At 64.3% G+C, this 53665-nt stretch carries 67 protein-coding genes and 2 pseudogenes (1 of these 69 cut by a window edge); 36 read left to right on the top strand and 33 right to left on the bottom strand.

What is annotated here, in order from left to right:
* From LQ144_RS11795 to LQ144_RS11780, 4 genes are all read right to left on the bottom strand, one after another.
* Positions 1-1115: the 5' portion of an extracellular solute-binding protein gene (locus LQ144_RS11795; RefSeq protein ID WP_230118891.1), read on the bottom strand. It extends 166 nt beyond the left edge of the window; only the first 1115 of its 1281 coding nucleotides appear in the window; the start codon lies at positions 1113-1115; the stop codon falls past the left edge of the window.
* A gap of 567 nt (positions 1116-1682) precedes the next feature.
* The gene (locus LQ144_RS11790) at positions 1683-2342 is read right to left on the bottom strand and encodes a cyclodeaminase/cyclohydrolase family protein (RefSeq protein ID WP_230118890.1); all 660 of its coding nucleotides are present in this window, start codon (positions 2340-2342) and stop codon (positions 1683-1685) included.
* Positions 2343-2363: 21 nt separating this feature from the next.
* On the bottom strand, positions 2364-2783 hold the full coding sequence (locus LQ144_RS11785) for a response regulator (protein ID WP_230118889.1): 420 nt from the start codon (positions 2781-2783) through the stop codon (positions 2364-2366).
* Between the two features lie 170 nt (positions 2784-2953).
* Positions 2954-3874 (bottom strand): NmrA family NAD(P)-binding protein, encoded by a 921-nt coding sequence (locus tag LQ144_RS11780; protein ID WP_230118888.1) that lies wholly within the window; start codon positions 3872-3874, stop codon positions 2954-2956.
* Between the two features lie 130 nt (positions 3875-4004).
* Here LQ144_RS11780 and LQ144_RS11775 point away from each other — a divergent pair, with 130 nt between their 5' ends.
* Complete coding sequence (locus tag LQ144_RS11775; RefSeq protein WP_230118887.1) at positions 4005-4817, top strand: alpha/beta hydrolase; 813 nt, start codon at positions 4005-4007, stop codon at positions 4815-4817.
* Between the two features lie 6 nt (positions 4818-4823).
* Here LQ144_RS11775 and LQ144_RS11770 read toward each other — a convergent pair.
* A pseudogene (locus tag LQ144_RS11770) lies at positions 4824-5156 on the bottom strand (methyltransferase domain-containing protein); the annotation flags it as partial.
* A 93-nt stretch (positions 5157-5249) separates the two neighbouring features.
* Here LQ144_RS11770 and LQ144_RS11765 point away from each other — a divergent pair.
* The 3 genes from LQ144_RS11765 (at position 5250) to LQ144_RS11755 (ending at position 7191) form a co-directional block, all read left to right on the top strand.
* Positions 5250-5576 carry a YciI family protein gene (locus LQ144_RS11765; protein ID WP_354962143.1) on the top strand — a complete coding sequence of 109 codons (327 nt, stop codon included), beginning with the start codon at positions 5250-5252 and terminating at the stop codon, positions 5574-5576.
* Positions 5577-5641: 65 nt separating this feature from the next.
* Complete coding sequence (locus LQ144_RS11760; RefSeq protein ID WP_230118885.1) at positions 5642-6925, top strand: RNA polymerase sigma factor; 1284 nt, start codon at positions 5642-5644, stop codon at positions 6923-6925.
* Between the two features lie 5 nt (positions 6926-6930).
* Positions 6931-7191: a YciI family protein gene (locus tag LQ144_RS11755; protein ID WP_230118884.1), complete on the top strand. Its 261-nt coding sequence runs from the start codon at positions 6931-6933 to the stop codon at positions 7189-7191.
* Between the two features lie 123 nt (positions 7192-7314).
* Here LQ144_RS11755 and LQ144_RS11750 read toward each other — a convergent pair whose 3' ends face one another.
* The gene (locus LQ144_RS11750) at positions 7315-7662 is read right to left on the bottom strand and encodes a metalloregulator ArsR/SmtB family transcription factor (RefSeq protein WP_230118883.1); all 348 of its coding nucleotides are present in this window, start codon (positions 7660-7662) and stop codon (positions 7315-7317) included.
* A 78-nt stretch (positions 7663-7740) separates the two neighbouring features.
* On the bottom strand, positions 7741-8481 hold the full coding sequence (locus LQ144_RS11745; protein WP_230118882.1) for an MIP/aquaporin family protein: 741 nt from the start codon (positions 8479-8481) through the stop codon (positions 7741-7743).
* Between the two features lie 46 nt (positions 8482-8527).
* Between LQ144_RS11745 and LQ144_RS11740 the strand changes: the two genes are divergently transcribed.
* From LQ144_RS11740 to LQ144_RS11725, 4 genes are all read left to right on the top strand, one after another.
* Positions 8528-9202: a helix-turn-helix domain-containing protein gene (locus LQ144_RS11740; protein ID WP_230118881.1), complete on the top strand. Its 675-nt coding sequence runs from the start codon at positions 8528-8530 to the stop codon at positions 9200-9202.
* Between the two features lie 211 nt (positions 9203-9413).
* Positions 9414-9836, top strand: a complete 423-nt coding sequence (locus tag LQ144_RS11735; RefSeq protein ID WP_230118880.1) for an arsenate reductase ArsC — start codon at positions 9414-9416, stop codon at positions 9834-9836.
* Between the two features lie 247 nt (positions 9837-10083).
* Positions 10084-11469 (top strand): FAD-dependent oxidoreductase, encoded by a 1386-nt coding sequence (locus LQ144_RS11730; protein WP_230118879.1) that lies wholly within the window; start codon positions 10084-10086, stop codon positions 11467-11469.
* A gap of 55 nt (positions 11470-11524) precedes the next feature.
* Entirely contained in the window at positions 11525-11959 is a 435-nt protein-coding gene (locus LQ144_RS11725) for a low molecular weight phosphatase family protein (protein ID WP_230118878.1), read from the top strand.
* A 67-nt stretch (positions 11960-12026) separates the two neighbouring features.
* Here the strand turns inward: LQ144_RS11725 and LQ144_RS11720 are convergent, their stop codons facing one another.
* Positions 12027-12653 (bottom strand): GntR family transcriptional regulator, encoded by a 627-nt coding sequence (locus LQ144_RS11720; RefSeq protein ID WP_230118877.1) that lies wholly within the window; start codon positions 12651-12653, stop codon positions 12027-12029.
* A gap of 112 nt (positions 12654-12765) precedes the next feature.
* On the opposite strand from LQ144_RS11720, the gene LQ144_RS11715 reads away from it, so the two are divergent.
* The 11 genes from LQ144_RS11715 (at position 12766) to LQ144_RS11665 (ending at position 23161) form a co-directional block, all read left to right on the top strand.
* Complete coding sequence (locus tag LQ144_RS11715) at positions 12766-13812, top strand: succinylglutamate desuccinylase/aspartoacylase family protein (protein WP_230118876.1); 1047 nt, start codon at positions 12766-12768, stop codon at positions 13810-13812.
* Entirely contained in the window at positions 13799-14743 is a 945-nt protein-coding gene (locus LQ144_RS11710) for an ABC transporter substrate-binding protein (protein ID WP_230118875.1), read from the top strand. The genes LQ144_RS11715 and LQ144_RS11710 overlap by 14 nt, the downstream gene beginning before the upstream one ends.
* A gap of 8 nt (positions 14744-14751) precedes the next feature.
* A complete protein-coding gene (locus LQ144_RS11705) occupies positions 14752-15678 on the top strand; it encodes an amino acid ABC transporter permease (RefSeq protein WP_230118874.1) in 927 nt (308 codons plus the stop codon).
* Complete coding sequence (locus tag LQ144_RS11700; RefSeq protein ID WP_290369763.1) at positions 15675-16478, top strand: amino acid ABC transporter ATP-binding protein; 804 nt, start codon at positions 15675-15677, stop codon at positions 16476-16478. The genes LQ144_RS11705 and LQ144_RS11700 overlap by 4 nt, the downstream gene beginning before the upstream one ends.
* 215 nt (positions 16479-16693) lie before the next feature.
* On the top strand, positions 16694-18058 hold the full coding sequence (locus LQ144_RS11695; protein WP_230118873.1) for a DJ-1/PfpI family protein: 1365 nt from the start codon (positions 16694-16696) through the stop codon (positions 18056-18058).
* 211 nt (positions 18059-18269) lie between these two features.
* The gene (locus LQ144_RS11690) at positions 18270-18656 is read left to right on the top strand and encodes a hypothetical protein (RefSeq protein WP_230118872.1); all 387 of its coding nucleotides are present in this window, start codon (positions 18270-18272) and stop codon (positions 18654-18656) included.
* 276 nt (positions 18657-18932) lie between these two features.
* A complete protein-coding gene (locus tag LQ144_RS11685; protein ID WP_230118871.1) occupies positions 18933-20033 on the top strand; it encodes a histidine kinase in 1101 nt (366 codons plus the stop codon).
* Entirely contained in the window at positions 20021-20719 is a 699-nt protein-coding gene (locus tag LQ144_RS11680; RefSeq protein ID WP_230118870.1) for a response regulator transcription factor, read from the top strand. The genes LQ144_RS11685 and LQ144_RS11680 overlap by 13 nt, the downstream gene beginning before the upstream one ends.
* A gap of 107 nt (positions 20720-20826) precedes the next feature.
* Entirely contained in the window at positions 20827-21291 is a 465-nt protein-coding gene (locus LQ144_RS11675) for a DUF1579 family protein (protein ID WP_230118869.1), read from the top strand.
* A gap of 516 nt (positions 21292-21807) precedes the next feature.
* Positions 21808-22950 carry an EAL domain-containing protein gene (locus LQ144_RS11670; RefSeq protein WP_230118868.1) on the top strand — a complete coding sequence of 381 codons (1143 nt, stop codon included), beginning with the start codon at positions 21808-21810 and terminating at the stop codon, positions 22948-22950.
* Between the two features lie 64 nt (positions 22951-23014).
* Positions 23015-23161: a hypothetical protein gene (locus LQ144_RS11665; RefSeq protein WP_230118867.1), complete on the top strand. Its 147-nt coding sequence runs from the start codon at positions 23015-23017 to the stop codon at positions 23159-23161.
* Positions 23162-23218: 57 nt separating this feature from the next.
* On the opposite strand, the gene LQ144_RS11660 is transcribed toward LQ144_RS11665, so the two are convergent.
* Positions 23219-23776, bottom strand: a complete 558-nt coding sequence (locus LQ144_RS11660; protein ID WP_230118866.1) for a putative immunity protein — start codon at positions 23774-23776, stop codon at positions 23219-23221.
* Between the two features lie 120 nt (positions 23777-23896).
* On the opposite strand from LQ144_RS11660, the gene LQ144_RS11655 reads away from it, so the two are divergent.
* A complete protein-coding gene (locus LQ144_RS11655; protein ID WP_230118865.1) occupies positions 23897-24334 on the top strand; it encodes a DUF1801 domain-containing protein in 438 nt (145 codons plus the stop codon).
* 154 nt (positions 24335-24488) lie between these two features.
* On the opposite strand, the gene LQ144_RS11650 is transcribed toward LQ144_RS11655, so the two are convergent.
* The gene (locus tag LQ144_RS11650) at positions 24489-24926 is read right to left on the bottom strand and encodes a VOC family protein (RefSeq protein ID WP_230118864.1); all 438 of its coding nucleotides are present in this window, start codon (positions 24924-24926) and stop codon (positions 24489-24491) included.
* A 310-nt stretch (positions 24927-25236) separates the two neighbouring features.
* Positions 25237-25656: a VOC family protein gene (locus tag LQ144_RS11645; RefSeq protein WP_230118863.1), complete on the bottom strand. Its 420-nt coding sequence runs from the start codon at positions 25654-25656 to the stop codon at positions 25237-25239.
* Between the two features lie 249 nt (positions 25657-25905).
* Here LQ144_RS11645 and LQ144_RS11640 point away from each other — a divergent pair, with 249 nt between their 5' ends.
* Positions 25906-26259: a VOC family protein gene (locus LQ144_RS11640; protein ID WP_230118862.1), complete on the top strand. Its 354-nt coding sequence runs from the start codon at positions 25906-25908 to the stop codon at positions 26257-26259.
* Positions 26260-26517: 258 nt separating this feature from the next.
* Positions 26518-27123, top strand: a complete 606-nt coding sequence (locus tag LQ144_RS11635) for a dihydrofolate reductase family protein (RefSeq protein ID WP_230118861.1) — start codon at positions 26518-26520, stop codon at positions 27121-27123.
* An 85-nt stretch (positions 27124-27208) separates the two neighbouring features.
* Here LQ144_RS11635 and LQ144_RS11630 read toward each other — a convergent pair whose 3' ends face one another.
* Positions 27209-27652: a YdeI/OmpD-associated family protein gene (locus tag LQ144_RS11630; RefSeq protein WP_230118860.1), complete on the bottom strand. Its 444-nt coding sequence runs from the start codon at positions 27650-27652 to the stop codon at positions 27209-27211.
* 209 nt (positions 27653-27861) lie between these two features.
* Between LQ144_RS11630 and LQ144_RS11625 the strand changes: the two genes are divergently transcribed.
* A complete protein-coding gene (locus LQ144_RS11625) occupies positions 27862-28938 on the top strand; it encodes a hypothetical protein (RefSeq protein ID WP_354962142.1) in 1077 nt (358 codons plus the stop codon).
* 112 nt (positions 28939-29050) lie between these two features.
* On the opposite strand, the gene LQ144_RS11620 is transcribed toward LQ144_RS11625, so the two are convergent.
* The gene (locus tag LQ144_RS11620) at positions 29051-29734 is read right to left on the bottom strand and encodes a TetR/AcrR family transcriptional regulator (RefSeq protein WP_230118859.1); all 684 of its coding nucleotides are present in this window, start codon (positions 29732-29734) and stop codon (positions 29051-29053) included.
* A 96-nt stretch (positions 29735-29830) separates the two neighbouring features.
* Between LQ144_RS11620 and LQ144_RS11615 the strand changes: the two genes are divergently transcribed.
* On the top strand, positions 29831-30877 hold the full coding sequence (locus tag LQ144_RS11615) for an NAD(P)-dependent alcohol dehydrogenase (RefSeq protein WP_230118858.1): 1047 nt from the start codon (positions 29831-29833) through the stop codon (positions 30875-30877).
* A complete protein-coding gene (locus LQ144_RS22985) occupies positions 30786-31046 on the top strand; it encodes an IclR family transcriptional regulator C-terminal domain-containing protein (RefSeq protein ID WP_354962141.1) in 261 nt (86 codons plus the stop codon). The genes LQ144_RS11615 and LQ144_RS22985 overlap by 92 nt, the downstream gene beginning before the upstream one ends.
* Positions 31047-31136: 90 nt before the next feature.
* Here the strand turns inward: LQ144_RS22985 and LQ144_RS11605 are convergent.
* Positions 31137-31250, bottom strand: a pseudogene (locus LQ144_RS11605) (patatin-like phospholipase family protein); the annotation flags it as partial.
* Between the two features lie 109 nt (positions 31251-31359).
* On the opposite strand from LQ144_RS11605, the gene LQ144_RS23110 reads away from it, so the two are divergent.
* The 4 genes from LQ144_RS23110 (at position 31360) to LQ144_RS11590 (ending at position 34434) form a co-directional block, all read left to right on the top strand.
* Positions 31360-31854, top strand: a complete 495-nt coding sequence (locus LQ144_RS23110) for a tyrosine-type recombinase/integrase (protein WP_354962145.1) — start codon at positions 31360-31362, stop codon at positions 31852-31854.
* Positions 31855-32539: 685 nt separating this feature from the next.
* On the top strand, positions 32540-33178 hold the full coding sequence (locus LQ144_RS11600; protein ID WP_230118856.1) for a hypothetical protein: 639 nt from the start codon (positions 32540-32542) through the stop codon (positions 33176-33178).
* Entirely contained in the window at positions 33141-33623 is a 483-nt protein-coding gene (locus tag LQ144_RS11595; RefSeq protein WP_230118855.1) for a hypothetical protein, read from the top strand. The genes LQ144_RS11600 and LQ144_RS11595 overlap by 38 nt, the downstream gene beginning before the upstream one ends.
* Before the next feature lie 247 nt (positions 33624-33870).
* Positions 33871-34434 carry a hypothetical protein gene (locus LQ144_RS11590; protein ID WP_230118854.1) on the top strand — a complete coding sequence of 188 codons (564 nt, stop codon included), beginning with the start codon at positions 33871-33873 and terminating at the stop codon, positions 34432-34434.
* Here LQ144_RS11590 and LQ144_RS11585 read toward each other — a convergent pair.
* The 7 genes from LQ144_RS11585 to LQ144_RS11555 form a co-directional block, all read right to left on the bottom strand.
* Positions 34329-35528, bottom strand: a complete 1200-nt coding sequence (locus tag LQ144_RS11585) for an MFS transporter (RefSeq protein ID WP_230118908.1) — start codon at positions 35526-35528, stop codon at positions 34329-34331. The genes LQ144_RS11590 and LQ144_RS11585 overlap by 106 nt on opposite strands.
* A gap of 193 nt (positions 35529-35721) precedes the next feature.
* Positions 35722-37131 carry an MBL fold metallo-hydrolase gene (locus LQ144_RS11580; RefSeq protein ID WP_230118853.1) on the bottom strand — a complete coding sequence of 470 codons (1410 nt, stop codon included), beginning with the start codon at positions 37129-37131 and terminating at the stop codon, positions 35722-35724.
* Between the two features lie 110 nt (positions 37132-37241).
* Positions 37242-37604 carry a thioredoxin gene (gene trxA, locus LQ144_RS11575; protein WP_230118852.1) on the bottom strand — a complete coding sequence of 121 codons (363 nt, stop codon included), beginning with the start codon at positions 37602-37604 and terminating at the stop codon, positions 37242-37244.
* 64 nt (positions 37605-37668) lie between these two features.
* On the bottom strand, positions 37669-37965 hold the full coding sequence (locus LQ144_RS11570; protein WP_230118851.1) for a rhodanese-like domain-containing protein: 297 nt from the start codon (positions 37963-37965) through the stop codon (positions 37669-37671).
* A gap of 61 nt (positions 37966-38026) precedes the next feature.
* Entirely contained in the window at positions 38027-38341 is a 315-nt protein-coding gene (locus tag LQ144_RS11565; protein ID WP_230118850.1) for a rhodanese-like domain-containing protein, read from the bottom strand.
* A gap of 33 nt (positions 38342-38374) precedes the next feature.
* Positions 38375-39133, bottom strand: a complete 759-nt coding sequence (locus tag LQ144_RS11560) for a sulfite exporter TauE/SafE family protein (protein ID WP_230118849.1) — start codon at positions 39131-39133, stop codon at positions 38375-38377.
* The gene (locus LQ144_RS11555; RefSeq protein ID WP_230118848.1) at positions 39130-39747 is read right to left on the bottom strand and encodes a rhodanese-like domain-containing protein; all 618 of its coding nucleotides are present in this window, start codon (positions 39745-39747) and stop codon (positions 39130-39132) included. The genes LQ144_RS11560 and LQ144_RS11555 overlap by 4 nt, the downstream gene beginning before the upstream one ends.
* Before the next feature lie 125 nt (positions 39748-39872).
* Here LQ144_RS11555 and LQ144_RS11550 point away from each other — a divergent pair, with 125 nt between their 5' ends.
* Both LQ144_RS11550 and LQ144_RS11545 read left to right on the top strand, forming a co-directional pair.
* A complete protein-coding gene (locus LQ144_RS11550) occupies positions 39873-40130 on the top strand; it encodes a metal-sensitive transcriptional regulator (RefSeq protein ID WP_230118847.1) in 258 nt (85 codons plus the stop codon).
* Positions 40131-40241: 111 nt separating this feature from the next.
* Positions 40242-40667, top strand: coding sequence for a DUF302 domain-containing protein (locus LQ144_RS11545; RefSeq protein WP_230118846.1), 426 nt, complete (start codon positions 40242-40244; stop codon positions 40665-40667).
* A gap of 125 nt (positions 40668-40792) precedes the next feature.
* Here LQ144_RS11545 and LQ144_RS11540 read toward each other — a convergent pair whose 3' ends face one another.
* The 4 genes from LQ144_RS11540 to LQ144_RS11525 are packed head-to-tail and all read right to left on the bottom strand — an operon-like array spanning position 40793 to position 44644.
* Positions 40793-41968 (bottom strand): alpha-hydroxy acid oxidase, encoded by a 1176-nt coding sequence (locus LQ144_RS11540; protein ID WP_290369761.1) that lies wholly within the window; start codon positions 41966-41968, stop codon positions 40793-40795.
* A gap of 24 nt (positions 41969-41992) precedes the next feature.
* Positions 41993-42757: an amino acid ABC transporter ATP-binding protein gene (locus tag LQ144_RS11535; RefSeq protein ID WP_290369760.1), complete on the bottom strand. Its 765-nt coding sequence runs from the start codon at positions 42755-42757 to the stop codon at positions 41993-41995.
* Positions 42754-43722, bottom strand: coding sequence for an amino acid ABC transporter permease (locus LQ144_RS11530; protein ID WP_230118844.1), 969 nt, complete (start codon positions 43720-43722; stop codon positions 42754-42756). Before LQ144_RS11530 ends, LQ144_RS11535 begins: the two co-directional genes overlap by 4 nt.
* Positions 43723-43729: 7 nt before the next feature.
* On the bottom strand, positions 43730-44644 hold the full coding sequence (locus LQ144_RS11525) for an ABC transporter substrate-binding protein (protein ID WP_230118843.1): 915 nt from the start codon (positions 44642-44644) through the stop codon (positions 43730-43732).
* A gap of 245 nt (positions 44645-44889) precedes the next feature.
* Here LQ144_RS11525 and LQ144_RS11520 point away from each other — a divergent pair, with 245 nt between their 5' ends.
* Complete coding sequence (locus LQ144_RS11520; RefSeq protein ID WP_230118842.1) at positions 44890-45594, top strand: GntR family transcriptional regulator; 705 nt, start codon at positions 44890-44892, stop codon at positions 45592-45594.
* Between the two features lie 91 nt (positions 45595-45685).
* On the opposite strand, the gene LQ144_RS11515 is transcribed toward LQ144_RS11520, so the two are convergent.
* On the bottom strand, positions 45686-46318 hold the full coding sequence (locus tag LQ144_RS11515; protein ID WP_230118841.1) for a PadR family transcriptional regulator: 633 nt from the start codon (positions 46316-46318) through the stop codon (positions 45686-45688).
* Positions 46319-46560: 242 nt separating this feature from the next.
* Here LQ144_RS11515 and LQ144_RS11510 point away from each other — a divergent pair, with 242 nt between their 5' ends.
* Positions 46561-46941, top strand: a complete 381-nt coding sequence (locus LQ144_RS11510) for a hypothetical protein (RefSeq protein ID WP_230118840.1) — start codon at positions 46561-46563, stop codon at positions 46939-46941.
* Positions 46942-47391: 450 nt separating this feature from the next.
* Positions 47392-47673, top strand: a complete 282-nt coding sequence (locus LQ144_RS11505; protein ID WP_230118839.1) for a hypothetical protein — start codon at positions 47392-47394, stop codon at positions 47671-47673.
* A gap of 209 nt (positions 47674-47882) precedes the next feature.
* On the opposite strand, the gene LQ144_RS11500 is transcribed toward LQ144_RS11505, so the two are convergent.
* From LQ144_RS11500 to LQ144_RS11490, 3 genes are all read right to left on the bottom strand, one after another.
* Positions 47883-48635, bottom strand: a complete 753-nt coding sequence (locus tag LQ144_RS11500) for a hypothetical protein (protein ID WP_230118838.1) — start codon at positions 48633-48635, stop codon at positions 47883-47885.
* Between the two features lie 128 nt (positions 48636-48763).
* On the bottom strand, positions 48764-49111 hold the full coding sequence (locus tag LQ144_RS11495; protein WP_230118837.1) for a VOC family protein: 348 nt from the start codon (positions 49109-49111) through the stop codon (positions 48764-48766).
* 77 nt (positions 49112-49188) lie between these two features.
* The gene (locus tag LQ144_RS11490) at positions 49189-49485 is read right to left on the bottom strand and encodes a hypothetical protein (protein WP_230118836.1); all 297 of its coding nucleotides are present in this window, start codon (positions 49483-49485) and stop codon (positions 49189-49191) included.
* Positions 49486-49694: 209 nt separating this feature from the next.
* On the opposite strand from LQ144_RS11490, the gene LQ144_RS11485 reads away from it, so the two are divergent.
* Both LQ144_RS11485 and LQ144_RS11480 read left to right on the top strand, forming a co-directional pair.
* Positions 49695-50270 (top strand): hypothetical protein, encoded by a 576-nt coding sequence (locus tag LQ144_RS11485; protein WP_230118835.1) that lies wholly within the window; start codon positions 49695-49697, stop codon positions 50268-50270.
* Between the two features lie 176 nt (positions 50271-50446).
* The gene (locus LQ144_RS11480; protein ID WP_230118834.1) at positions 50447-50923 is read left to right on the top strand and encodes a hypothetical protein; all 477 of its coding nucleotides are present in this window, start codon (positions 50447-50449) and stop codon (positions 50921-50923) included.
* Positions 50924-50980: 57 nt separating this feature from the next.
* Here LQ144_RS11480 and LQ144_RS11475 read toward each other — a convergent pair whose 3' ends face one another.
* The 4 genes from LQ144_RS11475 to LQ144_RS11460 all read right to left on the bottom strand — a co-directional run.
* Positions 50981-51397 (bottom strand): hypothetical protein, encoded by a 417-nt coding sequence (locus LQ144_RS11475; RefSeq protein WP_230118833.1) that lies wholly within the window; start codon positions 51395-51397, stop codon positions 50981-50983.
* A gap of 114 nt (positions 51398-51511) precedes the next feature.
* The gene (locus tag LQ144_RS11470) at positions 51512-51979 is read right to left on the bottom strand and encodes a hypothetical protein (protein ID WP_354962144.1); all 468 of its coding nucleotides are present in this window, start codon (positions 51977-51979) and stop codon (positions 51512-51514) included.
* A gap of 107 nt (positions 51980-52086) precedes the next feature.
* Entirely contained in the window at positions 52087-52749 is a 663-nt protein-coding gene (locus LQ144_RS11465; protein ID WP_230118831.1) for an SDR family NAD(P)-dependent oxidoreductase, read from the bottom strand.
* Positions 52746-53665: MFS transporter (locus LQ144_RS11460; RefSeq protein ID WP_230118830.1), on the bottom strand; the 920-nt coding region annotated here is incomplete at its 5' end. The genes LQ144_RS11460 and LQ144_RS11465, both read right to left, overlap by 4 nt.

Here is a 53665-nt window from a genome sequence, read left to right as displayed (position 1 = left end):
ATGAGTGGCTTGAAGCTCTCGTAGCCGGCCTTGTCCTGGTACTTCTCGAAGGCCGAGATGCGGGAGGCCAGGCCGAGGCTGGATTCGATGCCCAGGTCGTTGTGGTCATAGGCGCACTTGATGAATTTCTTGGCAGCGTCGCTGTTCTTGGTTGCCTTGGGCACGGAGAGGTACCAAGGGCCTGGAACACCGGCAACGCCGGCGGAGCCGCCGATCATGGGAGCGGCGCCGACCTTGCCCGCGACCGGGGAATCCTTGGGGATCTGGCGGTAGGCGTGGGCCCAGAACCGGGTCATCGCGGTCTTGCCCTGGTTGAACAGGTTCTGCGCTGCTGCCCAGTCGACCTGAGCGGCGCCGGGAGGGGCGGACTTGACCAGGCTGGTATAGAAGTCGAGCGCGTCCTTGTGCGCGGCGTTGTCGATCACGACGTTGTTGTTCTCATCGAGGACCATCGGGGAACCGGCCTGGAGGACGTGGGCCAGCCATTCGGTTTCGACACCGCCCTTCACGTCAGTGCCGTACATGCCGTCCTTCGTGAAGAATTCGGAGATGTCCTGGTATTGCTTCCACGTGGTCGGAGCGGCGAGGTCGTAACCGTACTTGGCCTTGAAGTCGGCCTTGTTCTTGGCATCGTCGAACAGGTCCTTGCGGTACAGGATGATTTCCGCGTTGGTCCAGGCCGGCATGCCGATAAAGTGCCCGTCCACGTTCGCTTCCTTCACGAGCGCGGGGAAGATGTCCTTTTTCGCCTCGTCGGTGAAGAGCTCGTCAATGGGCTGGACCGCGTCCTTGAAGCTGGGAAGCCAGACGGAGTCGAGCGCGGCGACGTCGAAGGAGACGTTGCCGGAGGAGAACTCGCTTGAGAGCCTGTTGAACATGCCGTCATAAGGCAGTTCGACGAAGTTGGCGCTAACGCCTGTATCTTTCTTGCACTGTTCGGCGACGCCTGTCAGTTCGGCGTGGCCGCCGGCCTCGACGAGGACGTTGACGGTGCTCGTGGCGCTACCCGACGTCGCTGCCGGGCCCCCCGCGCCGCAGGCGGTTGCTGCCAGAAGCACCGCGGTGGACAGGCCGCCAATGGCGGTGATCCGGGAAATCGTGGTTCGAGAGGACATCGCTGTCGACTCCCTTTCTTTTGAACGGAATCTACGGTTGGGGTGGTGGCTTGGAAACTTCAAGTCTCAGTGAAAAACCGTTTTGCCAAATCGACTTGGCATCAGATTAGGGCCCGCGGCGGATGCGTGTCAAGCATCACATTTGAAATCTTGTGGACCCTTGACGAGGCTATGGAAGCCGCCATACAGTAAGCCACAACTGACGACAAATCGTTTTGGCACATTTTGGCAAAACGCCGCATGTTGTGCGCCCCGCAGACCATCCTTCGCGTTCGTGCCTCTCCCAAGCTTTCGCACGCTCAGTCGGGGAACCTCGGGTCCTCTCGTCACCAATTCCAAGAGACACATGAAACCCACCCCGGAGATAAGCCGCCGGAGTGTCCTACGCGCCTTCACGGTGTCCGCAGCAGTGGCAGGCACCGCCTTGTCACGGAGAACCTGATGGGTTCCAACCACTTCCTGCGGCGTGTCGCCGGGGCCAACAACTGCGTGATCGGAAACCACTTCAGCTACGACGTCGTCCGGCTCTGTCACGCCGTCGGGCCAGACGCCCGGGCGTGCGCCGCGTCAGACGGCGTCGGTGGGAGCGGCCCTGTGGTCTATCTCGGCGGTCAGCCCGTCTATCCGATCGAGCGCGGCGTTGAGGTGCTCGACGGTCTCCCACAGGGCCGGGTGCTGTTCCCGAACCTCCTCGAGGGTGGAGCCCGCGGAGGTGAGCGCCGCGAGATCGAAACTCACGTTTGTGCGCGCCCCTGTCACCGCTGCCCTCAGGGCACCGAACGCGACGACGATATCGGCGATAAGCGCCGGGTTACCGTTGGAAGCAAGCCACCCCAGATCTCCGATGGCATCGATGGCTCGCTTGCCGAGCACGGCAGATGCCTTGGCGGCGACGACGGATGCCCGGTGTATGGCGTCCTCGCGTTCCGGCCCCAGTTCCAGCCGAAACGCGGCGCCGAAAGCTTTAGAGGCTGACGCGTCGTCATCGGCCAGTCGAAGGGCGACTTCCCGGAGTGAGCGCGCCCGCGCGTGAACATTGGCGAGTTCCCCGCGCTGGTGCTCCTCAGCTTCCGTATATCCGGCCACCATCGATGTCAGTGACGCGGCGATGGCAAGCATCAATCCCGCCCCGGCCCCGCCGCCCGGCGAACCGGCGGATTCCGCCAATGCGCGCGTCCAATCCTCAACCGTCGAACGCTGAGTTGTCACTGCTTCAGAATCAGCCATGACACCAAGTGTGCCCCTAACCTAGGCCGGTGATCCCGTGGCGGTGTCTTCGGCTCGCGACGGCGGGGCATCGTGGTGCTCTGGTGGGCAGAGCCGCTGTACCAGTTCTCTGAGCATGTGAGGGCGGAAGGGTTTGGCGAGGTACGCGTCTGCGCCGGCAGCCATGCCGTCGATCTCATCACCAGGTTCTGCCCACGCGGTGATCATGAGGATCGGTGCCTTCGAGAGTGTCCGCAGGCCACGCGCCGCGTCCAGGCCGCTGAGGTCCGGAAGGCCCAGATCCAGCGTGATGAGGGCTAGGTCCAGTGTTCCGGCTGCCCGGAGTCCTGCCGTGCCGGTGGTTTCGGCGTGAACGACGAACCCCATTCCGGTAAGGATCATGCAGAGCAGGTCACGGATGTCCTGGTCGTCTTCGATAACAAGGCAATGGCGTGAAGTCATGTGGTCCCCCCGACCAATTCTGAACCTACTCTATCGGCCTACGCCAGGGAGTCCCGGTGGACTTACGCGCGCCGGGGACCAGCGGGTGAAGGTGCAGTCCGGTTCAGGATCGGCGTGACTGCTTGAACCAGGACTACCAGGACCCTTGGCCCAGCGCGCCTCGGGTCCGGTCAACTCTGCTGACGGTGCTGCTCCAGGACGTCCCGGGCGGTCGTCCATCTCCGGCTGCCGTACCGGTCGTTGTTGATGTGACGCAGATTCGCGTCACCGCTGAACATGCTGGCGAAGTACTGCATGCCCTGCCACGGCGGGAACGGCTCGGTAGAGGCCGGCATGAGGGCTCTGACTGCCCGGCTCATAGTAGTCAGGGAACCAAAACTGCCCGCGTAGAGGAGCCGGAATTGTGTGCCGGTCAGGTCGGTCATCGTCGATGCCAAGGTCCTTGCCGTGACCTGGTCCCCGGCGATCTGGAGGACACGGGGCGCCCGCTCGTCGAGGGCGGCGGCGGCAGTGTAGGTGGCCGTGTCGTCCTTGGTAGTGAAATCGAGCACCTGGTCGGGGTCGGACCAAAAGAGCACACGGTGCAGGGAGAGCAGGATCATTGGTGCCTGCCCGGAGAGCATGTCGGTGAAGGCGCCGCTAAGGATGGATGTGGCCCGGATTTCGGTCGCGTCCAGTTCCCGTGCGAAGTCTCTGCGGAGCTGTAAGTTCCGGTTGCTTCGAGGCCGGATACCACGGTAATCGATGGAGAAGTCGGAAGGGATGAAGCGACGCGAACCCACCGCGGCCGCCGCCTCCAGCAAGCGCGACTGGGAACCAAGGATTGCGCTGTCGAGACCGTTGATCGCAGAGACCACGCAGTCAACATCCGTGCAGGCCCTTCGGAGCCCGTCCGGATCGTCGTAATCCGCCTGAATCACCTCGGCGCCCACGGCGCGTAGCTCGGCAATCCGCGCCGTGCTGGTCTCTTGTCGTGTCAGGACGCGAACGGTGGCGCCAAGGTCGACCAGATTCCGCAGGATCCGCCCGCCGAGATCGCCGGTGGCACCGGCAAGAAGGACGGTGCCCGGAGGGCGTGTCGTCGCGGTCATGGTTCGCACCTCAAGTGATGTCTGGTGAAAGGCGATAGTCGGCTAAAGACTACCAACGGCGGGGCGGAAGCGGTTTCCCGGTCTGACCCAACGACGCCCTTTAGCGAAGGGCCCGGATTAAGCTGACTTTGTGGAGTACAAAGCACGTGAAATACCAGTCCATTATGTCGAGCACGGTGACGGGGTTCCGGTCCTGATGCTGCATGGTGCGGGCGTGGATCACCGGGAGATGGTCGGTGCCATGGAGCCGATATTTGGCGGGCTATCCAATTTTCGGCGCATTTACCCGGACCTGCCGGGCATGGGGCAGACGCCGGCGTCGGTCACGCTCAATAGCGCCGAGGACGTTCTGGACCTCTTGCTCGCGTTCGTCGACGGTGTGGTCGGTGCCGGGCAGTTCCGGCTCATGGGCCATTCCGCAGGCGCGTACTATGCCCGAGCCATCGCCGGCAGGCGCCCGGAGCAGGTGGCAGGGCTCGCGCTGATCTGTCCGCTGGGCGAGAACGTGAGGGATTTGCCTGCGCACCAGGTCTTGAACGCCTCGGTGGATCCGGGCCGGACGCTCGGCCCGGCCGAGGAGAGTGTGTTCCGCGACTACTTCGTCGTGCAGACGCAGGCCACGCTGGAGCGATACAAGGAGTACGTGGTCCCCGCCCTTGGTTTGGTCGACGAAGCCGGCCTCGAGCGGATCGGCCAACATTGGCGGCTCAGCACCAGTCCTGAGGAGGGCCCACCGTACCCCTGCCCCGTCCTTATAGTCGCCGGGCGCCAGGACTCCACGGTGGGATACGCCAGCCAATGGGATCTGCTCGAGCACTATCCGCGGGCCACATTCGCCGTGCTCGACCGCGCCGGCCATGCGTTGCCGCACGAACAGCCCGGCCTCATCAAGGCGCTGACCACGGAGTGGCTCGACCGCGTACGCGAACACCACTCCCGGTAGGGACCCTCAGCGTGCGGAGAGCCGGTATACAGACACGTGACTGGGAGACTCCGCGGTGAAGTCGCTGCGGTCCCAGCCCGCCCACCTGGATTCCAGTTCAAACCCGGCTAGCCGCGCCATGAGATCGAGCTCGCTGGGCCAGATGTACCGGTGTGGTGTCCGTCCGATCCGTGCATCCCGCCCATCCGCCGCTGCCTCGGTCATGTCGCCCTGAACAACGGGAATCTGGTCCTCTCCGACCTTCTCACGTAGACGGGCGATCATCGCGTGAGACAGTTCTACGCCGCTGACCTGGACCCCCGCCTCTGAGAGGGGGATGGCGACACGACCCGTGCCGACCTCAAAAGAATTTCTCACCCACTGTCCTTTTGGCGACATCCCGGTCGTCGTACTGGTGTATCAACCTCTAAAGAAGGAGTCATCGTGGAGTACATGCTGTTTATCTGTAGCGATCCCACAGCGCCGAAATATGTGGCAGCGGAGGACAACATCGTCGAATGGGGGGCCGAAATGGAGGCCAGGGGCGTCAGCCGCCACGGTGACAGGCTGCGCCCTGTCGAGGACGCAACCACCGTCACGGTGCGCGCGGGCGAAGTGGTCGTCTCGGACGGGCCGTTCGCCGAGACGAAGGAATGGATCGCGGGCTATGACATCATCGCCTGTACCGATCTCGATGAGGCTATCGAGGTGGCGTCCAAACACCCCATGGCAAGATTTGGCAAGATCGAGATCAGGCCGGTGTGGCCGCTCGGGGAGTAGCCATCCGCCTGGTGGCCTGTACTGATGATCGAGGGAGGGATGAAGTGGTGCCAGAGCCCTCCGACGTGCAGACCGCCATCGAAACCGCCTCCGCGCTGGAGACCGCGCGAATCACCGCAACCCTCATTCGCGTGACGGGCGACTGGAGCCTGGCCGAGGATTGTGTCCAGGATGCGTTCGCGCGTGCCCTGGTTGACTGGCCGATGCGCGGCATTCCGAGGAACCCCGCGGCGTGGCTGACAACCGTTGCCAGGAACAGGGCGATCGACCGGATGCGGAGTGCGGCCAGCGAAAAGAGGGCGGTGCGTGAGCTCGCTATTCTCACTGCGCTCGAAGGGCTGGAAGGCGAGGCCGAGAGCGATCCGGCGGCCGACGACGACCGGTTGCGGCTGATTTACACCTGTTGCCACCCTGCCCTCCCGCTCGATGCCCGGGTGGCGTTGACCTTGCGCACCGTCGCGGGACTGACGACCGGTGAGATCGCGCGCGCGTTCCTTGTCTCCGAAGCCACGATGTCGAAAAGGCTCGTCAGGGCCCGTGCCAAGATACGGGATGCAGGCATCCCGTATCGCGTGCCGCCGCCGGAGCTGATATCCGAACGCACGGCCGGGATCCTGGCCGTGCTGTATCTGATGTTCAACGAAGGCTATTCGGCCACCGGCAGCAACTCCTTAATCCGCGAGCCGCTTGTCCGGGAAGCGATTCGCCTGACCCGGTTGCTGGCTGCGTTGCTCGACGGGTCCCCACAAGAACCAGAAGCTCTGGGTCTCCTGGCGCTCATGCTGTTCCACCATGCCAGGCGAAGGACGCGAACAGACGCCGCAGGGGACTTGGTGACGCTGGAGGAGCAGGACCGCCAATCATGGGATAGGGCCGCGGTTGCAGAGGCTGTGGCGCTGCTGGCGGCCGCCGATCAAATGGCCATTTCACGCCGTTCCCAGCCCGGAAGTTACCGCATCCAGGCGGCCATTGCTGCCTGCCACATGACAGCCAGCAGTTCCGGCACAACAGACTTCGGCCAGGTGGCCTTGCTCTATGACCACCTGGCGCAGATTGCACCGTCACCGGTCATCGAGCTCAACCGTGCCGTCGCCGTCGCGATGTCCCAAGGACCGGAGGCAGGGCTTGCCCTTATCGACCAGCTTGACCTGACACGGTCGCTGGCGGGCTACTACCTTCTGCCCGCCGCGAAAGCCGATCTCCTGCGGCGCCTTGGCCGAAAGACAGAGGCCGGCCGCGAATATCAGCGGGCCCGGGAACTCGCACCGTCCGAGGTCGAGCGGCGCTACCTTACCAAACGCCTGGCGGAGACTACTGCCGGGTCCCCGTCGTCATCTGAATACAGCTAGAACAAGTGCCCGCTTTGCAAAAGGAACTCAGAGCCTCCGGAGAGTTCGTGGAAGCCCATGAACTCGATGAAGAGGCGAAGTTCGTAAGAATGGACGGCGGCAGGCGCTCTGTGACCGACGGTCCGTTCATCGAATCGAAGGAAATCGTGGCCGGCTACTACATCGTCGACTGCGTGGACATGGACCGCGCCGTGGAAATTGCCGGCAAATTCGGAGAGGCCAAACTGTGGCCGATCGAGGTACGCCGCATCGACCCGGTGACCTGACACCAGGCAAGAAATCAGCGGTAGGTGGCAGGGAACCGGCCCCGTGCCTCGTTCAGAGGGCCGGGGAGCGGCGTACGTCCGGCGAGTCGGCTGGTTCCATGGCCCGGATCGCCACGGGCAAGGTCATAGCTTTGCGAGGATGCCGGCGACGTCGTCCAGGGCGCCGGGGGCAAGGGAGAAGTAGGCCCAGGTGCCGCGCTTTTCGCGGTGCAGCAGTCCGGCTTCGACCAGGACCTTCAGGTGGTGGGACACGGTGGGCTGGCTCAGGTCCAGCGGATCGGTCAGGTCACACACGCAGGTCGCCCCGGAGGATGAGGCCTTGATGATGGAGAGCAGCCGGAGCCGGTTCGGGTCGGCCAGCGCCTTGAAGACCACGGCCTGTTGCTTGGCCTCTTCAGGGCCCAGGGCCGGCGCCGATGCCGGCGCGCAGCATTCATCCGTGGCCGGCTCGAGAATGGGCAGCAAGTTCATGTACCCCATTATGCGCCAATATAGACGTTCATCAATGTAGAGATCCTGGAGCAGGCCGCATGCCTGCCGCGGCCAGGGCTAGGGGCTGGTCTTTTCTGCTTCGTGCGGAAGTACGACGTCGTCGGCGGTGCGGGCTGCCGAGGGGAACAGGAGGAGCAGGAGGCCCAGGCCTGCTGCCGCGCCAATGAGCTGCGCGACGACGAAGCCTGGCACGGAGGCCGGTGCGATGCCGGCGAAGGTGTCGCTGAAGATGCGGCCGACTGTCACCGCGGGGTTCGCGAACGACGTCGAGGATGTGAACCAATATGCGGCTCCGATGTAGGCGCCCACCGCCGGCGCGGCAAGAACGCCCCGCTTCGTGGCGGCAAGTGTGAAGATCAGCAAAATGAGCCCGGCGGTCGCCACAACTTCCCCGAGCAGATGCCCGCCGGTGGCGCGGTCCTTGAAGGAGATGGAGGTCCCCACCTCAAACATGGCATTCGCGAGGACGCTGCCGCTGATCGCACCCAGCGTCTGTGCAACCACATAGGTGCCGAACTCCGGCAGGGTCAGTCCCGAGCCGCTGCGCCGGCCCAGGATCCAGTCCACGAGTGAGACCACTGGATTGAAGTGCGCCCCACTCACGGGCCCGAACATCAGGATCAGCACGGTCAAACCGAGCACGGTGGCGGTGCTGTTCTGCAGCAGCTGCAGGCCCACGTCATTGGGGGAGAGCTGCTGCGCCGCGATCCCCGAGCCCACGACGATCATCACGAGCAAGCTCGTGCCAAGCAGTTCGGCGACGGCGCGGCGCCACAACGGCGGCTGGTTTGAAGTCATGGCACCAAGCTTGACCGATGAAATTAACTCAGTCAAAATTGAGTCAATGAAGACTGAGTCAGTGGATGCTTTTCAGGCGCGGGTGGCCAAGCATGCGGCCCTCGCGGATCCTGCGCGGCTGCGCATCGTCGACCTGTTGACCCTGGGGGACGTCTCTCCGACGGAACTGCAGGCGGAGCTGGGGATGCCCTCGAACCTGCTTTCCCACCATTTGCGCACCCTGGAAGGAGCGGGCCTGGCAACCCGCCACCGCTCGGAGGCCGACAGGCGCCGCAGCTATATCCGGCTTGCCGCCGGTGCACTGGAAGGCCTCGCGCCCGGTGTTGAACACGGCGCAAGGCGTGTGCTGTTCGTCTGCACCCGGAACAGCGCCCGGTCCCAGTTGGCCGCCGCCCTCTGGCCGCAGGTCAGTGGAATCCCATCGGCCTCGGCGGGAACGCACCCCGCGGACAGCATCGCTCAGGGAGCCATCGACGTCGCAGGCCGGCATGGGCTCACCATCGCAAAGCGTTCCCCGCGGAGGCTGGACCAGGTGGCCGGTGACGGGGACTTCGTCGTGACCGTGTGCGACAACGCCCACGAGGAACTTACCGGCCTCGGCGGCGTCCACTGGTCGGTGCCGGATCCGCTGCGGCTCAACACTGAGGAAGCCTTCGAGAACGCCTTCGCCGACCTCTCCCACCGCATTAGCGACCTGGCACCCCGGATGCACGCCGCCTAGCCCCGGGCGGTCTCCGGCACAGAACGGCGAACTCTGGCGGGCAGGACCGGCAATAAACCCGCTTCGCCGTGAATATTGACAATCATCAATCTATTGTCCGATACTCCATATATCGATCAACATCAATATCTTATGAGCGACGCAAAGGCTTCGGGCGTGACGACCTCAAGCAGACCCTCTCGCCCATCCCTAACTGATTCCAGGAGAAACAGTGAGCACCGAATCCGCCAAGAAGCCCTCCGTCCTCTTCGTGTGCGTGCACAATGCCGGCCGTTCCCAGATGGCCGCCGCCTTCCTGACCAGCCTCTCCAAGGGGGCCATCGAGGTCCGTTCCGCCGGATCCCAGCCTGCAGACAAGATCAACCCCGCCGCCGTCGAGGCTATGGCCGAGGCGGGCATCGACATGTCCGCCGAGGTCCCGAAGGTCCTCACCACCGAGGCCGTGAAGGAATCGGACGTCGTGATCACCATGGGCTGCGGGGATGAATGCCCGTACTTCCCGGGCAAACGCTACGAGGACTGGGTGCTGGAAGACCCGGCCGGCCAGGGCGTCGACGCCGTCCGTCCGATCCGTGACGAGATCAAGACCCGCATCGAGGGCCTGATCGAGTCCCTCATCCCAGCTGCCAAGTAACCGGCCCGGGACGACGCGGACAGTATCGCCGCGGCCTTGGTGGAGGAACCCACCCACGCCTGAAACCCGGACAAGGGGAGGAGGTGAGCTGAATGACCACCGGATGCTGCGGCGGCGACTCGGGTTGCTGCGACGACGATCAGGACTGCTGCTGACGCCCCGCTGCCTGCCGGTCCCTTCAAGCGATGGGACCGGCGGGCCCCGCCCGTACTTGAACCGCCACACCCGCCGAACGAAAGAGGACAGCATGGATTCGACAAACAGCCTTCCCGTTGCAGTGATCGGCGCCGGCCCGGTGGGCCTGGCCGCTGCGGCCCACCTGCTGGAGCGCGGCCTGGAGCCGCTGGTCTTCGAGGCGGGACCGACGGCGGGCGCGGCCATCGAGCAGTGGCGCCACATCAGGCTGTTTTCACCATGGCGGTACAACCTCGACGCCGCCGCCCTCCGCCTGCTGGAAGCGTCCGGCTGGGAATCACCCCGGCCCACCGCCCTGCCGTACGGCGGCGAACTCATCGACAACTACCTCGAGCCCGTCGCCGCGCTGCCGGAGATCGCCTCCCGGCTGCAAACCGGCGCGCGCGTCGTCGCTGTGACACGGCAGGGCCTGGACAAGACCCACGCCCGCAACCGTGACACCACACCCTTCACCGTCCGGGTCGACCACGCCGACGGCGAAACGCGCGACCACGCCGTGGCTGCAGTCATCGATGCCTCCGGAACCTGGTCCCGCCGCAATCCGCTGGGCACGTCCGGCCTGTCCGCGATCGGCGAGGACGCCGCAGCGGGCCGGATCTCCGCGCCGCTTCCCGACGTCACCGGGCGCGACCGCGCCGCCTTCACGGGGCGCCGAGTCCTGGTGGTTGGCGCCGGGCACTCCGCCGCGAACACCCTCATCAGCCTGGCCGACCTCGCGAAGGAGGAGCCGGACACCACGATCCTGTGGGCGCTCCGGGGCCACTCCGCGTCGAAGGTCTACGGCGGCGGTGACGCCGACGGGCTTCCCGCACGCGGCCAGCTCGGCGGTCGGGTCCGGCGGCTCGTGGAGGCCGGAACAATCGAACTGCACACCGGCTTCGGCATCGCTTCCCTCAAAACACTGGATTCCGGCGTGACCGTCGAAGCCGTTGACGGCCGCACTCTCGACGCCGACATCGTGGTGCCCTGCACCGGCTTCCGCCCGGACCTGGACATCCTGCGCGAACTCCGGCTCAACCTGGACCCTGCCGTCGAGGCTCCGGTGGAGTTGGGCCCCCTGATCGACCCCGAATTCCACTCCTGCGGCACAGTCCCTCCGCACGGCGCCAAGGTCCTGGCCCACCCGGAGAAGGACTTCTACATGGTGGGCATGAAGTCCTACGGACGGGCACCGACCTTCCTGCTGGCCACCGGCTATGAACAGGTCCGCTCCGTCGTGGCCGCCCTCGCCGGGGACCGCGAAGCCGCGGACACCGTCCACCTCGAACTCCCCGAGACCGGCGTCTGCTCCACCGATGCCGGCGCCAGCTGTGACGTCCCGGCCACTGGGACAATGTTAGGAGCGGCCTCCGTGGAGAGCGGCTGCTGCGGCACACCCGAACCGGTGCTGGTCGGTTTCCCCACCGGACTGACCCACGGCCGCTCCGGCATCAACTGACGCAAACCCGTTCCATCCACTTGGTCGACTCACACACAAAGGAAACAAAGCACTCATGACCCCTGAAACACCCGGTACACACAAGACCCCTGCCGTGCTCTTCGTCTGCAGCAAGAACGGCGGCAAATCCCAGCTCGCCGCCGGCCTGATGAACCAGCTCGCCAACGGGGCCGTCAGCGTCTACTCGGCAGGCACCAAGCCCGGCAAGTCCCTTAACCCGCAGGCCGTGGAGTCCCTAACCGAACTCGGCGTCGACATCACCGGCGAACACCCCAAGCCGGTCGCGGACGAGATGCTGGACGCCGTCGACGTGGTGGTGGTGCTGGGAACCGAGGCGAAGCTCGAACCCCGCGACGGTACCCGCTTTGAGGTCTGGGAAACAGACGAACCCTCCGAACGCGGCATTGAAGGAATGGAACGGATGCGCCTTGTCCGGGACGACATCAAGGCCCGGGTCCAGAAGCTCTACGCGGAGATCGCCGGGAACTAGCCAGGCCCACCTCTGCAGGGTCACCCCATCGAAGCAGCTATAACTGAGGCTGGAATGTACTTCCCGGTCAGTCTTTCTCGTGACACAGATCCAACAAGGGGATCAGTGTTTCGAGGTCGTTTGCGCGGGCCGCAGCCAGGATCTCCCGGTGGGCGCCTGCCACGCGCTCAAGCTTGGCCTCATCCAGAGGATACGAGCGGCTGATGAGCCGCTGAACCGGGTTATCCCACACGGATTCGAGTGTTTTCAGCAGAAACCCGTTGGGCGCCGGTGCCGCCAGGCCCAAATGGAACGCCCGCGTGGCGGTAAACAGTTCCTCTGGATCGGCGCTTGCCGCGCCCTCCGCGATGAGCAACTCAAGCCGCGCAAGCTGAAGGTCCGTGTACCTGGCACCGCATTGCCTGATGGCCATAACCTCAAGAGCCTTGCGGACTTCGTAAACTTCCTCGACGGCTGAGCGGGTCAGTGTGGTCGCGAAAAAGCCGGCCCCCGGGACCAGGGTGGCGAGTCCTTCATGGACCAAACGGTTCAGCGCATCGCGGACCGGGGTGCGGGAAACACCATATTCTTCAGCCAGTTGTTCCTGGACCAGAGGAGCGCCAGGTTCGACCACGCCATTGACGATCTCATTGCTGATCCTGTCGTAGACGTACTCGCTCAGCGGCCGCATCCCCTTGGCAGCTTGCGCAGCCATTCGCCTCATCCCCTCACCGGTATCAAAACTCATTTAATCCTACGTGCTTTACATCACAGGATTCACTGTATACAGTGAATCCAATCCTACCAACCCCGACGAAAGTTGCCCAATGAGCCTGCACATTCCCCGCATACGCGGCATCGATTTTGCCGCCGCCGGCAAACAGTTGGGCTACCTGGAGATTGAGCATTCGGACAACGAAAATGACGCTGCAGTCATCCCCTCGCCCATCGCCGTCCTGAGCGGCGGAGACGGCCCCACGGTCCTCCTGATCGCCGGCACGCACGGTGACGAATATGAAGGCCAGATCCTGCTCCAGGAGCTCATCCGTTCCCTGCACCCGGACGACGTCACCGGGAGATTGATCATTCTGCCCGCCCTCAACATTGCAGCCGTCCGCGAAGGACGCCGCGTTTCCAGCGTGGACAAGGTCAATCTCAACCGCGCCCTCCCGGGCCGCGCCGACGGCGGACCCGCGGAGCAGATCGCCTCGCTTATCGCCGGGGAACTCATCCCCATGGTGGACTTCGTCATGGACATCCACTCAGGGGGCATCGCCTCCGAATATGTTCCGTCCGCGTTCGTCTACCAGGGACCGACGCCGGAGCTATGGGCCGAGAAGACAGCGGCCGTCGCCGCGTTCAACCCCCCATATTCGGTGGTGGTGAAGCCCATGCTGAAGGCAGGCTCCATCAGCGGCGCCGCCGACCAGGCGGGCGTACCGATGATCTCGACCGAACTCGGTGGCAGGGGAACCGTATCCTTGCCGATCCTCAACAGGGCCAGGACGGGACTTCGCTCGCTGCTTGGCCACTGGGGAGTACTCAAGGACGCATCCTCCGCCGGCGGTTCGTCCGACGCCGAAGCCCCGATCCGGTGGGTTGAACTCACCGCACAATCCCCGGTCCATTCCACGATGGCCGGCCTCTTCGAACCGGTAGTCGACCTTGGCCAGAAGGTCAGGGCTGGCGACCTCGTGGCCCGGGTTCACTCGGTTGAAGAACTCGACCGGCCCTCACAAGACTTCTTTGCACCCATTGACGGGGTAGTTGCAATCGTTCGGCATCCCGCTCTCGTCAATGTCGGCACCACAGTGGTCAACATCGCCGTTGACCACGGAACAACCTATCCGGAAGGCAATCATGAACCGTCCTAGATACATCTCCATAGGCACCCTCCTACTGGCGGCCGCCGTCGGGCTCACCGGCTGCACCACTGCTTCACTCGACGCCGGCAAAGAAGCCGCGGTCAATTCCATTCCCGGCAAAGACGCAGCCATTCCAGCGGCGCCGTTCAACCAGGCCGCAGCGAATCTCTTGCCCGCGGACGTCAAGACCAAAGGCACACTGGTGGTTGGCACGGACCCCACCTTCTCCCCATATGAGTTCTACGCGGCTGACAGCAAGACGGTTGTCGGCTGGGACGCAGACTTTGCGAAAGCCGTTGGCGAGACGCTGGGACTCGAAGCGAAAATGGTTCCGGCGACCTTTGACACCATCCTCCCGGGCGTGAGCTCGAACAAGTACGACGTCGGCATCTCGGGCTTCAACGTCACGGCCGAGCGCAAGCTGAACGCCGATTTCGCCTCCTACCAAAGCAGTGGCTCCGGCCTCGCGGTCAAGACGGGCAATCCCAAGAAATTGGCCCTCGACGCCATGAAGCTGTGCGGCACCAAGGTGGGCGGCGAAAAGGGAACCACACAGGGGATCGAGACCCTTCCGGCGTTTTCCAAGCAGTGCGTCGACGCTGGCAAGGCGCCGATCGACATTCAGCTCTTTCCCTCCCAGAACGAAGCCAACCTGGCCCTCATCTCCGGGCGCGTAGACAGCGTCCTGTCAGGTCTTGTCGGCATGAGCTACGCAAGCAAGCTTTCCGGCGGTGCCTTCGAGCTCGCCAGCAATCAGGACTTCGAACCGACCCCGGTCGGTATCGCCATGCCGAAGGGTTCGGCTCTGACCAAAGCAATAGTTGCGGCCGTCAGGGCGCTGATCGCAGGCGAAACCTATAAGGCGATCAACACGAAGTACGGCATCCCGGACTCCGTGACCATCAGCGCTGACGCCGTGGACGCGAGCGGAGTGAAATGAGCAGCCTGATGAGTCTCCCCAAGGTGGGGACCACCCGCGGACAGTTCACCGTGGTGTCAGCCAGGCACCCGTGGCGATGGGTGGCTGGTACCGCGGTCGCCGCCGTCGTCGTCTTGCTGCTTGTTTCAGCGGTAAGCAATCCCCGTTTCGGCTGGGACAAAGTGGCCCTGTATTTCCGCGACGTCGCCATCATCAACGGGATCGGTATCACGCTGTTTCTGACGGTGGTTTGCATGGCAGCCGGCGTTGGGTTGGGCGTAGTGCTTGCGGTCATGCAGCTCTCGGCAAACCCGGTGGTCAAGGCCTCGGCAAGCGCCTACGTGACGATCTTCCGCGGCACGCCTGTCCTGGTGCAGCTGTTGTTCTGGTTCAACTTGTCGGCGCTGTATCCGGAGATCACCTTCGGCATCCCGGGCGTGAGCCTGGACGCCAACCAGATCATCACACCCCTCGCCGCGGCGGTCCTTGGCCTGGGCCTCAACGAGGCCGCCTACATGTCGGAGATCGTGCGGGCAGGAATCCAGTCCATCGACCAAGGCCAAGGCGAGGCGGCGGGTGCCCTCGGCATGTCCCGCATCCAGACCCTCACCCGGGTGATCCTGCCGCAGGCCATGCGCGTCATCATCCCGCCCACGGGCAACGAGTTCATTGGCATGCTCAAGATGACTTCGCTGGTCAGTGTGCTGGCAGTCCCCGAGCTCCTGTACTCAGCCCAGATCATCTATTCGAAGAATCTGCAGGTGGTCCCTCTGCTCCTGGTAGCCAGCATCTGGTACATCATCGTCACCACGGTGTTTTCGGTGGGCCAAGGTTACTTGGAGCGGCATTTCGCGCGGGGCACATCCCGGTCCGCCCCGCCGACCGCAGCTGCGCGGCTGCGCAAATTCTTCACCGTTCACTCCGCTCAAGGCTCAGGAAAGGCCGGGCAATCATGACCATCAACACAACCATGCCCCTGCCATCGTCACCGGAGCGGCTCCCGCTGGTACGCGCGGAAGGCGTACGAAAAAGCTTCGGGGACAACGAGGTCCTCAAGGGCATCGACCTGCACGTCCAAAGCGGCGAAGTGGTCTGCCTCATCGGCGCCTCCGGCTCCGGGAAAAGCACCTTCCTCCGCTGCGTGAACCACCTGGAGAAGATCGACGGCGGCCTGCTGTGGGTCGCGGACAGGGCGGTGGGCTACCGGATCAAGGGCGACAAGCTCCACGAACAGTCCCACAACGAAATCTGCGCCGACCGCACCGATATCGGGATGGTTTTCCAGCACTTCAACCTTTTCCCGCACATGACCGTGCTGGAAAACCTCATGGAAGCCCCGCTCAGGGTGCTCAAGCAGCGCAAGGCGGATGTCCGCCGTCGAGCACTGGATTTGCTGGAAAAGGTAGGCCTGTCGGAGAAAGCGGATGCCTACCCGCGGCACCTCTCGGGCGGGCAGCAGCAGCGCGTGGCGATCGCCCGGGCGCTCTGCATGCAACCGAAACTGATGCTGTTCGATGAGCCGACGTCGGCGCTGGATCCTGAGCTGGTGGGCGAGGTCCTCAGGGTCATGAAGGACCTGGCCCGAACGGGAATGACCATGATCGTCGTGACGCACGAAATGGGATTCGCGCGGGACGTGGCCGACCGCGTGGTGTTCATGCACGGCGGCCGGATCATTGAGGAAGGTCCCGCAGAGGCCGTCATTGGCAACCCGCAGCATGAGCGGACCCGGGCGTTCTTGTCTGCCGTGCTCTAGTCATGGCGCTGCCGGCAGAACCCGCCGTCGGAGGTGGGCGGTTCCGCCGCCGGCGGGTTCGCCGGGCTGCCACGCGTAGTACCTGGGTACAGGTTGTACCGGCTGGGGAATGTCCCGTCGGCTGACGCCTGTGAAGGCGGGGATCCGTAGCGTGAAAGAGCAACCAGCCACACAGGTTGGCGGCCCCACACCTTCCCCGGAATCGAGACTCATCCATGGTTTCCCGTTCAAAACGCGTTATGTACGCCGCCCTCTCGGTCGGGTTGTCCCTCCTCACGGTAGTCGTGCTGGCAGTCGCCGGCGGAGGGGTGGCGGAGGCAGAAAGCCACGTCGCGCCGCCCATTCAAGGCCTGAACGAACTCCCTGCGAATCGTCCCTCATTCTCCGGCGCGATGGTTGTGGCCGTTGTCCTGGGCTCGTCGGGCACCGTGGGCAGCGACGTTCTGGCTCCCTACGAAGTGTTTGCCAGCTCCCCGAATTTCTCCGTCTACACAGTCGCAGCGCAGTCTGCCCCTGCGCCAATTGACGGAGGTCCGGCGATAGTGCCCACGTACACGTTCGAGGACATTACATCGGGCAGGGCCCGGCAGCCCGACGTCGTCGTTGTCCCGGCCGTCGGTGCCCCGGAGGGGCCAGAGGAAACCGCAATGCGGGAGTGGATCGTGGAGCAATCAGGTCGGGGTGCCCGCATCCTGGGCGTCTGCAACGGATCGAGCGTACTGGCCGAGACCGGCCTCTTGAGCGGCCGAAGGGCGACAAGCCATTGGTCACGTCTGGGTGCTCTGAAGAAGAGTCATCCGGAGGTCCAATGGACGGGAGGTCTGCGGTACGTTCAGGACGGCATGATCACCACCACTGCCGGTGTTACGTCCGGTATCCCGGGCGCGCTGAAAGTCATGGAGGATCTGGCGGGGGCTGAGGAGGCCGACCGGGTTGGCCGGCTGGTGGACTACCCGGGCTGGTCCACCGGGGCGGCAGCTGAGATACCCGTCCAGTCCTTCGACGCCGGGGACATTCCCGTCGGACTCAACGCCCTCATTCCGTGGTTCCGGCCGACGATCGGCGTCGGGCTCTTCAATGGAGTAGGCGAAATTGACGTCGCCAGCGCATTCGAGGTCTACAACATGTCCTTCGCCGCCCGGGCGGTGGCCGTCGGCGCCACGAACACGGTCACCACCAAACACGGGTTGGTTCTGCTGACTGTCCCGGAACGGCAGGCACCTCCGGTGGACAGGGTCATTGCTCCCGGGGCGGTGGGGGACCGGGGTATCGACCCGCAGTTGAGGGACTGGGCTGCATCCCGCAACGTGCCCGTCGATGCTCTCCGGGGCACCGACGGAATGTTCGGATTCGACGGCGCGCTCGAATACTTGGCGCGGCATACCGACCGTGCCACGGCGCTGTCCGCGGCGAAGATGATCGACTATCCCACGGCGCATCTGAAGCTTCCGGCCGGAGGAACGCCTGCCCGGGTTCCTGTCTTGCTCGCGCTCGGCCTGCTCCTCGCCATTCTCGCCGGTTCCCTGCCGGCGATCATAGGAACCCTTGTCCGCCGCCGGGCACAGGGGCGGATGACATGACGCCGGGTCCCTACCTTCTTCGGACTAGGACAGCCGGGACGATGATGTCTCTCAGCCATGCAACAATGATCCCGCTGATGGCGGTTGCGATGATTCTCCGCTTTCGCGAATATGCCCGCCACAGCCACAGCCACAGCCACGAGCACAGGGCGCGACGCCGAGGGGTCAGCAAGTGGAGGAACCACCACATCCGCGCACTCAGGGGGAAATAATGATCACCATCGCAGCACCCGCAATACTCGCCTGCGTGCTTCTGGCCGGCCTGACCATCTTCCAGGGCGCGCTTATCGCCGGGGCTCCGCTCGGGAGGATGGCCTGGGGCGGACAACACCGTGTCCTCCCGACCAACCTCAGAATCGGGAGCGCGGTATCCCTAGGCGTGTATGCTCTCTTCGCCTATGCCGCGCTGGCCAAGGCCGGCCTCGTCCCGGCGTTGGTCAGCGAATCCTTTACTTCCATCACCATGTGGGTGATGACGGCATACTTCGCCCTCGGCGTCCTCATGAACGGGATCTCCCGCAGCAAACCCGAACGCCTCGTCATGACCCCCACCACAGCTGCGCTCGCAGCCCTCTACCTGGTCCTTGCACTCCACTAGTTTTCGACGGCGGGCTGCATCACCGGCCACCTGTGTTCAGCCACAGCGGTACACAGCACCTACTTAAGTGAAGACCGAAGGACCCTTATGCACTCCACGCCGGGTACAGTCCGGAGCATGACCGGGACGGGGGACGCTGAGCGTCGGGCAGCGGTGCCGGAAGTGGCTTTGACGGAGCCGGTTCCGTCGAACGAACCGATTTTGCGAGGCGGATGGCGTTCTCGCCCGCGAACCACAGACGTCCTGGTCGCTGCCTCGTACACAGTGCCGGCCCTGGTGGCAGCTGTCGCCTTTCACGTCGGCGCGACCGACGGGGGCCAGGGGTTTATGCTCCCAGTGCTCGCTGTTCTGGGTTCGGGCACTGCGCTGCTGATCCGCCGTCGAACTCCCATCTTTTCGTTGGCCGCCACGGCAGGGATCATGCTCGCCACCTTCGCGGTTCCGGCAAGTTTCGCGGCGATGGCGACAGCCATGGCGCTGTACGCCGTCGCCGTCTACCGGTCAGTGCGGGGCGCCGTCCTTGGCCTGCTGGGGACCGGCGGAATCCTCCTTCTCGCCGCGGTCCTCCTCCCCGGGTCGACGGTGGACCTTGGCCAAGCCGGCCAGGCGATCGTCTTACTCGTGATCGCGGCGTTGGCCGGCCTGAACGTACGCACGCGCCGCGGCTACGTGGCCGCCCTCGTGGACCGCGCCGACCGGCTGATGCGTGAACGGGAGCACCTGGCCAGCATTGCCGCTGCCGCTGAGCGCAACGCGATCGCCCGGGAGATGCACGACATCGTCTCGCACGGGCTGGCAGTGATGATTTCCCTGGCCCATGGTTCGGCAGAGATCGCCCCTACCGATCCTGCCCGCGCCGTGCAAGCCATGCGCCAGGTCGCCGAGACGGGCCGCGTTGCAGTGGCGGACATGCGCCGGATGCTCGGAGTTCTGAACGAAGGCGACAAGGGGGAGTCCGCGGGCGCAGTAGCGCCTGCGCCCGGGGTGGGGGACGTCCAGGCGCTGGTAGAGCTTTTTCGTTCTACGGGCCTTCCCGTGGTCCTGCAGTCGGCCGGTGTTCCTCCGGCCGATCCCGGGATACAGCTGGTCATCTACCGGGTCATCCAGGAAGGGCTCACCAATGCGCTTAAGTACGCGAGAGGCGCCACAGAGATCACGGTTGGCATGCAGTTCAGCGCCGAGGCGATTATGGTCTCGGTGACGGACGACGGGCAACCAGGGGGCGTTCCTGCCGAACGTGCCGGGCATGGCATCGTGGGCATGCGTGAGCGCGTCGCACTGTATGGCGGCACGGTGCAGGCAGGTCCTCTGGCCGGCGGAGGATGGTCCGTGACCGCAGGGTTCCCGCCGCAGAAGAGAGCCCCATGGAAACGGTGACCACCCCGCCCGCGCGCCCGATCCGAGTACTGCTCGTTGATGACCAGACCCTTGTCCGAATGGGATTCCGCATGGTGCTGGATGCCCAGGACGGGGTGGAAGTCGTTGGCGAAGCCGCTGACGGCAGGGCTGGAATCGACATGTGTCGGACCCTGTCACCGGACGTGGTGCTGATGGATGTGCGGATGCCGGACACTGACGGCATCGCCGCGACCGAGCTAATCGCCCAGGACTGCCCGCAGTCTCGCGTCATTGTCCTCACGACCTTCGATCTCGACGAGTTTGCCTTCGCGGCGCTCCGGGCCGGTGCCAGCGGTTTTCTGCTCAAGGATGTGGGACCAGCTGAGCTGCTCGCGTCCATCAGAGCCGTCGCCGGAGGAGACGCCGCCATTTCCTCCAGGGTCAGCCGCCGCATGCTGGACCTCTTCAGCCAAAGGCTTCCCTCCGGTCCCTCCTCCGGGGATGACGAAGCCGTCGCGGCCCTGACACCGAGGGAACTGGAAATTTTCTCGGCCATCGCCGGAGGACTTACCAACACGGAGATCGGGGCACGAATGTTCGTGACCGAATCAACGGTGAAAACCCACGTGGGCCGCATCCTGATGAAGCTCGGGCTGCGCGACCGCGTGCACGCCGTCATCTTCGCCTACGAACACGGCCTGACCGGCGACCGCCGGCCGGGCTGACTGGCGGACGACTGGGGCGAAGCGTCGTTTTGTGTCAACGCAGGACACGCGTAACTAAAGGCGTGCGCTTACTGGCGGCGCCGGCGCATCCCGGCCAGACTGCCGGTATGACGATTACCGAAACCATGGCCCCGTTCGTGGGCACCTGGCAGGGCCACAACCGGCTGCGCATCATGCCCACGGATGAGTTCCAGGAATCCGTGGCGACTGCGACCGTCACCGTGACCGCCCGGGAGTTCGTGACCATCGAGTACACGTGGTCGCATGAGGACAAGCCGCAGAGCGGACTGCTGCTCCTGGGCTCCGGCCCTGCCTCCGGACCTGGTGCGGCAGCGGTGTGGGTTGATTCCTTCCACTCCGGGCCGGAATGGATGAACTTTGCCGGGGAAATCGGCGACGACGGCGTGGTCAGGCTGACCGGCTGGTACGCCGCCCCGTCCGGGCCTGACTGGGGCTGGGAGATCCACATCGAGCCCGGCGACGGCAACAGCGGACGGATCACCATGAACAACCTGGTGCCCGAACGTGATCCGTACCAAGTGGTCGAAGCCGTGTACCGCCGGCAGGCCTAGGTTAGTCTCTCCCATCTATAGCGGCTTGTTGCTTCACTGTGCTCATTGCCGTCAGGCGCTTATGCAGGCGTGCGGCAATGCCGGCATGAGGTCGATGGCCAGTTCGGTTTTCATATGAGACGACTTCGAAACCTGCCGCAGCGAGCATCTGAACGGCCTCTTTAATGGGCCATGAGTATCCGGGGGTATGGCGTGTGGCTGGTTAGTGATGCCACACGGAACGGGATACCAGGAAATCGTGCTGTCGCTTGCTCGATGAACGCTGGTACGAGGTCGACCCCCTCGACGGCGGTGCCGACTGTAGCCCGCAAGCCCAAAGTCGCCAGGTTGCTGCGATCCTGCTCGTTGCCGACGACCTTGAGCCGGCCGCGGCAGAGCAGGAGACCAGTGAAGCCGTGCACCGCCTAGGGCGCATCTTGCCTACTGTTGACGGTATTGTCATCACACCCGGTGGCCTCCACGGATCCGGAACACCAGTCAGCAGCGGTACGAACACCGGAGCAAGGAAAATAGCCGATGTCGAACGACGAGTTCACCTTCCCGCCGACTCCTGGCGCGTCACCCGTACCGGATCCGGGCGGGCCAGGATCACGGCCAAGGGGTCTTGGCAGTGGTCTGCAAAGGCAGGTGGCGGAGGTCATCCGCCATGTGCTGGAGGATCCGGATCCTGAAGGCGAGTGGGCCAGAAGCCAGCTGCGTGAACGCCTCGCCGCCTACCCGGGACACCCTGAGCGGGCGTTGCTGGAACATCTGATCCTGACCAGAAGCCTGACGGGTGCGGCCGAGGACGCGACCGCACCCCGCCCGGGGGAGGGCTCCGCCGAGACGGCGTTCCCGTTCGGCACCCATGACCTTGACCAGGGCTCCTTGGATGCCGGCCGGATACACCGGATTGAAGACGTGTTGGAGAATCGGATGGTGCTGACGGCCCTGCAGCCCATCCGAAGACTGCCCAGCGGAAACGTCCTCGGGTTCGAGGCACTGGCACGATTCGTCAGCACCGACGGCTCCCGCGCTGCCGCCTGGTTCCGGGACGCAGCTGCCCTCGGCCTCGGCATGGACCTGGAAATAGCAGCCCTTGAAAGTGCGATCACTGCCGGGCAGGAGATCCCTTCCCCGCTGTTCATCGCCGCCAACCTCAGCCCGGCCGCCATCACCGATCCCAGGGTCCAATACCTGCTGCTCACATCCGCCCTGCCGCCGGAGAGGATGGTCATCGATTTCACCGGGCATGACAGCGAAGGGCAGCGTGCAGGGGAAGACTGGGAAGCCATTAGCGTCGCCCTGGATCTGCTTCGCCGCAACGGCGCGAGCTTGTCCATGGACTTCTCCAGTGAGGACCGTTCCATCCCGCGCATCCGCGAAATCCGTCCGGACATCATCAAACTTGACCGGGATTTCATCAGTGGGTTGGTTCACGGTCAGGCCGGGGAGGCCGCCGCCGCGGTGCGCGGACTGGCCCGTGAAACAGGAGCGGTGCTGGTCGCCGAAGGAATTGAAACGCAGGCCGAACTCGACGCAGTCATCGAAGCGGGCGTGACAGCCGGACAGGGCTTCCTGCTGGGGCGGCCGTCGGCGAACCCCGCTGACTGGACCTCGTGGGTCGCCCTGACGCATAGCCGCCCCGACGGCTCGTCCCCACTGCGCCCCGGCCTCTAGCGGCTCTAGCAGCCAGCCCTCTGGGGTGCGTTTCATATGCGGGGAGGTCCGTACCGTGGCCGCCATGGCCGCCGCTGTCATCTCCCGGTTCGGTCGCCTTGCTGGCACCGCCCTTGTCATCATCTGGTTGGGACGCCTTGCTGGCACCGCCCTTGTCATCGCCAGGTTCTGCTGTGACGGTGGTGCCGCTGCCGCTGCCGCTGCCCGCTAAAGGTTCGGCCACCGGGCACCAACAGTACGGTGATCGACCGGCTTACGGGCGGCGGATTCAGCTGGAGGAGGCAGACTGGTCAGGGCGAGCCAAATCGGCCTGGATCGCGCGGATAATCGAGGCGAGGATTCCGGACGCGAGAAGTCCTGACCCCAGCGGGCCGGCGGAATTCCCACCCAGCGGTGGCAAGCGCCGAAGCGCGGACCGGGCTTCGGCAGTCATGTGCTCGAGTTGCCAGTGGACCTCGTCGTCGACCGTCTGGGGCCGATCGGGCGCTGCCAGTCCGGCCGCTTTCGCGGCATACGCTGCTGCCCCCAAGGCGTGCGCGCCCATGTGGGCGACGGATGCGGCTTGCGTGGCAGACCGGGCGGCAGCCACCGCAGCAGGGCTATTCACCTCGCGTGCGGCACGGCCCGCAACAAACCGCCGGCGGATCTCTTCGGCGGCACTGCGCTCACCGCGAGCGAAGGCCCGGGCTCGGGCGATGGCGTCGCGGGGGCGGCCATCTGCCGGTGCCTCTGCCTCAAATAAAGCCAGGACTCGCTCAGCGCAGTCTGCGGCCCAAATCGCGACGACGCGGCGCTCGGCCTCGCTTAGCGTCTGCGGAGAAGCCATATCAGTACCGTACACACCGCTCGCAGACCCATCCCCCTAGGCGACGCCAAGCGTGACACGCAGCCCTGCGGAACGACGCTACGGAGCGCTGGGCTCACCCTCGCCTGCAAGAATGGGCGCATGGCTGAGTCGAAAGGTTCTGGGTCCAAGTTCACCCCCGAGGAGCGGGCCGCAATGAAGCAGCGCGCCAAGGAGCTAAAGGAGCGGCAGAGCGCCGCCGAGGCCTTACAGTCGGTTCTCGACAAGATCGCCTCACTTGACGAGCCGGACAAGAAAAACGCTGAGCGCATTCACTCGATCGTCATGGGGGTCGCCCCGTCGCTGGCCCCGAAGCTGTTCTACGGCAGCCCCGCCTATGCCAACGCGGACGGCAAGCCCGTGCTGTTCTACCAGGAGCGCGCGAGGTTCAAGGCTCGCTACGGCAACCTCACGTTCTTCGGGCCGGCACAGCTCGACGATGGCACAATGTGGCCCACGTCATACGCCATCACCGAGCTCTCATCGGCCGACGAGAAGGTCGTCGCGGAGCTGGTACGGAAGGCCACTGGCCAGCTCTGATTCACATCGCCCTGATACCGGGTTGGGGCCGTCTCACGTGGGGTGCCTGCCCGGCAACGAGGAGACCGAGTGAGCGTCCGCAAGCCCGTCCTTCACCGGACAGTCTCTGGACCCTGAGGCCTGGCAATACAGGCCAATTGGGCCGATTCGGGTGTCAGTCTTTCTTCAGTTCCTGGGCGAGCATCACGAGGATTCCGCTGGGGCCGCGGAGGTACGTGAGTTTATAGACGTCCTTATAGGTCGCCACACCGCGTAGCGGATGGCATCCGTGCTTTGCAGCTACCTCGAGGGCCTTATCGATGTCGTCTACCGAGAAGGCCACGCGGTGCATGCCAATGTCGTTGGGCCGAGTCGGGTTCGACTCGATCGCCTCGGGATGGATGTATTCGAAGAGCTCGAGTCGACCATGACCATCTGGGGTCTGGAGCATCGCGATGTTGGCATGGTTTCCATCAAGTCCAACGGCAGTATCGGTCCACTCGCCCTTGACCGTGTCACGGCCGACGAGTGTAAGACCGAGATCGGTGAAAAAGGCGATTGCTGCTTCGATGTCGCGAACAGCGATACCCACATTCTCAAATTTGATGGCCATGCGTTGAAAGCTACCAAAGCGGAGCTATTAGCTCCAGTGGCGAGACGCCACTGTCTGTCCGTTGGCCGATCGGCTAACGGGCGGCCGGGGGTGACATTTGTCGCTGCGATTCACATGACCGCTGTCGGTCATTCCTGTTTTTGGCGGTCGAACCGTGGCGGTTTGACCAAAATCAGCCCATGGTGGGCGGTAAGTGGGCCGCGCGCAGCCTTGCAGCAGCACTCATCACCGACCACAAACGGACTGAAACCGTGCTTGGGAAGTGCCTAAGTGAAGTGTCGCGGGTTCAACGAAGTGGGACGCTTCCATGTCAGCCAGTGACGACGTCTGCCTCCGTGATGCCGTCCGCGTGTCCGGGAGGCCACTCGACCAGCTCGATTTCGTATCCGTCGGGGTCAGTGAGAATCGCCGTAAACGGCGGCCCGTCGGCGTCACCGTGTCGAACCACCGGCCCCGGTTTCAGGCCCGCGATGGTCAACCGGTCCAAGGTTGCCCCTAGATTGTCCACCTGCACCGCAAGGTGCTCGAAGCCGCCGGGGTCCACCGGTCCGGCAGCCGGGCGATGGACCAGTTCCAAAGAGACAGCCGGCTCCTCGGGAAGCTTGAGCAGGGAGAGAGTCGACTCACCATCGAGTTCGACGGTGCTCAGGACCTGGTAGCCGAGGATGGAGTAGAAGGTCAGCGAAGCCTCCCGATCGGAGACCCGGTAGGCGGGAAACAGCGTTTTCAACGGTTGAATCCTCCATGAGATAAGGCTGGGTTGGCGAGGCCGCGGCTGGACTCTATCGAGTGATGTTTCGCAACTATTAGACAAGAAACTAAGAGGTTCCGTCGATAGGTCCGCGCGGGTCCTCAACATGCAGGTGAGTGTTCCGTGTGTCCCACACCTAGCTCCCAGCTCGTATTCCTCGGCCGGGACAGTTGGTGTGCTGCTCGTGTCATTGTCCCCGGCCCGGCTCCTGACCAATAGGCTGGGCTGATGACCTTGGAATGGGAACAGGTGATCGTCCACTCGCTCGATCCGATGACCTTGGGGCAATGGTGGGCCGAGGCGCTCGGCTGGATGGTGGTCCACTCCTCCAATGACGAATTCGAGATCCGCGCCGAGCCGGATCGCCTGCCGGGGTTGGACTTCGTCCGGCTCGATGAGCCCAAGAAGGGCAAGAGCCGACTGCATCTGGACTTCAGGCCGGATGACCAGGACGCCGAGGTGGCTCGTCTCGTGGCTCATGGCGCAAAGCGTGTCGATATCGGCCAGGGTGAGCAATCTTGGGTCGTGTTGGCCGACCCCGAAGGGAACGAGTTCTGTGTCCTCGGCCGACGGCGCCAGTGACGAGCGTCTGGTGCGAATCGCTTTGAGCTGGGGAAGGCTTAACCGCCCACTGATGCTGCTTGACCCGGAGGTGGTCATCTAAGGCTAGGGAGCAGTCCATGTGCGTTATTCGGTAGCCCGCCCTTGACCGCGACCTCCGCGGGAGGTGCCCAAGGCTAGCGGTATGGCTCGGTTTCGGGCAGAGTTTCGGAGCAAGGTCCGGGATCGCCGATGAAGCGTCTCCGAGGGAACAGAGCGGCGGCAATGAAACTGACGACAATGACGCAGATCACCGTTGACGGAGTGGTGCAAGGAAACGGCCACGCGACCGATGATGAGCGCAGAGACGGGTTCGAGCGCGACGGGTGGGCCATGGGGGTCTTCGATGACGAGACCGGGGCGTTTATCACCCAGACGTTCCGGCGCGCCGATGCTTTCTTGTTTGGCCGGCGAACCTATGAGATCTTCGCGGACACGTGGGGCTCGAACGAGCAGATGCGCGCACACCCGATCGGTGTGGCGTTGAACAAGGCACCCAAGTACGTTGCATCGAACACGATAACCGATCCGCACTGGGCGGGCACGACCGTCCTCTCGGGCGACCTTGCGGCGGCCGTCGGCGAATTGAAGGCCCAGCCAGGAGGTGAGCTGCAGGTGCACGGCAGCGGAGCCCTGGTCCGGTGGTTGCTCGAGCACGAGTTAGTCGACGAGCTCACGCTGCTGATTGTCCCGGTGGTCTTGGGTCAGGGCACACGACTGTTCCCCGAAGCGGGCTTGGACGTCGCGCTCGACCTGGTTGATTCGCGAGCCGACACGAAGGGCGTGACGATTCAGGTCTACCGACCGGCCGGGCGCCCGCACTACCACCCTGCGCGCCCAGCCTGAAGGAAGTGGCATGCGCCGATTGGATCGTAGCCCTTGGCGCAGGACACGGGCTCTGCGTTAACGGGCTCCGGCCGCTTCGGCCGGCTTACTTCTTGCCTGCCTTGAGGTCGGCCACCATCTTGATGATCCGGCGTGAGCGCGTGTCTTCCGTTTTTGCATCCGCGATCGGCTCCACGTATCGCCGCTGGCTGCTGTAGTTCAGCGTCGCGTAGAACGCTTTCGCCTCGGGTTCGGCATCCAGGGCGGCGGCGAGGTCTTCGGGAACATTGATGACCCGCGGCTGCGTGTCCAGTTCGACGTCGACCTCAACAGTGTCTCCGGCCGACGTGCCGGTCAGTTCCCGGTTGGCCGCGCTGACCCCCACCATGTTGTGGCCGCCCATCACCGCGATGCTGCTGCGGTAGCTTTGGCCGTTGATGGTCACGACTACCGGCGGCCGCCTGCCTGCATTGAGTGCGTTGACGATGTCCTCAGGAATCTTAATGCCCGCTTTGTTGCCGCTGCCTTGAATGGTGGTGGTGAATTTCATGTTCACAGTATGCCTTCCCTCAAAATCCATGCATCCGTGGCCCGCCTCGGTGGAGGGCACGACGCGTCTGGGAAGGGGTGATTCTGACAGCACCGACCGAAGCCGGGCGGGATTCTGGCAGCGAAGATTCATGTCGCCGACTCTTGGAGTTCAGTTCGTGCCAATAGCCTCGTCCGGGGATTCAGAGACCAACGACGAGGAGAGTTTTCATGCGTTTAATGACAAGATTCGCGATCGCAACGGCCGGGGCCGTCCTGCTGTCGACCACGTTGCTGGCTCCGCCCGCGCTGGCGGCCAACAACGGCAACGACGCAGGTCAGATTAACGGCGACGGGCACCAGGGCAACACCAATGGCTTCAGCTTCGGAGTGATCGGCGACGTGCCCTACGGTGACGCTGAAATCCAGGCGTTCCCGTCCTACATTGAGGACCTCAACGCGCACAAGGAACTGAGCTTTGTCGCACACGCCGGCGACATCAAGAATGGATCTTCCCAGTGCTCTGACCAGTACTTCGAAGCCATCAGGAAGAACTTTGACAGCTTCACCGCACCGCTCGTCTACACCCCGGGCGACAACGAGTGGGCAGACTGCCACCGCTCGAACAACGGAGCCTACAACCCCTTGGAAAGACTAGCCAAGGTTCGGGAACTCTTCTTCCCCAAGGCCGGGTTCACACTCGGTGCACCCATGAAGGTGAAGTCGCAGGCCAAGGAAGGCTTCCCGGAGAACGTCAGCTTCCGCAAGCATGAGGTCGCCTTCACGGCCGTCAACATTCCGGGCAGCAACAACTCGATGCTGCCTTGGACCGGACTCGGCCAAACTCAGCCCACTGCCGCCCAACTGAATGAGGTCCAGCAGCGGACCCGAGCGGATATCGAGGAGTTGAAGGCCACGTTACGGAAGGCGCAGAACCGCGGTGACCGGGCCGTCGTCGTGATGACTCAGGCCGACATGTTCGACCCGACAATCGCGGCTCCGTCCCAGGCTGATTTCGGTGCTTACAGGACCCTGGTGCAGACCTTGATCGAGGAATCGAACTCGTTCAGCGGTCCCGTCTATCTGATCAACGGCGACAGCCACGTTTACAACCAGGACCACCCCCTCGCGGCTGGCTCTGCGTGGCTATCCTTCTACGGTCAGGCCACAGCGGCGAAGAACCTGACGCGAGTCACTGTGGATGGCTCCAACAATGCAAAGGACTGGCTCAAAGTCACCGTCAATCCGGAGGGTTCAGAGAGCGTCATGTCGTTCGACCGGATCCCGTTCACGCACCCGGCTTCGTAGCGGGTCCGTGAGTGGTTGAGCGGCCACTGCCACGAGGGACTGGAGAAGGTATCCCCGCCGTGGTCGATGATGGTTTTGGTGATCGGTAGTCGAGGATCACGTTCGCGAGCGGTCAGGTGTGGCGGGCTCCACCGGCGTGCTGAAGCGACCTCGCCAGGCCTTCGAGAACCAGGTCAAGCCCGAAGTTAAACTCCGCACCGTAGTCGTAGCCGGGTTTCATGATGTGCTCAATCGAGAACTCGGCGAGGTGCGGGTAGTCCTCGGCGGAATACCGATCCATCATCTGCTCGGCGACTTCGGTGACGGTCTCGGGGCCGTTGATGGGCAGTGTGGCTTCGGAGAGGGCGAACCCATACACGTAAGCGTCCATCAAGGCAAAGGCGTGTGCGGTCATCTCCACCGAGAAGCCCGCCTCACGCAGGGTGCCGATGACGGCGTCGTGGTGCTTCAGCGTCGCCGGGCCGGGGCTTGTTCGCGTCTCCACGAGACCGATCGCCCAGGGGTGACGCCGCATCGCTTCACGGGCGGAGGCGGCCCGCCGTCGCATCTCGGATTGCCAATCGCCGCCGACTGTGGGCAGTTCGATCTCGCTGAAGACGATGTCCACGATGCCGTCGAGGACCTCGTCCTTGTTGGCAACGTGGTGGTAGATCGACATTGGCTTGGCCTCGAGCGCGTTGGCCAGCGAGCGCATCGTCAAGGATCCAATGCCGCCGGCATCGGCGATCGCGACGGCGGCGCGCAGCACCAGCGCCCGGCTGAGCCGGGGGCGGCTCTCGTTCGTTCGTGCAGGCATCCAGACTCCAGAGTTTCGTTCGGGCCATAGACCGTTCGTACTAAGTACGATACATTAAACGTACTTAGTACGGCAAACTGACTGGAAGGTACCGACATGACGAATCCCAGAAGCGCGAAGTCCGCGGACAACACGGCAACCGCCGACACGATGCAGGCCATCGTTCAGGACGGATACGGCCCCGTCGACGTCTTCCGACGCGGCAGGATCGCGCGGCCCGAGATCGCTGAGAACGAAGTGCTGGTCCGCGTGCACGCGGCAGGCATGGACCGCGGGACGTGGCACATGATGACGGGCCGCCCCTACCTCATGCGCGTCATGGGGTTCGGATTCCGTGCGCCGAAGAATCCGGTGCCCGGGTTCGACGTCGCCGGCACGGTCGCCGCCGTCGGATCCGCGGTGTCCCGGTTCGCCGTGGGGGATGAGGTGTACGGGATGGCCCGGGGCTCGTTCGCCGAGTACGCCGCGGCGCGGGAGGACAAGCTCGGCCACAAGCCGGCGAACCTGTCATTCGAGCAGGCGGCGGTGGTTCCGATCTCGGCCGGTACCGCCCTCCAGGCCCTGCATGACGCCGGGCGGGCGGAGCGTGGGCAGAAGGTGCTGATCCTGGGCGCCTCGGGCGGCGTCGGTTCCTACGCCGTGCAGCTGGCCAAGGCCCTCGGAGCGGAGGTCACCGGCGTAAGCAGCACCGCGAAGACCGATCTGGTGCGTTCCCTCGGGGCCGACCATGTCTTGGACTACACGCAGGATGACTTCGCCGACGGAACGCGTCATTACGACCTGATCCTGGACATCGGAGGGAACCCGCCGCTTTCACGGCTGCGGCGCGCCCTCACGCCCACCGGAACGGCCGTCATCGTCGGAGGTGAGGAAGGCGGCAGGTGGACGGGCGGCTTCGGCCGGAGCCTGCGGGCACCATTGGTGTCCCTGTTCGTACATCAACGCCTGACCATGCTCGCTTCCAAGGAACGCGCCAGCGACCTCGAACGGCTCACCCCTCTCATCGAGACCCGCCAGGTGACGCCGAGCATCGACAGGACGTACACGCTCGATGAGGTTCCGGATGCCATGCGCCATCTCGAAGCCGGAGACGTGCGCGGCAAAATCGCCATCACCATTCTCACCGAAGAAGGAAAATCATGAGCACGCGAACCCGGCACCCGTCTTCAACCGGCGCGGCGAAGTCGTGGCCGGCCTGAGCATCGTGACGCTGGAGCACAGAATCGATGCGGAAGAGCGCGAACTAATCATCGAGTCACTGCGCGCGTCGGCGTCGAAGATCTGCGACACGCTGGTGCTTTCCGAGGGCTGAATGACCGACGAGAGGAAATCCGGCCTCGCATGGCGCCCGAGGCGGTAGCAGCTGCTGTCACGCTGACCGAGTCGACTGATTTGGAGGGCGTCAGCGCCAGAACTCAGTGAGCTGCTCGGCAAGGGCTCTGCCTTGGGTGTAACCAGCCCGAGCAGCGGGCGGACGCAGTGCCAGATCCATCGCATTGGCGCCGAACATGTGCTCGGGCCTGTTGACTGAACTTCGGGGAGACTGAACCCAGGCTTTCCGGAGAGGTGGTCATCGTGGACGAAATGCGGCCGAAGCTGCTCGAGGGGTCAGATCGCCGGATGATCTGGTTGACGAGCTGATCGGTGCATTACGGACAAGCCGGGACCGGGCGCTCGTGAGCCTGTACCTGTCCTCGGGTGCCCGGGCGAGCGAGCTTCTCGGTGTCCGGCGTGACCAGGTGGACTGGGCCAGGCAGCGCGTCTGGGTGGTTTCAAAAGGGTCCCGGACCCTGGAACCGGTGCCCGCCTCTCCGGAGTCCTTGCAACATTTGGCGGCATATTTCCATGAGCACAGCACCCCTGGACCGGGCGAGCCGATCTGGCGGGCCCTGCATGGGAAGCCGCGACCGTTGAATGACCACGTGGCGCGCAGGGTCCTTCAGCCCGCGAACACGGCGCTGGGAACGGACTGGTCGCTGCATGATCTGCGGCACACAACAATCGACCGGGTGGTGACCGACCCGAATCTGACATTGCACCGTATCTGCGGCCGCGGATTGACGAGGTCTTGCAAAAGGTACAGGAGCACTTTGCCGCACAGCGGCCGGAGCCGACGCTGACGCCCGGCTATGACGCGGACGACTTCACGGTCGTGTCCGGTGGTTAAAGGACTCACGCATCCGGAACAGCGGCGCCTCGAGCCGGCATCGGCCGGAGAACGCAGATCCGCAGCGTCATCACGCCTGCCCCGGCAACCCTGCCCCGGCAACCCTGCCAGCGGTCCCGCCGCGCCCGCAAGGAGACCTGGATACAGCGACTCTCGAGACGATCAGCGGTCTGGTCGATAAGAACTGGCCGCGGTCCCAACCGAGGTGCTCGCTGCGCCGCGCGGGTTTGAGGAGGCTGCTTGGCTACCTCGAGGGGCACCCGGGCCGGTCATGGCAGCAACGATGGGTGGCATCGGGTCTGAACGACGGGGACCGCCGGATCCGGGAACTGACTACAGGGGATCTTCGTCTGGACGGGGAGCTGGGCCATTCGCTCCTGCTGCCGTGCTGCCGTGCGGCCTGCGAGTGATCCGGCCGCCTTTGGCGGCGTTCCGGGTCAACAGCTTCGTGCGCTATCACGAACTTTTCGAGGTTGCGCAGAACGATCCGGATCTGGAGCGGTTTCTGGCGTTGGTCGACGGGCACGAAGCCTCGGGGCATTTCAAGCGGTTCGCCCGCTTCGATGTTGCCGCCGCGCTGACGACCCAGGGCATCGCTTTCGCCGATCTGAGCGCGGAAGCGCTGCTTCATTATGCGATTGCCACCCGCGAGGGCGGCTGGGGGCGCCGGCTACGAGTCCTACGTCGGTCACCTCGCCTGGCAGGTGATGGCCGAGTCCGGTCACTTCCCCGCGCACGTTCCTGCCACGTTGCGCGGAGCGAAGCGTGCCCCGGCGATGACGCCTGCAGAGCTTGTTGACCGGCACAACGTCACCGACCCGGACATTCACGCACTGTTCGTGGCTTACCTGACGCGCCGCAGCCATGACATTGACTATTCGACTCTGCGGGATATCGCAGCGGACCTGTGCGGAAAGTTCTGGACCGGGGTCCGGAAGGTCAACCCCGCGCAGGCGGATCTCGCCCTCGCGCCGGAAGATTATGAGAGCTGGAGGGCCGTCCTGGAGATCCGCGGCGACGGGCAGCCGCGTCTGAGCACGGACGCAGTTCTGACGACAATCCGGGCCTTCTACGTCGATATCCAGGGCTGGGCAGCCCAGGAACCCGAACGCTGGGCCCGATGGGTTTCCCTGCCCCATTGGCAGGAGGGAAACCAGGTCACAGGCGAAAACGAAACGCCGAGGCAAGGAACGCATGGATGGCCGAATACGCCTGCTTCAACCGCTCCTTCCTGTTTTCGTGGCCGCTGTGACCGCCCGCCGGGACCACCTGCATGACCTCCTGAACGCAGCGACCGATGCCGAACCCTACCAGGCACTGACGATCGGAGCGAAGAACTATCGAAGGCTGTTCACCGTCGGTGACGCCCGGCATGCACAGCGTCCCGGCCATGCCAACATTCGGGTGCGGGTGCTCGATGAGTCGACCGGACAGAAACTTAACGTCACGTTCACCGAGGACGGCCCGTTCTGGCAGTGGGCAACCGTTGAGGCCTTGCGGCACACCGGGCTGCGTTGTGAGGAACTTCTGGAGCTACCCCGATTGAGCATCCGCCAGCATGCCCGGCCCAACGGGGAAGTTGTGGCCCTGTTGGTGGTCGCCCCGTCCAAGACCGACCGTGAACGCGTAATCCCGATGACCGCCGAGCTGTTCCATGTGGTCGCGACCATTATCCGCCGCCTCACCCGGAACCGGCGGGGCGCCTCTGGCGACCCGCTGTGACCCGTACGAACGGATCACGAGTGAGCCGCAGCCGTTTCTGTTCCAGCGCACAATCCGGCAACGCACCGAGGTCATCAATCCCGGGACGCTGCGCGCAGAACTCGGCAAACTCAGCGATGTCCCGGCCGTAGAGCACCCGGCGCTGGCCGGATGCCGGCTACCCCACACGACTTCCGCCGCCTGTTCGCCACCGACCTCGTCAACCACGGCCTGCAGATCCACATCGGCAGCCGCCCTCCCTGGACACGTGGACGTGCAGACCACCCACGGCTACGTTACCGTCTTCCAGGAACACGTCATCCGCCACTACCAGACCCACCTCGCCGGCCCCCGGGCGGCCAGGGCCGCACGGGAATACCGGACCCCGACCAAAACTGAATGGGCCGAATTCGAAGAGCACTTCGATAAGCGCAAAGTCGAGCTCGGCAACTGTGGGCGACCCTACGCCACCCCCTGTGAACACGAACACTCCTGCATCCGATGCCCCCTGCTCCAGGTGGACCCTGGTATGATCGGCCGCCTCGACGAGATCAACACCAACCTCATCGCCCAACGCGAGCTCGCCCACACAAAAGGCTGGCTCGATGAGCTCAAGGGCATCGACCTGACCCTCCGATTCCTCCACGACAAGCGCGCAGATGCACAACGGCTGGCCCGACTGATTTGGGCATCCCGGTCATCCGTCCTTGAAGGGGTTCCACTCGTTCATCCCTGGGCGCGGTGGTCGCTGTTTCGCATCCGTGCAGCCACGATGAGCCCGGAGAGGGCAGTCAGGCCGGCGACGACGGCGACGGCTGCCGCGATGCCGTAGGCGTCGGCGATGAGGCCGGAGAGCAGGGCGCCGACGGCGAACCCGCCGTCTCGCCACAGCCGGTAGATACCAACGGATCGGGCCCGCCATTCGGGGTGGGCGACGTCGCCGATCGCTGCTAGCAGTGTGGGGTAGACCATGGCGGTGCCGGTACCGAGCAGGACGACGGCTGCCAGCCAGGTTCCGAAGTCATTCCCGAGGGCGACCATGCCCAGCGCCAAGGCCTGGACGAGCATGCCTCCGATGATCAGCGGTTTGCGGCCGATCCGGTCCGAGAGGGGACCGGTGATCAGTTGCCCGGCGCCCCACACGGCCGGGTACACGGCGGCGAGGACACCGATGCGTTCGATGCCGAGCCCTGCGGCGGCGAACAGGACAGGAAACAGTCCCCACGCCAGGCCGTCGTTGAGGTTGTTCACCATCCCGGCCTGGCTGACGGAGGACAGGGACTTGTCCCGGAAGCTCGTCAGGGTAAACACCTCACGGTTGCTCAGCCCGGCCTGGGTTCCTGCGTGGGCCGGGACATGCCGGGCGGCTTCGGCTTTGGCGTGGTGGTGTGTCTCGCGGACGGTCAGGACCGAGAGTCCGAGGCCGACGGCGATGAAGGCCGCGCCGAGCAGGAAAGGCCCGGGACGCAGTCCGTAGGTGGAGGCGATGTAGCCGGTGGCCAGGGCGGTGCCTGCGACGCCGAGGTAACCGGCTGCTTCGTTCAGGCCCATTGCCAGGCCGCGGCGTCCGGGGCCGACGAGGTCCATTTTCATCATCACGGTGGTGGACCAGGTCAGGCCCTGGCTGATGCCCAGCACCACGTTGGCCGCGACGATCCACCCCCAGGAATCCGCGAAGATCAGCAGCAGCGGGACCGGGAGGGCGATGAGCCAACCGGCCACGAGGACCGGTTTGCGGCCGTGCCGGTCCGAGAGGGTTCCGGCGAAGTAGTTGGTGGCGGCTTTCGCCACCCCGAACGCCAGAATGTAGGTCAGGGATGAGGTGTACTGGTCGAGGTGGAAGACTTTTTCGGCGAGCAGCGGCAGCACGGTGCGCTCCTGGCCGAGGGTCCCGCCGACGAGGGCGTTGACGGCAACGAGGAGCATGAACTGGGCCAGGTTCTGCCGCAGGCCCAGTGTGATGGCATCCCTTTGTCCGGGACGCGGTGGGGAAGACGTGCTGCCGGATCTCACGGATACGCTCCAGGTGTCAGTACGAGGCGGCGGAGGGCACAGCTTGGCGGCGGCCGGGTTTCGGGCCGCCGCCAAGGCTTTCATCCAGGGCTGATGCTGCTTGTGTTTAGTTGCTGGACACGGCTTCGCGTGCCTGCTGCCAGGCCGTCCAGGCGGCGTAGCTGCCGTCGAGTTCGACGACGTCGTATCCGGCGCGGCGCAGCGCGCTGGCGGCTACGGAGTTCCGGACCCCGGACTGGCAGTAGGTCACGATGGTGCCTTCTGTGGGCAGTTCGTCCAGGTGCCATATGACGCGGCCTCCGCTGAGCTGGTGGGATCCGGGGATGTGCCCGGCGGTGTGCTCGGTGCGGTTGCGGACGTCCAGCACCATGGCCGCATCGAAGCAGGCCAGGTCCGCTGGCTGGATCAGCTTGGGCGTGAACGGGGGGAGTCCCTCGATGCTGGTGACGTAGCCGGCGACGTTGTCGATTCCGACGCGGACCAAATGGTCCCACATCTCCTGCGCCTGTTCTTGGTCAGCGGCCAGGAGCACCAGCGGGTTCTTGTCGGTTTCGGGGTTCACGATCCAGGCGCCGTAGCTGGCCACCGACTTGCCGGCCGGAACGTTCAGGGAACCGGCGACGGTGCCTTCGTGAACTTCCGCATTGGGGCGGGTGTCGATGAAGGTGACGTTGTCCTCGGCGAGGTTCTTGGCGACGCCGGCGGGATCCAGCTCGGCCAGCGAGGTGCGTTCGCCCATGACGGCCGGGCCTTCACGGTTTTCGCGCTTCATCCGCCCAAAGTACGCATGCGCGTCGGGCTGGCCGTCGAGGAGTTCGTCGATGAAGCCCTGCTCATCGTTCGCGGCGAGGTAGGGACCCCACCAGGCGTAGAGGCGCTCATAACCAACCGTCGATGACGGGATGGCACCAAGGGCCTTGCCGCAGGCGCTGCCGGCCCCGTGGGCCGGGTGGACCTGGACGTAGTCCGGCAGGGTCAGGAACTTATCCCGCAGGCTGGCGAACAACTGCTTCGCTCCGACGAAGCGGGTGTCGAAGCCGCCGGCGGCTTCGTCGAGCAGGTCGGGGCGTCCCAGGTCCCCGGAGAAGACGAAGTCGCCGGAGAGCAGGTAGCCGGGCTGGTCGCTGAATGCGCCGTCGGTGACCAGGAAGGACAGGTGCTCCGGGGTGTGTCCCGGGGTGTGGACGGCCTGGATGCTGATGTTGCCGACGGTGATCTTGTCACCGTCGTAAAGGCGTTCGCCGTCGAATTCGTACTGCCAGTCCGGCCCGCCTTCACCGGAGACGAAGATTTTCGCGCCGGTGGCGGCAGCGAGTTCGCGGGTGCCGGAGAGGTAGTCGGCGTGGATGTGGGTTTCGGTGACGGCCACGATCTTCATGCCGTTCTTCTCGGCCAAGTCCTGGTAAACGGCGATGTCGCGGCGGCCGTCGACAACGACGGCCGTGCCATTGGCCTGGCAGCCGATCAGGTAGCTGGCCTGGGCAAGGTCCTCGTCGTAAATACGCTCGATAAGCATCTGGTGTTCTCCTTCGTGAGGGGAAGTTAGGTGTTTGTTCTTTACTCATTCTAATACCCCGGGGGGTATGCGGCAATGAGGGATGTGCCATTCTGTTGGGGCTGCGGGTGTTATGGGTGTTGCGGTGCGGCGTGGGCCCGGAGTTCGTTCATGTCCAGGTTCTTCACGGCCTGGATGACTTCTTCGAGTCCTGTGGCGTTGAGTGCTCCGGGCTGTGAGAAGACCAGCGTTTTGTCCTTGAACGCCATGAGGGTGGGAATGGAGGTGATGCTGGCCGCCGCGGCGAGGGCCTGTTCGGCTTCAGTGTCGACCTTGGTGAACGTGATGTCCGGGTGCCGTTCGGCGGCGGCGCCGTAGGTGGGGGCGAACATGCGGCAAGGGCCACACCAGGCTGCCCAGAAATCAACGAAGACGATGTCGTTGTCCTCCAGGGTTTCAGCGAAGTTCTGTTCCGTGATGTCGATGGTTGCCATGAATCCTTCATGTCCTTCCGGTGCTGGGTAAAGCCAATATGTGGTCCTGCCCTTTGTCGCGTGGTCAGGTGGTGGGGAGCCCTGCGCGGGTCCAGGCGATCATGCCGCCGGCCATGGTGTCCGCGGCAAAGCCGGCCCCGTTCAGTGCCTCGGCGACGCGGGCGGAGCGATTGCCGCTGCGGCAGACCGCGATCACGGGCACTGTGGGGTCCAGCTCGGACAGTCGTGCCTGCAGCTGCCCCATGGGGATATGCAACGCTCCCGGGATCATGCCTTCGGCAACTTCAAAGTCCTCGCGGACATCCAGGATCCGGGCCGTGGAACGGCGCTGGTCGGCTTCGTTGACAGTGATTTCAGCCATGGGCTTCTCCTTCGAACGGGTTCGGCTGTTGTTCTTAGCGGACGGGTTGGCCGGCCTGGCGCTAGGCGCCCATGCCGCCGCGCAGGGAATACGCCTCATAGCCCTTTTCAGCGAGCATCCGGGCGGCGGAAGCGGACCGGACCCCCGACTGGCACATGGCTATCACGGGTCCGGTCTTCTGGATGCCGGTCGTGCTGCTGTGGAGCCTGTCCATGGGGACATGCTTGGCCTGCGGGGCCCGTCCGGAGCGCCATTCCTGGACGGTGCGAACGTCGATCAGGGCGGCACCGGAGGCCAAGAGTTCCTTCGCCTCAGCGACGGATACCTTCTTGTAGGGCTTGCTGAAGGCCTTCTTTAGGGAGCTGATGAGTCCCATGACGTTCTCCTTTGTTTCGGCAGGGTGGGTTTTTCAGGCGGTAACGGTGCCCGCAGTGACCCAGGCTGCGACGGCAAAGATGAGCACCGCGAATGAGATGCGGATGTGCTTGTCGTTGAGGTGGCGGGCGAGCCGGGCAGCGAAGAGGGATCCGAGGATCGCCGGGACCGCGAAGGACAGGACGCTGGGCCACTCGATGGTAAATCCGGTGGCGTGGGCACCGAAGCCTGCGGCCGAATTGATCACGATGATGGCCAGGGATGACCCGACGGCTTGTTTCATCCGCAATCCCAGAAACAGTGTGAGGGCCGGGGTGATCAGGAAACCCCCGCCTACACCCAGCAGTCCCGTGAGGAACCCGACGAGGACACCTACCCCCACGGCCTTGGGGGCACAGGAGCGGAAGGAGCGGTTGGGCCCGGTGCTGCACGAACCCTCCGTTTCCGTGGTCCGCATGAGCATCCGGATCCCCGCAATCACCATGATCACGGCGAAGGCGAGCATCAGGATGTTTGGATCCAGCAGCCGGCCTACTGCAGTCCCGCCCCACGCGGCGGGGATTCCCGCGGTACCAATAATCAGGACCACGGGCCAGTTGATGCCTTCGCGCAGCCGAGGGATCAGCGCCGCCAGGGAGGAGATGCCCACCACCAGCAGGGAGGTTGGGATGGCCTCAGCAGGGGTCATGCCCACGCCGTAGACCAGGGCAGGGACGGCGATGATCGACCCCCCGCCGCCGACTACACCGAGAACGATCCCGACGAAGAGCCCCAGTGACAGGGCCGCAATCATGCTGCCGGTGTCTGCCTGGCGTCGGCCACCGGCAGCTGCAGGATGGCGCTTTCGCGAGTGGGTTCCTTGGCGGCCCTGTTCCATGGCATCGCCGAGATGGCCTGGCCCATGGCGCAGGTGTTGGTGGCCGCGGAGAAGGTCAGACCTGCCCCGATGACGCCGGCAAGCGTCCGGATCTTAGGGGAGACGAACTTCCCGCCGGCCAGGCCAAGAACGACCAGGGACCCTGCGGCGAGGCGGACCTGGCGCTCCAGGTCCCAACGGTCTTTGCCCTTGACGACGTCGCCGCCGGCGGTAGCGAATCCGGGGACGCCGCCGGTCAGAACGTAGGCCGTATCGATGCCGGAACCGGCGAGGCGCTGACGTGCCTGCTCGGCGCGGGCTCCGGACTGGCAGACGAGGACGACGCGGCTGCCCAGGCGGGCGGCCAGTTCGTCGGTGTGTTCGGACAGCAGCGGCAGCGGAACGTTGTAGGAGCCGCGGATGTGCATGGACTCGAACTCAGCGGCGGAGCGCACGTCGATGACCGCAAGGTCCTGATGCTCGGCGATCCAGCTGCGCAAGGTCTCCGGCGCCAGGGCGGTAATGGCGGTGGAGGGGGAAGGGGAAGTCATGGGGGCCTCTCAAGAGGAGTCGTTGGTGGATACCCCACCGAGTATTGCAGATACCCAAGGGGGTATGCAAAACACCCTAGGGGGTATATAGTGGATGGCAAGACGACCACGCCTTTGGAGACTTCATGCAACTCGATCCGACCGAACTGACCCCTGTGGTCAACCGCCTCAAGCGCGCCCAGGGACAGCTCGCTGCTGTCACCCGCATGCTGGAGGAGGGGAAGGACTGTAAGGACATCGTCATGCAGCTGGCTGCCGTCTCAAAGGCCCTGGACAGGGCCGGCTTCGCGATCATCGCCAGCGGCCTGGAGCAGTGCATCGTCCGCGAAGACACCACGATGGACAAAAAAGAACTGGAAAAGCTCTATCTCTCCCTCGCCTAAAAAGCAGGGACCCCAGAACCCCCGTGCCGGGGCGATTTCCCCCCAAGCTCCCCCGGCACGGCCCCGACCTGAACCCGGACATATCTGGCACGACGTATGAGGAGCAGGCTCATGAGCTATACCCACACCGTTACCGTCCCGCTGTCCTGGGAAGACGCTGTCCAGCGCACCCGCGAGGCGCTTGGTGAACAAGGCTTTGGCATACTCACGGAAATCGATGTCCGCGCCACTTTTGAGTCGAAACTCGGCACCGAGGCCGCCGACGCCGTCGGCGACTATGTAATCCTTGGCGCCTGCAACCCCACCCTGGCGAGCCGCGCCCTCGCAGCCGAACCGGAACTCGGCGCACTGCTTCCATGCAATGTCGTTATCCGACGAGGCAAGGACGCGCGCGAAACCACCGTCGAAGCCATAGACCCACAAACCATGGTCCAGCTCAGTGACAGTCCAGTCGTCCGGGAGGTCGCCGACGATGCTGATGCCCGACTCCGCAAAGCTCTCGCCGGGCTCGGCAATTCAAAAGACATCTCCAACTGACCAAAGTGTGGGCACTTGCAAAGTGCAGAGAAGAGTTGCTGTCCGGAAAGATCGGTTCGACGCTGCTGCCACGTGCGCGTTGCTCGTCGACCTGTGCTGCAATATGCATGCCCCATGCACCGGGATTACACGAGCATGCTTTCAGATATCTGGGAGTGGCTCGGGCCCACGAAGACGGTCTTGTCCAGCTCCGCAACGGAGGCCTTGCCGACGAAGCCCATGGCCCCCTTCAGTTCCTCATGGAGAATGCCGAATGCGTGGTCAACTGCGGGTTCTCCGCCGGTGGCAAGGGCGTAGGCGAACGGGCGGCCGGCAAGCACTGCCCGAGCTCCCAGTGCCACTGCCTTCACGATGTCGTGGCCGCGCCGCACTCCGCCGTCAAGATAGATTTCCGCCCGGCCGCCGACGGCCTCCACGATTGAAGGCAGGACGGCGATGGTGGCAGGCTGGGAATCGAACTGCCGGCCGCCGTGGTTGGAGATAAAGATTCCGTCCGCCCCTTCGTCCGCAGCCCGCGCAGCATCCTCGGGATCCATGATTCCCTTGATTACGAGGTTTCCCGACCATTCCGAGCGGAGCTTAGCGAAGTCGTCCCAAGTGGCTGCGGGATTCTTGTGGGACGCCATCCAGCTGTTCATTTCATCCATCCGGAGCGGACGGCCGTTTACCTGGTAGTTTCCGTAAGTCATCTGCCGGCCAGTGAGCCAGCGGTACAGCCACCCCGGGCGGGTTGCCGCGTTGAAGTAGTCTGCAACCGGAGGGCGTGGCGGCATGGACAACCCGTGATGGAGATCGCGTTCGCGTTTGCTTGAAGACCCGACGTCGCCGGCGACCACCAGCGTATCCACGCCAACTGCCCGTGCCCGCTTGATGTAGCTGGCGGTTTCTGCGGGATCTTTCCAGAAAGCAACCTGGGCCCACAGGTTGTTTGGAGCCACCTTGGCAACTTCTTCAAGCGAGCATCCTGCCCAGGCGCTGTGAATGAAAATCGATCCCGCCCTGACCGCCGCCCGGGCAACGGCAGGATCAGAACCCGGGTGGAATATTGTCAGCATTCCCATCGGCGCCACCATGAGCGGCATCGCCAGGGAGTGTCCGAGCACTGTGGTGGATGTGTTCATCCCCGTGACGTCCACCATGGAACGCTGGCGAAGCATCAGGGCGTCGAACCGCTCCTCGTTGGCCCGCATGGTGGTTTCGTCCAGCGCGCCACCCTCCAGGTAGTCAGAAATCATCCTCGGAAGGTGCTTCCGGGACGCTCTGCGGTAGTCGTCGATGCTGACAATCCATTTTTTTCTCAAGATTCCTGCTCCCAATGTGAAGGTCTAAAGTACTTTCGCCAGAAACTGCTTGGTCCGCTCGTGCCGGGGGTCTCGCAGGACGATGCGCGGATCGCCCTGCTCGACGATGCGGCCGTCGTCCATGAAAATCAGGTGGTCGCTGACTTCTCGGGCAAACCCGATTTCGTGGGTTACCACGATCATCGTCATCCCGGCATCGGCCAGGCCCCGCATGACGTCGAGCACCTCGCCCACCAGTTCCGGATCCAGGGCGGACGTCGGCTCGTCAAAGAGCATCAACCGCGGCTCCATTGCCAGAGCCCGAGCGATCGCTACGCGTTGCTGCTGCCCGCCGGACAGGGAACCCGGATATGCGTTCGCCTTGGCTGCCAGTCCAACCCGCTCCAGGAGGGCCCGGGCCCGCTCCTGGACGACCTTGCGCTTTTCCTTTTTCACCCTGATGGGTGCCTCACAGACGTTTTCGAGCACAGTCATGTGGGGAAAGAGGTTGAACCCTTGGAAAACCATGCCGATGTTCTCGCGGGACCTCGCGGCCTCGGCGTTGCTCTGCGCGTGCACCCGACCCTTCTTGATCTTCACCCCAACCGGCTGTCCCTCAAAGAGGATGTAGCCGCCGTCGAGCGTCTCTAACTGGTTGATACAGCGCAGGAACGTGGACTTGCCGGAGCCGGACGGTCCGATGATGCAGGTGACATCGCCTCTATTGATCGTCAGGTCGATCCCTTTAAGGACGTTGAGGTCGCCGAACTGCTTGGCAACGCCTCTGGCCTCGACCACTGTGTCGTTCACGATTGGACCTCCTGCGCGGCGGTGGTGCGGGACCACAATGCTCTGGCTTTGCGGCGACGGCGGGACATGCGTCCCGGTGTTGCCGTTCCTCTGTTGAAATGCCGTTCGATGTAGAACTGGCCCAGGCTCAGAATGCTGGTGACCAGCAGGTACCAAAGGCTTGCAGCAATGAGGAGCGGGATGGTTTTGAAATTCGCGCTGTAGACGAGCTGTGCGGAGTACAGCAGTTCCGGAAAGGCCAGCACGCTGACCAGGGACGTCGTCTTGAGCATCGAAATAGTCTGGTTGCCTGTGGGCGGAATGATGATCTTCATTGCCTGGGGCAGGACGATCCGCCAGAGTATGGTGACCCGCCTCATCCCGAGCGCCTTGGCGGCCTCCGTTTGGCCGCGGTGGACGCTCAAGAGGCCTGCCCGAACGATCTCGGACATGTAGGCCCCCTCATTGAGGCCGAGACCCAGGATCGCGGCGAGGAACGGGGTGATTATCACGTTGGCGTCAACTGAGAAGAACTCGGGTCCAAACGGAACCCCGACAGCGAGCCGCGGATAGATGGCGGCGATGAAACCCCAGAAAAGGAGTTGGACGAACACCGGCACACCACGGAAGATCCAGACCAGGAAAGCTGCGACCCCGGCAATGATGAAGTTCGGGGCGAGCCTGGCAAGTGCCAGCAAGACCCCGACAATAATACCGACAGCCATTGAGATGACTGTCAACTGAAGAGTGCGCAGCAGGCCGGTAAACAGTCGCTCGGAGGTGAACCAGCCGAAGACGACTCCCCATTCAAAGCGGGGATTGGTAACCAGCGAGTAGCCCACCAAAAAAATCACAAACAGGACAATTGCAGCAGTCAACCACAGCAGCCCGTGGTGCTGATGTGGACGTCCCAGAAGAAGTTGACGGTCTATGCCGTCGTCACTGTCAAGGGCGCTTGCGCCTGACGCCGTGGCTGTGTCGCTCATGGCCGTCCTACTGAGCCTTGTTGAACGCGAAGTCCGAAATGGCACCGGTGCCTACACCCCACTTGTCGAGAATCTCCTTGTACTTGCCGCTCTTGGCAAGGGACTTCATACCGAGTTGCACCGCCTTCTCCAGGCCGGCTCCCTTCTTGAACCCGATGCTGACGGGCGACACGTCCCTCTCACCAAGCAACTCAATCTGGCCGCCCTGCTTGATGGCGTATCCGAGAGTAGGGCCGTCAACGTACACGGCATCGATGCGGCCGGCAGTGAGCGCAAGGTTGGGTGCCTGCATATCGGGGTAGGTCATGGCTTGGATGGCTTCCTTGCCCGCGGCTGTGCATGCTTCGGAGAGCGCCGGAAGCCTCTTGAGGTCCTGGAATGATCCCTTCAGCACGCCCACGCGCTTGCCGCACAAAGTGTCCACGGTGAGGTGCTGGGGATTTCCCGGGGCGACACCGATCCCGCTTCCGGACTGATAGTAATCGACGAAATCGAGCACCTTCATCCGTTCGGCAGAGGGCGACATCTGCGAAATGGCCATGTCGAACTTACCGGCGGCGATGCCGGGAATGATTCCGTCGAACGGTCCACTGACGACCGTGGTCTTGAGTCCAAGTGTCTGCCCCAAAGCGGCCGCGACTTCGGGGTCCACACCGACGGTGGTGGTCCCGTCTCCGGCCATGAAGTGAAGCGGCGGCGAACTCTGACTCATGGTCACCGTGAGCGTTCCCTTGTCGCGGGTGGCCTGAGGAAGTGCTGCTGCAGCGGCGGCGTCGGTTTCAACCGCCGCGGTGGAGCCCGAAGTTTTTGCTGCTTCTGGAGCAGTTTCGCTGACCGTTGAAGGGTTGGAGCACCCCGTGAGTAGTGCGCCTGCCAGGGAGACTGCAGCGAGGGACAAAAACGTAGTTCGGAGCTGATTCATCTGCACACCTTTTTAGAGTCGAGTTCATGCCGAGGCGGGAAGGACTAAACCACGAGGCCAAGCGGCCGATCTTGCCGCAGCAACAACGCCGTCTGTGTTCCAGATCACCTTGGCGCTTGATATCCTGTACCGTACATCATGCATGATCGCGAGGCAACGGGTCGCAGTCGCGTAGCCTTCAGGCAAAGACGGGCTCCGTTAGCGCCCTTCAATTGAAACCAGAACGATTCGTAGAGGATGTCCACATGAACGCCATGTCGTACGAGGAAGAAGAGGGGCTAATTGCCGCACGGCCGATGTTGGTGGATCAGGTATTCGAGGCCGTCTTGTCCTTGCTGCTAGACGACAAGATCCCCACCGGTTCGCCGCTGAGCATCGACGGCTTGGCCAAGCGTTTCAAGGTGTCCTCCACCCCCGTACGGGAAGCCCTGGCACGGCTCGAGGCAACGGGAATGGTCAGGCGCGAGGCGCTCCGGGGTTACAAGGTTGCGCCGGAACCGACGGCGGCCGATGTGGACGCGCTCCTGACCGCCCGGGGCATACTTGAGCCGGAAATCACCCGGATCGCCTGTACCAACGTGACAGATGCTTTGGTAGCCGAACTCGAGGAGTTCAATCGGGACCTCGACGCTTCTCGTCTTGGCGGAGACACCTTCCCCGGCTACCGCGCGTACTGGAAGGCGGATGAGAGCTTCCACCGTCGCATCGCGGAAGCTACCGACAATGAGTTCCTGTTGAGGGCCTACGGTTCAATCGAAGGCCACATTCAGCGGTTCAGGCTCATGGTGCACAACGACATGAGCGGCGAACACACGGTTCGGGAACACCAAGCCGTTATCGACGCCTTTCAGGCACGCGACGCTGGCGCCGCTATGGCTGCGATGAACGATCACATCGAAGGCATCAGATCGCGCTCGTCAAGCCTCACCAAATTCGCCCAGCAAAGCTAGGCAACCAGCTTCACCGACTCTGACGTTGCTGATCACACTCGAAGGCTTGGCCCGCACTCCCGGGCGCGCGGGTCCGTGCCGGTCGTCCGGGTCAGTCGGCGAGGATGAGGTAGAGAGCGCGGCGGGTTTCATCCATTTTTTCTATGGCTGCCTGGCGCTGCTCTTCGGTTGCCGCCACGCGGAACTGCTGGATGACTCCCATGAGCTTTCCCACGCTGTGGTGAAACGCAGTCCCGGAGCCGTGCGGGTCGGTGTTCCAGGCGTTGGCGAGCTCTTCGGCGTGTTCGGCAACGTAGGCGCGGCCGTCCTCCGTGAGGGTGAATTCCGTGCGGCGGCCCTCGCCCACGGGGGCAATGAGCTCCTCGTCAACGAGCTGCTGGAGCGTGGGGTAAACAGATCCCGGACTGGGGCGCCACGTGCCGGAGGTCTTTTCTGCGATGGTCTTGATCAGCCCGTATCCGTTGGAGGGCGCTTCGGCCAGCAGCGAAAGAATCGCAGCGCGGACATCGCCCCGGTTGGCGCGGCGCGAACCGCCCGGTCCGAAACCCCGCGGCCCGAAGCCGCCGGGACCAAAACCACCGGGGCCGAAACCACCGGGACCGAATCCGCCGCCGTGTCCGTGGGGTCCGCGGCGGCCCCTTCCGCGTTCGAAGCGGCCCTTGCCTGGCCCGTCCTGAGTGAAACTGTTTTCTGTGAATCTGTTGTCGTCGTGGATGCCTTTCATGGCAGCACGTCCTTTCAATCCGAATCAACACGCCGATAATCGGCGATACTTAACGATATATCGGTAAGTATCGGCCGTCAATGATCAGAATGCCTCCTGGATACCACTGTTCCGGTTCCGGCTTCAGCTCCGGGCCGCCGGCCGAGGACCGGCCGGCCGTGGCGTTAGGCGGCCCCGCTGCCCCTTGCGGCTGCGCGTTGGCGGACCTTCCGAAGGGTGAGGTCCAGTGAGACGATTCCACTATGAGCGAGAAATTAAGCGGCACTTCGGCGGACCATGGCCCGCACCAGCACGCCCATGCCGCACCGACGACGCAGCAAATGCGTACCGTGGGCCAACGCCGCCGCGACGCAGAAGAGAAGCTGGAACACCATCTCCAGGAAGCCCGCCACAAGGATGATCCGCACCACGACGACGACGGCGACCACGATCACGCCAACGACGCCCGACACGACGGCGACGCCGGACAGGAAGCCGCCGGGGCCGTCGATAGCCGGGACGTAGCCGCCATCCAGAACGACGACCGTCTCACCGCAGCCGACCGCGTGGACCTGATCGCCAACCAGGCACTCAGCGAAGGTCAAGACGCCGAACAAAGCCAGGAACCCGACGGCACAACCTGACCATCGATGTCACCTGAAACCCCAGGGCGCAGGACGACGGCGGCAAAGGGACCTTCCTGCCCGGTGCAGGAGGTCGCCGGACCCGGCATTGACGAGGGGGGAGTGCATTGCCGGGTCCGGCGGACTGATCGGTTGGAGGACACCTAACGACCAGATACCCAGATCGTGGCGGCCCGACCTTCAGGAAAGCCTGCGGGACCCTATGAAATCTCAGACCCCCTCCCCACATGCCACCCCCTCCACGGTCGGTTACAGGAACAAGGCCCCCCATCGGGGGCCTCACCACCCCTGACAACCCCTGCAGGCACCGGGTGTTCACCATGGTGCCGGGACAGGATGCGGGCATGAGACAAGGAGCGTGGTCACTATGGTGAAGCGGGAAATGCCGGCAACGTCGCCGGGGATCTGCACGGGCCCCGGGAGGCATTCGGCGCCGGGTCGAGGCATCCGGTGACTGCCGTGGAGCCGTATCCGGCGGCCGAGGACTACAGGGAAGAACGGGGGCCGCGCACTCCGCCGGTACCCGGCGGGCCTCGTCCCGTCTGGCCAGCCCCCGTGCTGCGGCGCCAGGTCCTGAGCATCATCATTGACGTCATCAACGGACCGGACACCGAGCCGCAGGTGCGGCAAGGCCTGCACCAGCATCTGGACGACAACCCCGGACGCCCCGAACAGGCGCTGCTGGCCCACCTCCGTGATTGGCAGGCGCGGGAGAGCCGGTCATTGGAGTGACGCCGGGAGGAACGACGCCGGGCGGCGGCACCGGCCGCCTCGCAGGGGCGTACGCTGAGACACAGGCCGGCGGCGGTCGGTCCACTGGATTCCCCCAATGCCGGATGGACGCCCAGCCCGTCGCCGGTCCCAGTACCCACCGGCCGGGCGGCCGTAACCGCCCCGGGCACGCGGGGACCCCGCACCGCGGGTACCGGCGCGCCCCCGTGTCAGCTCGCAGACCGGACGCTTACGTTCCCAATCACCAACGTGCCCAACCGCGCTGCTGCGACGATGTCCACAGAGGAATCGCTGATGAGAAGGTTGTCCCCGCCGATGACCAGGACGCTGCCGTTCCCTGCCGCCTGAAGCCACCCGGCATCATCCGGGCTCTCTGGGTCAAGCTGCTCGCGGTACATTGTTTCGCCGCCGACATCCAGGGCGATCAGGCCCCCGCGCGACACACTGAAGCTGCAGGCCTGCCCGGTTTGGCGGGCCTGGTCCAGAATGTCTGAGTAGTCACCGCTCATCGCCAGCTGGAAGCCGTGGGAAAGCAGAATCGCGACCAACGCGGAGGTCAGCTCGCCGCCGTTTTCCCGGAAGCTCACCACGGGGACCACGGTGTATGCCAGCACCGGAACGATTCGTGAAGCTCCCGAATCCGTCCCGTGCGTGAGCATCACCCGAGCTGCCAGAGGCGCCAGCCCTTCCGGCCTGTAGGGGGACTCATGGACCGTCACTGCCGGTTCTCCGCAGTGACGGTGGCAGACCCAGTCGCTGAATGTCCGGTATTCGGTCCCGTCTGGGGCCTTGCTTTCGGTGATATCCACTATCAGCGAGAGAGGCTCACCGGCCCGCAGCGGCCGTCGGCACTCGGCACACCTCGTAGCGACGGCGGCCGCGGTAGCCACGTAGCGCGTCGTGTCCCTGCCCTTATAGGGCTCCAAACGTCCATCCCAGGCAACATTGAGTGTGACCGGCATAACATCAATTCTACCCGCCGGTAACCGTGGGGGGCGGGCTTTGCGCACCGGTTCTGCTAGAGGACGACGGCGAGGGGTTGCGGACGCCGGTCCCGAGACTTGACCGCGGGGCCGGCGCCGCCGTCGGCTTAGCCCGGCTGTTTGGGCCGCCACACGCCAAAGCGGTTGCCCTGCGGGTCAAGGAGGTGCGCGAACTCGATGGCGCCGTTGTCAACGAACGGGACGGCGACGCTCGCACCGAGCGACTCGGCTTGGGCGATCGCGGCTTTCACATCGTCCACCTGCACGTAGAAGATCGCCCAGGCGTTTCCGCCCAGCGAGGTGGTGTCCCACAGACCGCCCTTGTCGCCGTCGACCGTCCGGTATCCGGCCGGCGAGAGCTCACCGAAGGTCCAGTCGAACAGTGAGCCGTAAAAGCTCCGTGCGGCATCCGGGTCGCCCGAGCCGATCTCGAAGTAGTTCACTATGGCGGACATCGCCTTCTCCTTTCCGTACTCAACACAAGCGCTTGGGTGGCCGCCCTCCGGCACCCTCGGCAGCGTCCCCCGAATCGCTAGGGCAGGATCTTGTAGAGATCGACGACGGTCTCTTCCGGCGGCGACGTGAATCCGCCCTCGATGCCCTGCTGCATCCGGGGAAGGAGGATGCCGTCGCGGAATTTCTCCCAACTCTCCTTCGACTCATGGACGGCCATGATCGTCCAACCACCCGCAGAACGGCCTGCAGCATGATAGATCTGACCGTCGGGCAGGCGCCCTTCGCCTGGGTGGACAGCGGCAATCGAGGCCTCGTACTGGTCCTTGGTGCCTCCTGCAAAGAAGTGCACGATTCCGTAAGGCGCGGCGTCCATTTCTGCTCCTTGAATAGTCTGGTTTGTGTTGGACATGCCAAGCAATAGACCCCGCCATGCGGGTTGTCAATGGTGCCCGGTCCGGTGGTGCCCATTCACCGCCAGGGGACCGACCGAACAGGCGGGCGGGACGAGTGCGGCATCAATCTTGGCTAACTCTTGGATTTGTCCTGCACCTATCCTTTCCATCGGATTCCTACTGTTGAAACATGAAAACAAAAGCAGCCCTCGCACTAACCCTCACCGGCATCCTCCTCTCCGGATCCGCCGCTCTCGCCGCCAACGCCCAGACCCTCGGCAGCTCCAACACGGGTACCAGCGACGACGCCAAGAACGTCCTCATCACGGACGATTCGGCCACCAGAACCGCCACTCCTGCCACCGCCAAAGTCGTGGCCAAGGCAGCGCCAAAGGCGGCAACCAAGGCCAGCGACGACAAGAAAGCCGACGACAAGAAAGCATCAGCAGCCAAGAAAGCCGCCCGTCCCGCCGAAGCAGGCGATGACAACGGCGGGACCCGGACCACGCCTGAACCCGGAGACGATAACGGTGGGCTGGCCACCGCTCAAACATCCACCGGCAGCGGCTCCGCCGTCACGGCAGAACCGGGCGATGACAAGGGCGGACTGAGGACAACGCCGGAGCCGGGTGATGACAACGGCGGACTGCGGTCAGCCCAGACGTCCCGGGCGGCCCAGGCTGGCGATGACAAGGGCGGAGCCAGCAAGGCGACAGAACCCGGAGATGACAGCGGCGGCCATGGCGGCCACGGCAGCGACGACTGAACCCTGACCCGACTCATCCAGCAACTTCCTGGAACGCAAAGGGTGGCCCTCCCAATAAAGGAGGACCGCCTTTTGGTTCGCCAAAGTCCTGCGCAGCATCGAAGCGGAACCAGTCTTGGACAAGTCTTGGATTTCCCCTGCACCTATCTTTTCCAAAGCCGTCCTACAGTTGGATCATGAAGAGCAGGGCAGCACTCGCACTTTCAATTACCGGCATCCTCGTCACCGGCTCCGCCGCCCTGGCCGCGAACACCTACACGCTCAACAGCTCGCAGACGTCGACCCTCGGCAACGCCGGCAACGTCCTGCTGCCGGACACTTCGGTCACGGCGAGCCCCGCTCCGGGCCGGGCGCCGACCAGCACGGTGGCCAGCCCCAAGGCAACACCGCAGGCGACGAGCAAAGCGGGCAGCAAACCGGGCAGCGGCAAGAAGGTGGACGACAGCAAAACGGCGCCGTCCAAGAAGCCTTCCCCCGCTCCTGCTCCGGGGAGCAACCAGGGCGGTCCCGTCACGGCGCAACCGGGTGCGGGCAGTGGCGGAACCATCGCCACCCAACCGCCGTCGGGCGGTGGCCAGATCGTCATCCCGCCAGGTGACGACAAGGGCGGTCTCCGCGGCGGAGGCAGCGGCGGCCACGGCAGCGACGACTAAACCAGGCTCGTAACGCTCAGCCGACGCGATACTGTCGCGAGACAGCCCCGCATCCACTCACTTGGGTGCGCCTCCGGGCCTGCGCTTACGGTCCAGCACGAGGGCGACAGCGATGCCGAACATCCAGACGTCCTTTGCCAGCGGTGTCCCTTTCTGAGTGGGGCGGACGCCGTCTGCCTCGGTCATGCCGGGGGTCTTCCGATACATGGCCAGCATGGACCCGGAGAAGATCCCGAGACCCACTCCGACCAGGCGGCTGGGAAGGAAAGGTGCCAGCAGTGCCGCGCCCAGTGTCATTTCCGAATAGCTGAGCAGCTTGCCGAACGTTTCGGGCTTGATCCGGCTGACAGGCGGAATGACCCTCGCCGCCATAGCCTGAAGCCCGGCTGCGCTGTCCTTATCCAGGTTCCGCTTGCCGTAGCCGGCATTCAGGATGAACGCCCCGGTGGTCACGCGCAGAGGGATATGACTCATTGTTCTCATGTTCGGTCCCTTCATAAGGCCCCTGCAACCGAGCCTAGTTTCACTGCCCCCACCCCGCCAGCCCCACAGCTGGCAAGAGGCAGACGGCCACGCTAATGAAGAGCCTTACCCGCCCCAGACCGAGGACGAGCCGGAGTGCCCGGTGATGATGCTCTGGTAGATGAGGAACAGCCCAGCCAGCACGCCTACGGCCAGGAGGGCAATCCTGACGGGACGGGATTCCTGAAGGCCTGCCAGCGCGGGAACCCGTCGGGCCAGCGGCGCGTACGTGGCTGCGAGCATCAGCGCCACCACCACCAGGAAAACCACCGAGGTGTATTTGAAGATGTCACCCTGCCGGGCGTGCGCCTGGATCGCGTCGGTGGCGCCCCGGATCGCCTGCAGCTGTTCCCCGGCCTGGGCGGTGATCAGGGCCAGGGGAGCGAGCATGAGGGTCAGGACTCCGAGCGGCCACGCCAGATAGTTGCGGGTCCGGGCGGCAAGGCCGTAGACCACGGCGCCGAGCCCGGCGAGCGGCCCGAAGACCACCACGGCGTGGACAAGAAGAATGTGGGCCGGAAGGCCGGCAATCATGAACACAGGTTGCTCCTTGCAGGACGGTTACCGCATGTCAGGACGGGTACTGCGTGCTGTCACGCTAGCACTACCCACAGGCCAAGGACGCCAAGAACCACGCGTGCTCAGTCGAGGGGTGCTACGAAGGTGCGGAAGTCCGTGCGGTCGGTGTGGATGTGCCAGAGGGTATCGGCGAGGGCCGCGGGTTCGTGTGCTGGGTCGCCGCCGCCGATGCCGAGCGGGATGATCAGCTGGCCGACGTGGATTCCCTCCGGGGCGAGGGCGTCGTGGAGCAGCTGGGCGTAGGCGCTCTCGCCGGCGAAGGCGATGGAGGTGCCCGTAACAGTCCCACTGGGCCTGACCGCGCTGGCTCCGTTAACGAAAAGAACCGTGCCACGGCCCAGTGCCCGCATGCCGGGAATGACCTGATTTGCGGCGGTCACGGGGCCGTAAATGGAGAATTCCACCGGGCCCACGAGGTCTGCTGCAGCGGTTTCGAGGACCGGGCGCATGAAGTCCTTCGCGGGGACGGGGCTGTACTGCAGCACTTCAATCGGCCCGAGGCTCGTGGCTGCCTGTTCGAGGGCGGTTTCCAGGGAAACGGTGTCCCGGACGTCCGCGGTGAAACCCTGGGCAGTGATTCCCTCGTTGCTCAGCGCCGCGGTGAGCTCGTCCAGGCGGGTGCGGTTGCGGGCGATAAGGGCGACCGCGTGACCTTCGCGTCCGAAGCGACGGGCGACTGCGAGGCCCAGGCCAGTGCCGGCGCCGATGATTGCGATGGTCGTCATGAGAGGGTGGCTCCTTCAGATTGTGGGTGCCGGGGAGATGTCCCCGGTTGTGAGGCGCTCGGACGGGCCAGGATGAGGAGTCCGAACAGGGAGAGCAGTGCACCGGCGATCATGAGCACCGCCATGGGGACGGCGGTGCTGGAACCGCCGAGGCCGGCGATCGGTGCGACGATGCCGGCAGTGGTCCATTGCACGAGGCCGAGAACTGCTGAACTGGTACCCGGGTGCTCGGGTACTTCCGCGGAAGCGAGGGCGCCCCCGTTGGTGTTGATGAGACCCTGCGCGACCATGAGGGCGAAGAAGCTGCCCATGGCCACCAAGAGGGGAGTGGCCCACCACAGGGCTCCGGCCAGCATGGCCACACCGGCGACCAGGGCGATGACCTGTCCGGTGAGGATGACCCGGCGGGTGGGCACGCGGCCGGCCATTCGCGCCGAGACGAGGGCGGCGATGGTCATGCCGCCTGCGTTGGCGGCGAAGACGATTGAGTACGCCACCGGTGACAGACCGTTCATGTTTTGCAGGATGAACGCGGACGTGGCGACGTAAGCGAAGAGTGCGATGAACGCAGAGGATGCCACCACGACGTAGCCAACGAACCGGCGGTTTGACAGCACGGTGCGTGCGGCGTGCCCGAATTCACGCAGCCCGCCCGCGTGCCGTTTGGCGGGCGGCAGCGACTCGGGAACCACGAACAGGGCGCACAGCATCATGAGGATGCCCAGAGCGGCGAGTACCCAGAACGTCATCCGCCAGCCGGTCAGCTGCAGGATGACCGCCCCGAGCAGGGGGCTGATGATCGGGGCCACGCCGCCAATGCCCATGACGAGGTTGAGTACCCGGACCAGCTGCGAACCGTGGGCGAGGTCGACGATGACGGCACGGCCGATAACCATCGCCCACCCACCCCCGAAAC

The organism is Arthrobacter sp. Bi83, assembly GCF_918698095.1.
Lineage (GTDB): Bacteria > Actinomycetota > Actinomycetes > Actinomycetales > Micrococcaceae > Arthrobacter.
This window is presented reverse-complemented; position numbering and strand designations above follow the sequence as displayed.

Coding starts and splice junctions, on each gene's coding strand:
- LQ144_RS11790 (WP_230118890.1), bottom strand. CDS start 2,342: ATGGCTGATTCTGAAGCAGTGACAACTCAGCGTTCGACGGTTGAGGAT.
- LQ144_RS11785 (WP_230118889.1), bottom strand. CDS start 2,783: ATGACTTCACGCCATTGCCTTGTTATCGAAGACGACCAGGACATCCGT.
- LQ144_RS11780 (WP_230118888.1), bottom strand. CDS start 3,874: ATGACCGCGACGACACGCCCTCCGGGCACCGTCCTTCTTGCCGGTGCC.
- LQ144_RS11765 (WP_354962143.1), top strand. CDS start 5,250: ATGCTGTTTATCTGTAGCGATCCCACAGCGCCGAAATATGTGGCAGCG.
- LQ144_RS11750 (WP_230118883.1), bottom strand. CDS start 7,662: ATGAACTTGCTGCCCATTCTCGAGCCGGCCACGGATGAATGCTGCGCG.
- LQ144_RS11745 (WP_230118882.1), bottom strand. CDS start 8,481: ATGACTTCAAACCAGCCGCCGTTGTGGCGCCGCGCCGTCGCCGAACTG.
- LQ144_RS11740 (WP_230118881.1), top strand. CDS start 8,528: ATGAAGACTGAGTCAGTGGATGCTTTTCAGGCGCGGGTGGCCAAGCAT.
- LQ144_RS11730 (WP_230118879.1), top strand. CDS start 10,084: ATGGATTCGACAAACAGCCTTCCCGTTGCAGTGATCGGCGCCGGCCCG.
- LQ144_RS11725 (WP_230118878.1), top strand. CDS start 11,525: ATGACCCCTGAAACACCCGGTACACACAAGACCCCTGCCGTGCTCTTC.
- LQ144_RS11720 (WP_230118877.1), bottom strand. CDS start 12,653: ATGGCTGCGCAAGCTGCCAAGGGGATGCGGCCGCTGAGCGAGTACGTC.
- LQ144_RS11715 (WP_230118876.1), top strand. CDS start 12,766: ATGAGCCTGCACATTCCCCGCATACGCGGCATCGATTTTGCCGCCGCC.
- LQ144_RS11710 (WP_230118875.1), top strand. CDS start 13,799: ATGAACCGTCCTAGATACATCTCCATAGGCACCCTCCTACTGGCGGCC.
- LQ144_RS11705 (WP_230118874.1), top strand. CDS start 14,752: ATGAGTCTCCCCAAGGTGGGGACCACCCGCGGACAGTTCACCGTGGTG.
- LQ144_RS11700 (WP_290369763.1), top strand. CDS start 15,675: ATGACCATCAACACAACCATGCCCCTGCCATCGTCACCGGAGCGGCTC.
- LQ144_RS11695 (WP_230118873.1), top strand. CDS start 16,694: ATGGTTTCCCGTTCAAAACGCGTTATGTACGCCGCCCTCTCGGTCGGG.
- LQ144_RS11690 (WP_230118872.1), top strand. CDS start 18,270: ATGATCACCATCGCAGCACCCGCAATACTCGCCTGCGTGCTTCTGGCC.
- LQ144_RS11680 (WP_230118870.1), top strand. CDS start 20,021: ATGGAAACGGTGACCACCCCGCCCGCGCGCCCGATCCGAGTACTGCTC.
- LQ144_RS11675 (WP_230118869.1), top strand. CDS start 20,827: ATGACGATTACCGAAACCATGGCCCCGTTCGTGGGCACCTGGCAGGGC.
- LQ144_RS11670 (WP_230118868.1), top strand. CDS start 21,808: ATGTCGAACGACGAGTTCACCTTCCCGCCGACTCCTGGCGCGTCACCC.
- LQ144_RS11665 (WP_230118867.1), top strand. CDS start 23,015: ATGGCCGCCGCTGTCATCTCCCGGTTCGGTCGCCTTGCTGGCACCGCC.
- LQ144_RS11660 (WP_230118866.1), bottom strand. CDS start 23,776: ATGGCTTCTCCGCAGACGCTAAGCGAGGCCGAGCGCCGCGTCGTCGCG.
- LQ144_RS11655 (WP_230118865.1), top strand. CDS start 23,897: ATGGCTGAGTCGAAAGGTTCTGGGTCCAAGTTCACCCCCGAGGAGCGG.
- LQ144_RS11650 (WP_230118864.1), bottom strand. CDS start 24,926: ATGGCCATCAAATTTGAGAATGTGGGTATCGCTGTTCGCGACATCGAA.
- LQ144_RS11640 (WP_230118862.1), top strand. CDS start 25,906: ATGACCTTGGAATGGGAACAGGTGATCGTCCACTCGCTCGATCCGATG.
- LQ144_RS11635 (WP_230118861.1), top strand. CDS start 26,518: ATGACGCAGATCACCGTTGACGGAGTGGTGCAAGGAAACGGCCACGCG.
- LQ144_RS11630 (WP_230118860.1), bottom strand. CDS start 27,652: ATGAAATTCACCACCACCATTCAAGGCAGCGGCAACAAAGCGGGCATT.
- LQ144_RS11625 (WP_354962142.1), top strand. CDS start 27,862: ATGCGTTTAATGACAAGATTCGCGATCGCAACGGCCGGGGCCGTCCTG.
- LQ144_RS11620 (WP_230118859.1), bottom strand. CDS start 29,734: ATGCCTGCACGAACGAACGAGAGCCGCCCCCGGCTCAGCCGGGCGCTG.
- LQ144_RS11615 (WP_230118858.1), top strand. CDS start 29,831: ATGACGAATCCCAGAAGCGCGAAGTCCGCGGACAACACGGCAACCGCC.
- LQ144_RS22985 (WP_354962141.1), top strand. CDS start 30,786: ATGAGGTTCCGGATGCCATGCGCCATCTCGAAGCCGGAGACGTGCGCG.
- LQ144_RS11585 (WP_230118908.1), bottom strand. CDS start 35,528: ATGCTCCTCGTTGCCGTCAACGCCCTCGTCGGCGGGACCCTCGGCCAG.
- LQ144_RS11580 (WP_230118853.1), bottom strand. CDS start 37,131: ATGCTTATCGAGCGTATTTACGACGAGGACCTTGCCCAGGCCAGCTAC.
- trxA (WP_230118852.1), bottom strand. CDS start 37,604: ATGGCAACCATCGACATCACGGAACAGAACTTCGCTGAAACCCTGGAG.
- LQ144_RS11570 (WP_230118851.1), bottom strand. CDS start 37,965: ATGGCTGAAATCACTGTCAACGAAGCCGACCAGCGCCGTTCCACGGCC.
- LQ144_RS11565 (WP_230118850.1), bottom strand. CDS start 38,341: ATGGGACTCATCAGCTCCCTAAAGAAGGCCTTCAGCAAGCCCTACAAG.
- LQ144_RS11560 (WP_230118849.1), bottom strand. CDS start 39,133: ATGATTGCGGCCCTGTCACTGGGGCTCTTCGTCGGGATCGTTCTCGGT.
- LQ144_RS11555 (WP_230118848.1), bottom strand. CDS start 39,747: ATGACTTCCCCTTCCCCCTCCACCGCCATTACCGCCCTGGCGCCGGAG.
- LQ144_RS11550 (WP_230118847.1), top strand. CDS start 39,873: ATGCAACTCGATCCGACCGAACTGACCCCTGTGGTCAACCGCCTCAAG.
- LQ144_RS11545 (WP_230118846.1), top strand. CDS start 40,242: ATGAGCTATACCCACACCGTTACCGTCCCGCTGTCCTGGGAAGACGCT.
- LQ144_RS11530 (WP_230118844.1), bottom strand. CDS start 43,722: ATGAGCGACACAGCCACGGCGTCAGGCGCAAGCGCCCTTGACAGTGAC.
- LQ144_RS11525 (WP_230118843.1), bottom strand. CDS start 44,644: ATGAATCAGCTCCGAACTACGTTTTTGTCCCTCGCTGCAGTCTCCCTG.
- LQ144_RS11520 (WP_230118842.1), top strand. CDS start 44,890: ATGAACGCCATGTCGTACGAGGAAGAAGAGGGGCTAATTGCCGCACGG.
- LQ144_RS11515 (WP_230118841.1), bottom strand. CDS start 46,318: ATGAAAGGCATCCACGACGACAACAGATTCACAGAAAACAGTTTCACT.
- LQ144_RS11510 (WP_230118840.1), top strand. CDS start 46,561: ATGAGCGAGAAATTAAGCGGCACTTCGGCGGACCATGGCCCGCACCAG.
- LQ144_RS11500 (WP_230118838.1), bottom strand. CDS start 48,635: ATGCCGGTCACACTCAATGTTGCCTGGGATGGACGTTTGGAGCCCTAT.
- LQ144_RS11495 (WP_230118837.1), bottom strand. CDS start 49,111: ATGTCCGCCATAGTGAACTACTTCGAGATCGGCTCGGGCGACCCGGAT.
- LQ144_RS11490 (WP_230118836.1), bottom strand. CDS start 49,485: ATGGACGCCGCGCCTTACGGAATCGTGCACTTCTTTGCAGGAGGCACC.
- LQ144_RS11485 (WP_230118835.1), top strand. CDS start 49,695: ATGAAAACAAAAGCAGCCCTCGCACTAACCCTCACCGGCATCCTCCTC.
- LQ144_RS11480 (WP_230118834.1), top strand. CDS start 50,447: ATGAAGAGCAGGGCAGCACTCGCACTTTCAATTACCGGCATCCTCGTC.
- LQ144_RS11475 (WP_230118833.1), bottom strand. CDS start 51,397: ATGAGTCATATCCCTCTGCGCGTGACCACCGGGGCGTTCATCCTGAAT.
- LQ144_RS11470 (WP_354962144.1), bottom strand. CDS start 51,979: ATGATTGCCGGCCTTCCGGCCCACATTCTTCTTGTCCACGCCGTGGTG.
- LQ144_RS11465 (WP_230118831.1), bottom strand. CDS start 52,749: ATGACGACCATCGCAATCATCGGCGCCGGCACTGGCCTGGGCCTCGCA.